The organism is Pedobacter sp. L105, from assembly GCF_009765875.1.
Lineage (GTDB): Bacteria > Bacteroidota > Bacteroidia > Sphingobacteriales > Sphingobacteriaceae > Pedobacter.
Genome location: NZ_LMUP01000004.1, coordinates 1181677 through 1239347, shown reverse-complemented (window position 1 = coordinate 1239347; position 57671 = coordinate 1181677). Strand labels below are relative to the sequence as shown.

Below are 57671 nucleotides of genomic sequence, written 5' to 3'. Positions count from 1 at the left end.
CAAACATTTCCATTTCTCCATGCTGTTTATATACACCAAAAGGATTTCCTTTAGCAATATTGTCGTTGGTCATATTGACATAACTATCGCCAAGTACAAGCCTTAAAAAAGAGGCATCATATTTTGCAGAAAGTACGCCTATAGCCGTGGAGATTAAAAAAAATAACAAAGCGTAAAGCAGCTGTTTACGATAGATATGGAAGAGCTCCGGCAATTCAAATTTCCAGAAATTGACAAAGCGGTTTGAATCTTCTTTTTTGTTTTTATAAATTGACTGGTGCAGCGTAGAAGCCAGTCCGTTTAAGTAAGCGGTAGTATTGGATTTGGGATAGAAAGTTTTGGCGTAAGAGAGATCGTTGGTAATCTCAATAAACCGGTCTGAAAGGTCGTCAGGGTTTGTGGTATGCAATTCTTCATAGGCTTTCCATTTTACGGAATTCTGCTTAACGAACAATGCCTCCCTCATAAAATTGACTACTATTTTTTTATGTAAAGTATGAACAAAAATCAATTTCTACAACAGTAATTTCAATATCAGTATTATATTTGATTTTTATGGAAACAATAAAGGTAAGTACCAGTCAGCATGTAGATATCGATTATCCCGTTGCCGGTTTAGGAGAGAGAATAGCAGCAAGATTAATTGACCTGGGTGTTTTTTTAGGGCTGTTTTTTTTGTTTCTGATGGTAGGCGCATTGCTGTCAATCAGCAACAACAAAACGGCAATGTACGTGGAGGGGATCATTTTTGCAGTGGGTTATGTATTTTATAACTTGCTGTGCGAGATTTTTATGAATGGTCAGTGCATTGGAAAAAGATCCATGAAGATCAAAGTGATTAGCCTGGATGGCAGCCCTGCCACAATGGGACAGTATTTTATCCGCTGGTTATTCAGACTGGTTGATTTTGTGCTAACTTTTCAGGTTGGAGGAATGATCTGTATTGTGCTGTCTGAGAACAAGCAGCGGATTGGAGATATCGTAGCAGGCACTGCGGTGATTAAAACTGTTCCGCGCACTGATTTCGGACATATTGTTTTTATTCCTGCTGAAGATGGTTATACCACTGTTTTTGCACAAGCAGGCCAGTTGAATGATAGTGATATTGAATTGATCCATGAAGTAATTACTGTTTATTACCAAACGGGCAGTGCCGAATTGTTATATACGATGTCAGTTAAAATCGCCGGCAAATTAGGTGTCCGGCCGCCGGAAGAAGAACAGCGACTGGATTTTCTATCCACTGTGATTAAAGATTATAACCACGTTACTTCTGCCGCAGATTAGATGTGGTTGTGATAAACTTCATCAGGACTTCATCATTTGTTAATCACAATTAAATACATTGGGTTCTATTATCAACTAAATATAGATTATGCCCGTAAATTATGGTGTTCTAAGAGGGAAGGTGATCAATTCGATCCCTTATAAGAGTGGTGCTGACCACTTTCAGATTGAAGTTCAGGCTGATCAGCTCTATCGTATAGCTGTAGATGTTTACTCTCAGTTTGCAGGTGAAAAGAAAAATTATGCACATGACGGGAATACTATGCTGGATACCGACCGTATGGTGATGTTTTATAAAGACGAAAACTTTACTCATCCCCTTACCGATAAAATATTGCAGGTGAGTACAGGATTTACGGCCAAAAAGGCAATGGATCAGGCCATTTGCCTCGATTACTTAAGAACCAGCCCCGCTCTTTTTCCAATTGGTTCAATGAAAATTGTAACGCCTAAAAGTGCCCTTGGGCCTGGTGATGATCTAAACGATGATATTGGTCCCTGGGTACAGAAAGCAACCAATAATCCAGATGCAGAAGTATTTGCTTTTGGGTCAGGATGGGATGATAATGCGGCTGGTGGCCACCCGGATACCCAGCATTATTTTAATCCCAATCCTTCTCTGGGTATACACGATATTCATATGAACCAGGGTGACTCCGGACAGGAAGAAAAATATAATGGTATTCATCAGGATGGTGCACTGTTTTTTCACTTCAGGAATGCCAATCAATGGGTAGCGCTATTTTTTCGTTTCCAGGTGCAGGAGATTAAAACTGATAATAACGGTAATCCGATTGAATAGCAGATGGTAGTTTCACATTTAGCTCCTAAACATGAAGCCTGTAAAGATCACATCTTATACAGGCTTCATATGATAAACCGCGAAAGGCAGTAAGAATATATTCAAAAATGAATACTATAAATGATTAATCCGGCTGAAAATCCAGCGATATAGAGTTCATGCAATATCTTTTATGCGTAGGTGCCGGTCCATCGTCAAAGATATGGCCTAAGTGAGAGCCGCAGCGGGCACAGATTACTTCTGTACGATCCATACCGTAAGAATGGTCTTCGTGATAGATGACACTGTTTTTATGAAGCGGTTCAAAAAAACTTGGCCACCCGCAGGTACTTGCAAACTTGGCATCCGACTTAAATAATTCGTTGCCGCAAACAGCGCAATAATAAGTGCCTTTTGCATTGGCATTCCAATATTGACCTGTGAATGGCTTTTCGGTAGCCTGCTCACGTGCAGTAGCGTATAGTGCTGGTGGAAGGATTTTTTTCCATTCCGCATCTGAAACATTTAGCTTCTTCATATCCGTATTGGAATAATAGGGATTGTTTTCGTGTCCTTTGGCTGATTTAAGATGTTGCGCATTAACGCTGGTTAGCGTAAACAGCATGGCGATTGACAAAATGATTAATGATTTCATAGGGTTATCTATTTATAATATTATTTTTTTAATTTATCGGCAAAAGCCTTCCTGAACTTATCTAATTCTGGTTGTATCACATATTTACAATATGGAACACTTCCGTTTTTGCTGAAATAGTTTTGGTGATAGTCTTCTGCTTTATAAAATACTTTAAAAGGCACCACTTGTGTAACTACCGGTGTTGGATAAGCTTTTTCAGCATTGATCCTTTTAATGTAATACTCTGCCTTTTGTTTCTGAACGGCATTGTGATAAAAAACAGCTGAGCGGTACTGCGTTCCTACATCATTTCCCTGTCTGTTTAATTGAGTAGGATCGTGATCCGTAAAAAAGACCTGTAGTAATTCGTCAAAGGTGATTTGTTTTGGATCGAAAACAACATTACATGCTTCGGCATGACCGGTAGTACCTGTGCATACCTGTTCGTAGGTGGGGTTAACCGTATGGCCTCCGGAGAAACCTGCGGTTACTTTCACCACGCCACGCAGTTCTTTAAATTTAGCCTCTGTGCACCAGAAACAACCGGTAGCCAGTGTTGCAGTGTCTAAATGTTTAGTGATAGGAGGGATAGTTTTTATACCTGTTGAATTTGATGGGTTTTTTCCTTTTGGGGATAAGGCAAATGCCGAATAAACAGTGGCTACTGTGAACAGCATATAACAAATGATCTTTTTCATTTTTTTTGAATTTACGTTCTTTTATACTTAATGGATTGTTTTAGTCAGGAATGCTTCGAGTTCCGCTCCCCTGATATTTTTGGCAACTATATTTCCCTGTGGGTCAATAATGAAATTTGATGGGATGGCCTGTATATGATAAAGTTGTTCTACAGCGCCATCAAAGCTTGTTAAATCTGAGGTTTGTGTCCAGGCCAGCTGATCAGCATTAACCGCCTTTTGCCATACTCCCTTTTCCTTATCAAGGGATATGCCTAAAACATCAAATCCTTTGGATTTAAAATGATGATACTGTTTTACCACATTTGGATTTTCCTGGCGGCAGGGAATACACCATGAAGCCCAGAAATCAATCATCACATATTTACCCTTGTAGTCGGCTAATTTTACAGGCTTGCCATCGATGGAATTAATCGTGAAGTCCGGTGCTTTATGACCGATGGATAAAGGTTTAGCCTTGGCCATTGTCCTGATAAAATTTTGTACTGCCGGGTTTTTGGTTAGATCGCCATTGATCCCGTCTGCATAAGCAATAAGCTGCGGTTCGTATTTAACCACATCGAGTGCATTTGCTGCATCAAAAGCGGCTAGCGAGTTTTTGTTGTCACTAATGAATTTTAAAACCATGTCACTATAGACAGTCATATTCTTTTGGAATAGGGGCATATAAACATGCAGTAAAGAATCCGACTGCTGCTGATTATTTTTGGACTTCGCTTCAAATTCTGCAGCCACCTTATTGTTTTTCTCGGTATAAGCTTTGGTGAAATCATTATACGCTTTTATTTTTTCGGAAGCTTCCGATCCGCTAATGGTATAAACATGGTGGCTATCATTTAGGTCGGTATTCAATTGAATCTCATCACCATTTTGCGCAATCAGGTCAAACTGATTGGTATCTGCTCTTAGTTTATATAAATTAACATAAGCCGCAGAGCGCTTAAATTTATAGCCGCCATCCTGTGTTAATCTGGCAGAATCAATTACTTTATATTGGGCCGCACTATCAGCCTGCAGTAGATAAACCGTTTTTAATTTTGAGGGGTTCTTTAGGGTGCCGGTGATGCTGAATGTATTGTTGTCCTTGCAGGAAAACAATAGGGTGCCTATTACCAATAAGCCGGATATCGTTGTTTTGTTGTTCATTTTCTTTGTTATTTAAATAAGTTGATGCCTGATTCTAAGTAGCTATAATAATTTGCAGGATCATAATCTGCACCCTGAGGCGTTACCAGGGGTTTTTCTGTAACAGGGTTCAGCAATACATAATAGGGCTGTGAATTGGTATTGAACCGGGTAGCCTGAATATCGCTGTTTAAAGCACCGATGGTAGTAATTTTCCGGTGGCTGAAAGTGCTGGTATATTGTTCGCTTACTGGTAATTCAGTCTTGTCATCCACGTAGAGCTGTATCAATACATAACTGTCTTTTAACAGCGGGAACACTTTTTTGTCCGGCCATACTGCTGCCTCCATTTTACGGCAGTTTACACAAGCATGTCCGGTAAAATCTATGATAACAGGTTTATGTATCTTTTGGGCGTAAGCTACACCTTCCTTGTAATCAAAAAAGGGATTTAAACCCAGAGGTTTGTCGAAAAGGCTGGCATACTTGTGTGGTGTTTGATCAGCTGTTGTATTTTGCAGGCTGGTTGTGCCGCCAGCGGATAGCGTTGGTGTGTAAAGATCAAAATCCTGGCTGGACTGCGGAGGAAGAAAGGCCGCTATTGATTTTAAAGGGGCACCCCATAAACCCGGTACCATATATATTGAAAAAGATAACACAATAATTGCCAGGAATAACCTCGGTACAGAGAGGTAAGTTACATCAGAATCATGGCTGAACTTTAACTTACCCAATAGATAAAAGCCGGTTAAAAGGGCAATTACTATCCATAACACCAGGAATACTTCCCTGTCAAAAAGATGCCAGTGATAAGTCAGATCTACATTGCTCAGGAACTTTAAGGAAAGTGCAAGCTCCAGAAAACCGAGGAAAACCTTAACACTGTTTAGCCAGCCTCCCGATTTAGGCAGATTGTTTAACCACGATGGGAAAAGCGCAAACAATACAAAAGGGAAGGATAGTGCAATAGAAAATCCCAGCATTCCAACCGCAGGGCCCAGTCGTGCTCCCGAAGTCGCAGCCTGTACCAGCAGCGTGCCGATAATTGGGCCTGTGCAGCTGAAAGAAACCAGGGCAAGGGCGGCAGCCATAAAAAATATACCGGCAAATCCTTTTCTATCTGTATTTTCTTCCGCCTTATTCGCCCATTTATTAGGTAAGGTAATCTCAAAAGCTCCAAAAAATGAGGATGCAAATACAACCAGCAGCAGGAAAAACACGAAATTAAAGATGCCATTGGTGGAAAGGGCGTTCAAAGCGTCTGCTCCAAAAAGAACGGTGATCAGCATGCCCAAACCAACATAGATCAGGATAATAGAGAGACCGTAAATGGCTGCATCCAAAATCCCCTTTTTAGGGTTAGCATGTCTTTTGGTGAAAAAGCCTACGGTAAGCGGCAGCATTGGAAAAATACAGGGTAACAATAAAGCGGCAAGCCCGCCTGCAAATCCTGCAATGAAGATGGTCCACAAACTGAGTGTTGCTTTTACCGGGCTGTTTGCTACAGCAACATTGCCTGCTGCCCGATCTGTTTTTGTTACCTTAACGACAGTTTTTGCCGGCGTTACCGATGTATCCGTGTTTATAGGGGTAAACTCCAGACCGGCAGAGCTTACTGTATCTGCTACCTGTTGCGCGGTATTTGCCCTTACCTGTACAGTCAGTAAAGAAAACAAAACCAGCAATAGAAAGGGCAGTTTTTTGAGGTGATTTTTTTGTGTTGACATCTTGAGTATAATTGAAAACTTTATGTCTCCAAAGTACGCTCATTTACCTGTTACGAGTTATCACAGAAGTATAACATATCCTCCGTTTATCCTATCTTCTTTGCCGGTTTTTTATATAGATCCATACGGATAACGAAGTAATTAAGCTGTTCATTCCTGCTTCCCGCTTCGAATGGGAAATGGTGAAGGCGTAATATCCGCTTTACAAGAGCCAGCCCAAGGCCGGTTTGCTTAGGTCTGTGCATGATATCCTCGTCCGTACTGTGATTGATCCAGTTCAGCACTTCCGCCGATAACAACTTTCCGCTGTTCTCCAGGTGGATGATCAGTTTCTCCTGCTCGCGCGAAAGGCTCACCCGGATCTGTCCATTAACATCTGTATATTTTACTGCATTCTCCAGTAGATTTTGTAAAACCCGTTCTATCATACTGATGTCGGCATTAACCAGTGCATTGTCCTCACAGTTTTCGCAGGTGATCTGAATATTCTTCTGTCTTGCCTGGAACTCGGCCCCTTTGATAATTTCCTGTAATATCTCAGAAAGTACAAAGGGCTCTTTTTGAGGTGTAAAGTTTACCGATTCCATTTTAGAAAGCTCAAAAAGCTGTAACACCAACTTTTCTACCTGCATGATCTTGTTTAAGATCATATCCAGATAGGTTGACTGCTCTTTGCTGCCAGCAGTATTCTCCATTAACAGCGTTTCGGTATAACCGCGTGCCACAGCAAGCGGGGTACGCAGGTCGTGCGATATATTGGCCAGGAAAGTCTTCCGCTCATCTTCCAGCAATTTGAGCCGCGAAAAATTGCTATCCAGCATGGCCACCATCTTGTTAAAGGCATCGGCAATAGGAAAGAACTCATCCTTTGTGCCGATATTGAACCTTACGTTGAGGTCACCTTCTTTAAACCTATCCAGTACATTAACAACGTGATTAAATCGCTTTTGTAAGCGGGAGGCATATAAAAGGCTAAAAATCACCGTAGCAAGAATGATGATAAAGAAAACCTTGGTGGCCCATCCGCCAACACGTGATTTAAAGACAAACTCGGCTACGTTCCGGTATTCCCTGCTGGCGAGGATCACATAGATATAACCAATCTTCTGATTACCAATTAAAACCGGTGAAGCGGAAAATATTTTAGCTGTACTGGGGTCCCTGGGGTCGGTATTTTTGATCTCATGGGTAGGGTCGCTTAAATAGGTTTTGATATTATCCAGCGGTACCTGCCTTTGTTTGATCAGCGAATCCAGGGCGTGATAATACATCACCTTTCCCGCCGTATCCAAAAAATAAACCTCCGTATTCGGGCTGATGATCATGGTATTATAAAAAACAGAGTCTGCCTTTTTCTTATTAATGCCTTCCCGGCTAAAAGGGGCAGAAAGTTTGGCAATATGTTCTGCTATATCTTTGTTTAGCAGCTGCGTACTCGCCTGGTAATATTCGCTGGTTGCCGTATAGGTAATGACCACGAACAATACACCTAATGCCGTAATCACAAAGAATACAAATGACCCGATACGGGAAAATATGCCTGTTGATCTCATTTTCATCCTATAAATCTATAACCTACACCCCAGCTGGTTAATATATATTCCGGCTGATCCAGTTCGGTCTCAATCTTTATCCTTAAACGGTTAATGTGTGCGGTGACGGTGTGTTCATAACCTGAAAAGGTATAACCCCAAACCTGTTCCAGCAGTTCCTGGCGGGTAAAGGACTTTCCCGGATTGGTAGCCAGCAGGAGTAAAAGATCAAACTCTTTTGGGGTAAGGTCAAGCCGTGTGCCTTTCAGTGAAGCCTTTCTCAGGTTCCGGTCGATAACCAGGTCCTTCACTATAATTTCCTTTGCCTGTTCGGGAACATTTTGCGGTACTTGTTCAGCCCTTCTGATCAATGCTTTAGAGCGGGCCATCAATTCCCTGACCCCAAAGGGTTTGGTTACATAATCATCTGCTCCCAGTTCAAGGGCTAACACCTTATCAATTTCTTCAGATTTGGAGGTCAGCATTAAAATAGCACTGGACACCTTATGCTCTCTGATACCCTTACAAATTTCCATGCCATCCAGATCCGGCAGCGTCAGGTCTAGTATGATCAGGTCAAAATTACCACTAAGCGCCTTTTCCAAACCAATTTTGCCACTATTTGTAGCGGTAAGCAGATAATTAGGTTCTTTATAATGCAACTGTAACAGCTTAACGATCTCAGGATCATCTTCAACAAGCAGAATGTTTTTCATGGAATAAAATGTCTTCAAAGGTAATGAATTAAGAATCTTAAACTGATTTCATCCCTGACTAATTAACCGTTTTCTCCGAAGAAAATTTTTCTTGTCGCCCGGTTTATCTAAGCATAAACAAAGTATTATAAACCCTTTATCAGTGGTTTTTCTTACTAACTCAAATTTTACACATTTTTTGATCGACGTTTTTGAAATTGAGATCAACTCTTAACTAAAGGAAGCGCGAAATTCCAGAGGTGTAACGTTGGTTTTACTTTTGAATAACCGGTTAAATGATGACGAATGTTCAAAGCCTAACACATAAGCAACTTCACTGATCGATAAAGTTGTAGTCGATAGCTTTTCTTTCGCCATTTCTATGAGTTTATGGTGTATATGCTGCTGTGCGTTTTGTCCGGTTAAGGAGCGCAGCATATCACTCAGATAACTTGGGGAAATATTTAAATGCTCTGAAAGATACTGCACAGTTGGTATTCCCTTACTCAGGGGTTTTTCGCTGCTGAAATACTCTTCTAAAACTTCCTCCAGCTTTTCTAATAAATCATTGTTAACTGCTTTGCGTGTAATAAACTGGCGCTTATAAAAGCGGTTAGCATAGTTCAGCAATACTTCTATCTGAGAAACAATTACATCCTGACTAAAGTCGTCTATCCGGCTGTTTAATTCGGTTTCAATTATTTTAAAAATAGACATCAGGGTTGTTTTTTCATTATCAGACAAGTGTAATGCTTCATTGGCGGAGTAAGCAAAAAAACCATATTGCCTTATTTTTTTTGCTAAAGGGTAAGTCTGAAAGAAGTCGGGATGTACCAGCAAAGTATATCCTAAACTTTCCCCGGAGTCTTTATAACGACCAATCAATTGACCTGGAGAGGCAAACATTAAACTACCCTCATCGAAATCATAATAACTCTGGCCATATTTTAATTTTCCGCTTTGTTTTATTCTATAGGAGATTTTATAAAAATTAAGGACATGGGACTGCGGTAATTTATCGACTTCAATTTGGTTAGCGCTATTATCTATAAAACTTATCAACGGGTGCACTGGCATCGGCAGGCCAAAGGCACGGTGTACATCGGATAAAGAATCAAATTTGTGATAAGCAGCTTCTTCCTTTTTCATATTGAAAATTTAATACAATTATAACCGATAAAATTCTTATTTACCGGTTATAATTGATGTTAGCAATTTGGAGATTTACCAGGGCGTTGGTCCGCTTGGGCTAGTGAACAAACTGTTTGGGTCGTTTTGACCGAGGGCCGCACGTACAATGTTACGGGAACCTTCCTCAACGGTATCTGTGCCCTGGAAATTATTGAGTGCCGTTGAAGTGAAGCCAGGACTTGCAACTTCAATTTTAACATTTGTTGGTTCGAGTTCAATAGCAAATGCAAGTGTGATAGCGTTAAGAGCGGTTTTAGAGCCAGCATAAGCGACGCCGTAACCTGCGCGATAAGGAAATTTAGGATCTGCGTTTAAAGTAAGTGAGCCTACACCGCTGCCTACATTTACAATTCGCGCCGCCGGCGCTTCAAGAAGAATTGGAAGCATGGCTTGTGTAACAGCCAGTACGCCAAACACATTAGTCTCCCATACTGTACGTACCTCATCTACAGATGCAATGCTCGCTTTGCTTGTTTTCTGAATATCTTCGAGTGTTCTGCCCGGTTTTCCTGCGTGTGAAATAGCCGCATTGTTTACCAATAGATCAAGGCGGCCAAATTCCTGGCGCACCCGTTGTGCTGCTGCTGCTATAGAAGCGTGATCAGTAACGTCGATATGAATAGCGTGGGCATCAGGTCCTATCGTTTTTGCAGCAGTTTCGCCATTGGCAAGATTGCGTGAACCTACAAGTACGGTGAAGCCGTTTTCTACAAGTTCTGTTGCTACCTGGAAGCCTATACCCTGGTTGGCACCGGTAATCAGCGCTACAGGTTTATGATTTGCCTGGGCAGCACCGTTGTTTGAAGTTTCATGTTGATTTTCCATGGATTCTATATTTTGTTTAGTACAACAAATGTCAGCAGATTGTTTTTGTTGTTTTTAGCTTTAATGAGGAATTCATTAGCCAAAATGAGAAATGGATGTAGCAGGAAACCTAATGAATAAAAAAACCGTTTTCCTGACCAGGAAGACGGTTTTAATGGTGTGAACTAATGGTAAATTATCCTGCAAAAATTAGCTGATCAGGTATTACAGTTCACTGAATATTTATCAAGTTGTTAATTGGCGAAAATCTCACCTAATTTTTTACTCAGCTCGTCTCCCCGTAAACCAATTGCGATGATTTTACCTTTTGGGTCGATCAGGTAATTTTGCGGGATAGCCCTTATGTCATAAAGCTTTCCTACGGCACTTCCCCAATATTGCAGGTCTGATACCTGGGTCCATAACAATCCATCTTTATGAATGGCGTCTATCCATTTTTGTTTATCACCCTGTTTGTCAAATGATACACCCAGCATTTCAAATCCTTTATCATGGTAGGCTTTATAATTTTTCACATAGTTAGGATTTTCTGCACGGCAGGGACCACACCACGAAGCCCAAAAGTCTAAAAGCACATATTTTCCGCGAAAATCTTTTAAACTTACGGCTTTGCCCGAAGTGTCATTCTGGGTAAATAATGGCGCAAACTCACCTACCTTTGTACTTTGTACAGCAATAAGCCTTTTGTTAAGTTCCTGTGCAGGTATAGTTTCTTTTAATGATGCCGGCAAAATATTATATAATGGTTTCACTACCGTTAAATCTGGATGAGAACCGGAAACGTATGAAATTGCCATGATGCTGGAGTACGAATTTGGATATTTCTTTACGTATTCAATATTGCGCTGGCTCCAGGCTTCAACTGCAAGTTTCATTTGGCTTCTCCATGCATCCATTTGCTCTTTTGGTACTTTTTTGTCATTGCCCATAACAATCTCCCCATTCAGCCGGTCAGCCAGGGTGGTGGCGGGTGCCACAAAAGCTTTATACTGCTGATAATCTTTATTATACGGGCCACCTGAAATTTTGCCATACTTAACGGAATCGGTTACCGATATATTGATTGTTCCATTCTCAAGGCAGAGGCCTAATTTATCCTGAAATCCTTTACTATAACCTATCCCATGATCATCAAGAAAAAAAGTGGCAACCATTGGGTAAGCTTCGGTTCCTTTAAACACGTATTCGCCATTTTCAAGTTTAGCATTAAGGTAAACCGGAGTAGTACCCTTGTAGTATAATAAATGTCCAATATTGGCTTCTGTTGCATTTGCTACTTTGGCTTTTACTATAAAATCTGCTTTTTGCGCCAGGCCAATAAATGGCAATGCGGCTAAAGCCAGTGTTATTATCTTTTTCATTTGATTTTGTTTAATATTAATTCTGAATTTTAATCACTTCTTTTAGTTTTTCAATCAGGTCGTCGCCACGCAGGTTTTTAGCGATGATGATACCATTCGGATCTACCAGGAAACTTTGAGGGATAGCCGTTATGCCATAAGCAACTGCCACATCGTTTTGTCGGCCTTTCAAATCACATACTTCTACCCAATCGAAATGGTTGTCTTTGATCGAGTTTACCCATAGTTCTTTTTTATTATCCAGCGAAATGCCGATCACTTCAAAATTTTTGTCTTTAAACTGATCGTATGCTTTATGAATGTATGGGTATTCTGCACGACATGGGCCGCACCAGCTTGCCCAGAAATCAACGAGTACATATTTGCCTTTTAACGATGCCAGTGAAATAGGTTTGCCATTCTCATCATTTTGGGTGAATTCCATAATGGGCTGCCCAATAGCAAATTTTTTAACCAATACAACCGCTTTAGACATTTTTTCAAAGTCGGGCGATTTTTTAAATCGTGGCGACAAAGCATTTAGCATAGCCTGGAATCCGTCAGGATGATCGATCACAACTGAATTTGCCGCTACAACATCAAAGGCAACGTAAGAGTCCGGATGCTGTTCAACAAATTTCAGATTGATATCAAAATATTTGTCAATAAAAATTTGCCGCTGCTCTTTAACTATACTCACCGAATCTCTATTGGTTTTATGTTTATGCAGTTCTACATTTTTATCGGAGATCATTTTTGAAATAGGCTGTAACTGATTTTGTAAATCGGCATATTCTTTTTGTACCGGATTATCGATTACTGCTGAAGCCAGATTTTTACCGTTTATTGTAGTTGTTCCTCCAGCCAGGTAAAATTGGTGATAATCATAATTAACGGCTGGCTGGCCAGGTTTTGAAGGTGGCACAGGCTCGGTCGGCAAAATTAAAATCGACGCTTTAAACGGTCGTGTAATTGTTCCCTGCAAAGTGAAACTGCCATCCCTGGTAAGGACTGAATCACTTACAAACTGTTTATCGTTATGGTAAGTAAGCTTTACCTTCATCTCTTTGGTGAAACCATCAATCTTACCGTTAATCATAAATTTTTGCTGGGCCCGGGCCGTATTAAATACGACTAGGAGGGTGACCGCTATGAGAAGCAATTGCTTATCAATTTTTTTGATAACCGATTGGTGGGGCATAGTTGCCCTTATGATATCTTTCATATTTTGATGATTAAACAAAGAAAAATGATCAGCCATCCGAAGAGGATAGCTGATCATAGTGATTAATTATAACCCGGGTTTTGGGTTAAGTTATTGTCGAGCAATGTTTGTGCTGACGGAATAGGATATAAGGCAGCCGAAGGTTTCCAAAATGTTGGCTTCAGCGCACCGATAACTGCATTAACAGTTCCTGTACGTTTCAAATCCAACCAGCGGTGTCCCCACTCGCAATTGAATTCTATTCTGCGTTCTTGTGCGATGGCTGCAAGGCAGGCGTCTTTGCTAATGGTGGTCTGGTAATCGGGTAGGGCATTAGGTGTAATTCTCGCCCTGGCCCGGATAATATTAATATCTGCCACTGCACCACTTACATTATTTTGGTTGGCGCGTGCTTCTGCCCGTATCAGGTACTGCTCCGCAAGTCTCAAAATAGTGTAATACTCAGCATTGGCACCACTTGTCACACTTTTATATTTATAAGGATAAGTATAGGTTACTCCACCATATACCAATGTGTTGGTCCAATTGGTTTTACGAGCATCTCCCACTTCAAAATGACTAACGAGGTCGGGATTTAACACATAGGCGGGTATTTTGGTTAACTGACTGGGCAATACAATACTGGCGTAAACAGTATATCCGCTTTGATCATTGTAAAGCTGCCATATAGCTTCTGTACTGGTTGGCGTAAAAACTTTGGTCAGGTCTGTAGGTAAAGTAAATAATGAATTGTTAATCACAGTCGTTGCCTGTGTTTCGGCATCTGCCCAGTTTGAGGTGTATAAGTCTACTCTTGCCAGCATTGCTGTGGCTATCCATTTATTGGCCCTGGTTCTGGTACCTGCCGAAATAGAATAATCACTCGGTAAGTTGCTTTGTGCAAATTTTAGGTCGGCAGTGATCTGTTTATAAATGTCAGCTACCGGGGTTTTTGGTAAGGTGCTATTTTGACTGACATTGGTGGATAAAACCAAAGGAACGTCTCCAAATAGGTTTACCAGGTAAAAATAAGAAAAGGCGCGTATAAATCTGGCTTCTGCAAGCGCCTGGTTTTGGAACCTCACCGATAGATTACTCGATGTTGCTATACCTTCAATAATGCTATTCGCATTGTAAATTGCGCTATAGGAGTTATTCCAGATGCTGGCAACGTTGCCATCGTTAGAGATTAGACCATTGTTAATAAATGTATCAAAGGTATTACCTACAAATTGCATTTCATCTGCACTGAAAGCTGGCAATGTAGATAAAGTAAGGCGATAAGCAGAGCCAGTGCCCGTTGGCGCAAAAACAAGATACATTCCCGCTATTGCCGATTGTACGGTTACAGAATCTTTAAAAACGTTGGTCGTTACTAATTGTGCGCCAGGCGGATTGGCTTCTGTTAATTTCTTACAGCTGTTAAAAAAGCTTAAAACGATTAGCCCGATAATCAGCAATAATGATTGGTGAGCCACACCATTTTTAAAATGATGGAGGCAAATATTTTTTATATTTTTTTTCATATCGATCATCTCTTAAAAAGTTGTTTTTATACCTGCTACCATCATTCTTAAAGTTGGTAATTGGGTTGATAATGTTTCGGGGTCAAGGCCTTTATATTTGGTAAAAGTGAGCAGGTTTTGCCCGTGCAGGTAAAATTGCAGCGCTGACATTTTTAGCTTTTTGGCCCACATTGCCGGAACATTATAAGCAAGTGATACATTTTTTAAACGAATAAATGAAGCGTCCTGAACCGCAGCATCCGACCCCTGGTAATAATTAAACGCATTAGTTGCGGCACTGCCTGATGTAGCTGAATATTTAAGTGGAACATCCAGATAAGACACTGGTATATTATACCCTAAGCCCGGATAGGCAACAAAGTTCTGGTCGCCACGGGTGGCTGTTCTCTTTACAAATTGGAACAGGAAGTTGAACTGAAAGCCCTTGTATGAAAAGGTATTATCCAAACCACCATAGAATTTAGGATCGCTGCTGCCATCTATAATGTAATCACCTTTTCCGTTGGCTGCTATACCGGAAGTGATAACGCCATCGCCATTTACATCCTGTGCAGTAGCTATACCGTTAACAAAACCTGTGAAATGGTAAACCGTACGCAAGTTAAGCGGTTGTCCAACTACCAGCGAGTTTGCATAACTTGAGGAAAGTAAGTTAGGGAATGACAATAACTTGTTTTGAGGAGCCGTGAAGTTAAATGATGTGGTCCAGGTAAAACCTTTGTTCTTGATATTTACGGTTGACAGCTCTAACTCAAGACCTTGATTTTGCACTACTGCGCCATCGGGCAGGTTGCCGCTATAACTACCAAAACCAGTTTGCGTTGGTATCGCCGTGCTTGCCAGTAAGTGACTTGTACGATTACGGTAAACGTCGGCCGAGAAGAATATCCTGTCGTGTATAAATCCTAACTCCAGGGCAGCATCCAGCTTAGTGGTTTCTTCCCATTGCAGACTTTGGTTTTGAATGCGCGATGGTGCAAGGCTGGAGGTTGGGCCATAAGGTTGACCTGCGGCATAAGTACTCAAATAGGAATAATCTAATAGTGATTTATCATTACCTACTGTACCATAACTCGTTTTTAATTTACCAAAACTTAACCAGGGCAGGTTGGCGGTAATGAAGTTTTCTTTGGAGAATATCCAGGCTAAAGCACCACTGCCAAAGTTTCCGTATGGTTTATCGTCACCGAATCGGGAAGAGCCATCACGGCGAAAGTTTCCACTGGCCAGGTACTTCCCATCCCATTCGTATTCTAAGCGGGCAAAGCGTGAATCGTACCTGAAATCAGTATAGGCTGATGATTTTGACAGGATATTTAAGGACGATAAACTTGTTGCCAGCTGTATATTGGTAAAAGTCCCTAACACAAAATAAGGCTGTACATATTGTGTTTCCTGCCAGGTACCTCCTACGATTGCTGTTAACCTGCTCTTTCCCCAGGTGTGGGTGTAATTGACCTGCGGTTCAAGAATATAGGTTTTGATATAATTATTACTCATCACTGTAGTGGGTGAATAATTGAAGATTGGATTACTGGCGGACGGTGGTGTTATAGTAGTGGAGAAAACATTGTCGTAGTTATAACCTCCGTTAACTTTAATATCGAGCCCCGGTATCACCATATAATGCATGCTCATATTAGAAACCATGTTGGTAGACTTTAAGTTATAGGTGCCATTGAACGCCGCCAGCGGGTTCGTATAACCCGTACCAAAATATAAGCTGCCATTACTATTATATAGCGGATAGTTCGGTGCTATACCGTAGTTGGTATAATTTATATTATAACTCGGAATGGTATTGTCATCAATGTTGTAATTCACAGAGGCAGTTATGCCAAATTTGTTATCATGACTATGGTGCTGTATGTTCATATGAAACTGATCAGCATCGTCGGCTGTGTTTGCGTCCAAAACAGTCGACTCGTGGCGAAAGTTCCCGCCCAGCATGAATTGAGTATACTGATCCCCGCCTGATAAGTCAAATGTGGCCTTGGTTTGATGTTGTGTATTACCCATCAACAGGTTCGGGAAATTAGTATAGGCTTGCTGATTCCATAACAAAAGATCAGGTGCGTTGGCAACTGTTGGTGTTACACCATCGTTTGCAAATGCTTGTCGCCTGATATTCAAATACTGTTCTGTACCCAACATTTTTATTTTGTTCGATACATCACCAAAACCGCTGCTGATGTCAGCATTCACCCTTGTGTTACCTGCTTTACCTTTTTTTGTAGTGATGAGCACCACACCATTGGCTCCCCTGGAACCATAAATCGCTGTTGCATCTGCATCTTTTAAGATGTCAATAGTTTCAATCTGCGTGGGATCTAAAGTGTTTAAAGGGCTAAATGCAGTTGTGCCAAACCCGCCTGCGCTTTGCTCAACAGGTGTACTATTGAAGGGAATACCGTCAACAACATACAAGGGGGCTGTAAAGTTGTTTGTGGTTGACTGAAGGCTGTTTTGTCCCCTGATCAATACAGTGATCGGAGCACCGGCGTAACCCGCAGATTGTGTAATAAAAGCACCGGGAACGCGGCCTTCCAAACCCAATATCGGATTTGATATCGGTTGCTGATCAAGTTCGGTACCTTTAACCTGGCTAACAGATCCTGTGCTTAAACGGCGGGTAGTGGTTTCATAACCAACTACAACCACTTCATCCAGTTTAGCGTTACTTACCTCTAAAGAAATGGTACCCATATCTGCCTGTGCATTCAGTTCTTTGGTGGCATAACCTATGGAGCTGATCACAACGATAGCTTTTTCATTTACGTGCTGAAGAAAAAAACGACCATTTACATCTGTTGTGCTGGCCTGGCTCCTGTCTTTTAAAAACACAGTAGCGCCAGGTATGGGTAAACCCTTCTCGTCGACTACTTTTCCATGAATCGTAATTGGGATAGCCAGGTATTTCATGACTTTGGTAAACATATCTTCAGGCTTTTCCTTTATCACTATTGTTTTATCAATAATGGTGTAGGTAAAAGGCTTGTCTTTCAATACTTCGCTCAAGGCCTGATCAAGGGTGGCATCCTTAAGATTGATCTTAAAGGAGCCTGCCTCTTCAACAAGGGTGTTGTTAAAAAACAAAGCATAACCACTTTGTTTTTTAATGCTTTGCAGCGCTTTCGTCAATGAGATTTCGTTGCCTTTCAGAGATATTCTCTGAGCGAACGTACTGGCAGAAACCTGAAGAAAAGCGATGGTAGTGATCAATATCGTGAGTTTCATCGCTAAAATGAATTGAGGTGCAGGGTATCTACTTTTTACATAAGTTTCCCTGCAAAAGTTTAAATGCATACTTTTGTCATGTTTGGGTGAGTGAAAGAAGTTCTGTTGCAAGAGTTTATAAGGTGACCCAAATTATTGGCCGGGAGTGTTTCAGCACTTCCGGTTTTTTTTGGTACCCGTTTTAATAAGTAATTTTCAATATTACATAGGCTTATGGATTAAAAGTTTTATAAATCATTGTCAATCTAATTGGCTGTTACTATTAATATCCTGCCTTCCATCCTAAAATGAATTCCGCCTTGCTCAAAAATCTTCAATACATTAGCGAGATTGGTATCGCGGCGCAGTTCGCCGGCAAATTTATTTCCTGTTACCTGGCCTTCGTATTTCACTTCAATGTCATACCATCGGGCTATCTGCCGCATCAGCGTTTTTACATCGGTATTTTCAAAATGAAATGAGTTGTTTTTCCAGGCCATCACCTCCTCCAGATCTGCCGGTTTCGCTGTAATATGCCCGCCTATATCTTTAATTGCCTGTTCACCAGGTGTAATAACCAGCTTTTGATCATTTGCCGAAACCTGAACGGAGCCCTCAAGCAAGGTTGTTTTAACGACAGGTTCGTCGCTATAACTGTTAATATTAAAGTGGGTTCCAAAAACTTTCACTTCCTGTTGATCACATTTGACTATAAATGGGTGTTCCTTATCTTTAGCCACCTCAAAATAGGCCTCTCCTTTAATTCTTACTATTCTTTCTGCACCCTTAAATATTTGCGGATAAGTGATCTCAGAACTGGCATTCAGCCAAACATTGGTGCCATCGGAAAGAATAACACGCCATTGCCCACCCTTGGGCGTAGTAATGGTATTATCAGTTACCTCGGTGGTCGATGGTTGGGTATTGCTTGTCTGATAAGTAATCTGTCCGTTAGCGTTCTTAGAAATGGTGATATTACCCGTGGTAATAATGTTACCGTTATTTAGGGCATTCAATGCGATCTTTTTTCCATTAGCTAAGGTTAGAATAGCATTATTTCCACCTGGATGAATGTCTTTTTGAACGATCAGCAGCGGGGCATCACGCTGCGTGGATTTATAATAGAACAATCCAGCCGTCAGCAGTGCTAAAATAGATGCGGCGGCGGCGTAACGAGGCCATAATCTCCTAACTGGTACAGGTTGTTGTTGGTTCCTGAGTGCAGTTAATATTTTCTTTTCAATAGTTGCATAATCCGGAGAGATCTGCTCATTAGCTTGACCAAGGGCAGTTAGATCATACCAGTTTTCAAGTAAAGCTTCTTCTTCCGGAGTGGTCTCCCCGGTAAGATATTTTTTTATCAGATCTTCAGCTTTATCTTTATTCATTGCTACTTGTATGATGGCATTATAACAACAAGTCGGTTAGCTAAGATGTTACTACTAGATAAAATGAAAAAAAATCGAATTATTTTTTTATATCCTATTATTTTAAAATAAAAATATAAAAATTGAAGCGCCTAATTTCGATCTGAGGATTTTTAAGGCATTGTTGATTTGATTTTTTACGGTATTTTCAGAAATACCTAATTCTACTGCTATTTCACGGTAAGAATAGTTAGCTTTTCGGCTTAATTCAAAAACTTCCCTCATCTTTGCGGGTAAAGCTGCGACTTCTTTGGCAATGATGGCCTCCATCTGCTTTTCTCTGACTCTGAAGTCGGTACTATATTCATTCTTTTCCATAAAATTTGCTAAAGACAATAAATAATTGTCTTTGACTTTCTTATGAGAAATCTGATCAAATATTTTGTAACGCATCATGGAATATAAATATGCTGGTAAAGAATGTGTAATAGTTACCTGTGCGCCGTTTAACCAAAAAACTGAGAACACATCCTGAACAAGGTCCTGCGCATCTTCTTCATTACCAAGCATCTTTGAAGCATGACCAAAGAGAATTGCCCAATAACGGAAGTAAATCTCTTCATAAGCCCTTCTGTCTCCTTCTTTAAAAAGCGAGATCAACTCTAAGTCAGAAAGCTTTTTAAAATCGGGCATGGGTTTCAATTACATTACGAATGTAATTAATTAGCATTAATCTAACACAAAGTTAATTCAGGAAAAGACATATTTTAACAGGAGGATCTCGTCAGTGACCAATCGCTGAACACCGGCTTAAGAAATTGAAAAAACAGGCTGGTCAGCTAAATTGAAAAGCCTTATAAACATGAAAACCTGTAAATCATGAAATTTACAGGTTTTGGAGAATTTTAATTCCCCTTTGGTGGGAGATACTGGGTTCGAACCAGTGACCCCCTGCTTGTAAGGCAGGTGCTCTGAACCAGCTGAGCTAATCTCCCTTTGGTTCTGCCATTTTTGATACCAGCATGACTGCTGTGGTTTAAATAAAAACCCCTCAAAGGAATCTGAAGGGCTTTATTAGTGGGAGATACTGGGTTCGAACCAGTGACCCCCTGCTTGTAAGGCAGGTGCTCTGAACCAGCTGAGCTAATCTCCCCTTGATTCTACTCTTTTTACTGTAAAGCTAGCTGAGTAAGCTATTCCCTGTTGTTGGGAGTGCAAATATACACCTCTAAATTAAAACTCCAAAACATTTCTGATATTTTTATGATAAGACATCTTCCAGCACCTGATGTGATTTAATTTCCCCGAACGAAGCTGTGTGCAAGGTGTAGTAAATCAGTATTTTATCTAAAATGAGCCTTCTTGTCATATTGTCCATTTTTATTTCACCTAATTTTTCAAAGGGAGTGGTGAAGAGTGCAATGAACAATCCTGCAGCTGTTTTCTCAATAAAATAAGGGTGTAAAGGGGGGAGCGACTTAAATTCTCCTTCCTGCAAATCAAAATAGCTTTGATCACTTTTTGTCTGTGTGCTGGGGGCGAAACCCAGAAAACGGGAGAGTTTTAGTAAAAAGGCAAGGTGGAAGCTGGCATTGGCTTCTTCAGTTTCATCAAACCACGAAACCGCGTTAAATATATAATCAAAAATATTCTCATCGGCATTTTGCTGACGGATGCTCTTATACAATACCTCGTTTAAGAATAAAATGATAGTACTTTTTAAAATATCATAGGGTATGCTCCGAAATACGGGAGATGGCCTGAGCTCAGAAATACGCTGTATACCTGAATTGGGTTTATGATAAACTACCATATCTACCAGGTGCAGGGGCTGCAGCATGTTCATCCTGATTTTTGCCTTAGGCCTTTTAACGCCATTTACCAGGTAAGATTGTATACCAAATTTCGCCGTAAATATCTGTACCACTACACTGCTCTCGCTATATAAGGTTGTTTTTAAAACGATACCACGGGTTTTGTGCAGCATGTCAGATGAATTTCGGAATAAAAATAAGCGCGCCGATTACTACTGCAATGATAGCCGCGATCACTACTGCCCCTGCTGCTACGTCTTTTACCCTACCTGCCTGTTCATTAAAACCAGGAGATACCAGGTCAACCAGAATTTCGATGGCTGTATTTAACAGTTCTGCAACCAATACGAGCCCGATAGCCAGTATAACCCACAACCATTCGCCGACCGCTAAATGAAAATACCAGCCAGCGGCGCCGACCAATAAAACCGCTACCAGATGGATCTGAAAATTCAGCTGTGTTTTTGTGGTATAAGCAACTCCTGATAAAGCGTATCCAAAACTTTTGATTAACCTTCGCATGGTATTAAATGATTGCTCAAACTTATAAATTAAAACTAATATCTGGTTTTTTACCTCGTATTGTCAATTTTTTACCTAATCAACACAATTATTAGTCGACTAAACTGTTTATTTGCTTGTTATACCATTTACCTTATAAGTAAAACAAACCCATTAAATTAAATCCAGATACCTAATTAACATGGCCATCAGTACTCCCGTTAAAAAAAACAGTTCAGTTATCCCATTGATTACAATGACACTTCTTTTCTTCATGTGGGGATTCATCACGTGTATGAATGATATTTTAATCCCGCATCTAAAAGTACAGTTCAGTTTAACTTTCCTGGAATCAATGCTGGTGCAATTTGCCTTCTTTGGGGCTTATTTTATTGGTTCATTGATCTATTTCCTGATATCTTATTACAAAGGTGATCCAATCAATAAGGTTGGTTACAAAAAGGGAATTATTGCAGGGGTGCTGCTTTCTGCTGTTGGCTGCTGCCTTTTTTATCCTGCTGCAAGTTTATCTGTATATGGTGTTTTCCTGGCCGCATTATTTGTGCTGGGTTTAGGTTTTACTATTCTGCAGATCACTGCAAATGCATATGTTACCCTATTGGGGCCTGAAGAAAGCGCCTCCAGCCGTTTAAACCTAACCCAGGCTTTTAATTCATTCGGTACCACCATTGCCCCTGTGTTGGGTGGCCATCTGATCTTCACCCTTTTTCTAACCAACGGAAAAGTTACGGCAGATTCGACACGCATTCCTTACCTGATCTTTGCAGGTATCCTGGTGGCGCTCGCTGTAGTGATCAGTATGGTCAAATTGCCTTCTTTCAGCTCTGAAGAATCGGATGAAAGAGGTTTAGGCGCACTTAAATTTCCACAGTTAAAAATGGGTATTTTCGGAATCTTCTGTTATGTAGGTGCCGAAGTAGGCATTGGAAGTCTGCTGATCGGCTTTATGTCTAAAGCAGACATTATGAACTTGCCGGAAACCGTAAGCAAAAATTACCTGGCCCTTTACTGGGGAGGAGCGATGATCGGAAGATTTCTCGGCGCTATTTCCTTAAGTGGAATTGGGCAGGCAAAAAAACTGATCTATATGATTTTAGCTGCTGCTGCAGTTTATCTGCTGGTATTCAGTATTGTTGACCTCACCTTTGCACAAACCAGTTTCTTTATCCTGTTTATTATATTGAATATTATTGCTTTTGTGATTGGGAAATCGGCCCCTGCACGCACGCTGGTGTTGTTTGCCGGAGTGAACATCGTATTACTGATGATCTCTGTATTCAGTACAGGAAGCATGGCCCTTTATCCAATACTGGGAATTGGCTTGTTCAACTCCATTATGTTCTCCAATATCTATACCCTTGCCATTTCAGGCCTGGGAAAATATGTAAGCCAGGGTTCGTCCCTGTTGGTGATGGCGATATTGGGCGGTGCCTTGCTGCCTTTGATCCAGGGCGGTCTGGCCGATACAGTGGGCATTCAAAATTCTTTCTTTCTGCCGGCAGCCTGCTACCTGTATATTGTAATCTTCGGACTGTATTGTATGAAAAGGATAGAGGTATCAATTGATAAACCAGTAAGGACTAATCACTAATTGATTACCTAAAATATAGATGAGCCCCGGATATTAATTGTCCGGGGCTTCTTTATGTCATGTCATTGCTTCTTTTTGACATTAACTGCAAACTTTTCTGAACTATCCTGCGTTATATAGATGTTTTAACATTTAATTTTTATCATAATGAGTAGCTTAGATAATAAAGTAGCCATCGTAACAGGAGCAAGTTCAGGAATAGGTGAGGCCATAGCCATTACATTTGCCCGGGAAGGTGCTAAAGTGGTTGTATCGGACATCAATGAAGAAGGAGGAAATAAAGTAGTGGAACTGATAAAAAGCGAAGGCGGGGATGCCTTTTTTATCAAAGCAGATACGTCAAAACCTGAAGAGAACGAAAAATTAGTAGCTGAAACTGTTAAACATTTTGGAAAGCTGGATATTGCAGTGAACAATGCAGGTATAGGTGGTCCTGCTGCCCAAACAGGTGAATATCCTACGGAGAGCTGGGATAAGGTGATTGCGGTGAATTTATCGGGTGTGTTTTATGGACTCCGTTACCAGATCCCTGCTATTCTAGCTAGTGGAGGTGGAAACATTATCAATATGGCTTCTGTACTGGGACAGGTAGGTACAAAACTATCTCCTGCTTATGTTGCCGCTAAACATGGTGTAGTAGGCTTAACGAAAGCAGCAGCACTGGAATATGCTAATCAGGGTATCAGAATTAATTCTGTAGGACCTGGTTATATTAAAACGCCTCTTCTGGTTCAGCATTTGAATGATGGTCAGATGGATGCCTTGATTAAACTGCATCCAATCGGCCGTTTAGGAGAATCACAGGAAATTGCTGAACTGGTACTTTGGCTGGCTTCAGATAAAGCATCCTTTGTTACAGGAACCTATTATGCAGCCGATGGTGGGCTGCTGGCACAGTAATTCGGCCAGGCAGACTTAAATATATCAATTAACGCTTACCTTTGGCGGTAAGCGTTAACTTATGTCTTTTGAAAAACAAGAACTGCATCCCCGAAATTTACACCGTTCGAGGTATGATTTTCCTTCACTTATCCATAGCTGTCCTGAATTAAGACAATATGTATTCGTTAATCCCTATGGCGACGAATCGATAGATTTTTCTAAGCCCGCCGGTGTAAAAATTCTTAATAAATCTTTGCTCATTCATTTTTATGGGCTATCCGACTGGGATATTCCTGAAAATTACCTTTGTCCCCCAATTCCCGGCAGGGCAGACTATATCCATTACCTGGCAGATCTGCTGGCCTCGGTAAACCATCATGTGATTCCAAAAGGCAAAGCAGTGAAAGTGCTGGATATTGGTGTAGGTGCAAATTGCATCTATCCGATTATTGGTCACCAAAGTTACGGATGGACTTTTGTAGGTTCTGATGTAGATAAAAGGGCAATCAGTTCTGCTGAAAATATTGCGGCGATCAACCCGGCCCTGAAAGATCACCTCAGCTTTAGGATGCAAAATGTAACGTCCAATATCTTTCGTGGTGTAATCAAACCAGGTGAACTTTTTGACCTGACGATTTGTAATCCTCCTTTTCACTCTTCCGCAGAAGAAGCACAACAAGGGTCACAGCGAAAAGTCAGGAACCTGGGCAAGCAGAAAGGAAAAGAGGTTGTTCTCAATTTTGGCGGACAGAGTTCTGAATTGTGGTGTAAAGGCGGAGAAGTAGAATTTATCCGCAGGATGGTAGAGGAGAGTGTTCAGATAGGTTCGCAGTGCTGCTGGTTTACTACGCTGGTTTCTAAAAGTGCACATTTACGTGATGTATATTATGCGCTGGAAAAAGCCGGTGCGGTCAATGTAAAAACCATTGAAATGGCCCAGGGGCAAAAACAAAGTCGTTTTGTAGCCTGGACATTTTTATCTGCAGCTGATATGACAGATTGGGGTAAAAAGCGTTGGGCAACTGTTTAAGCGCTATCTAAAGATAAAAACTTTAGTTAACTTTAAACCATGATCTACAAACCTACTTATCAGGCAGCCCGCATGATTGCTCCAAAAGTTGAAGCTATTTTTGCTCAGCATCTTGCTGTTGCCCGTGATAGTGGAGAAGAAGATCTTGCTCCTTTGCCCTCTGCGCATATCGTAGAGACCATTATTGATGCTGCTTTTTGGGCAAGTCTGCGCAAAGAAGAAGGACATTCACCAAAAATATCACTGGCTTTTTTGCCGCCCGATCAGGCAGGAAATCCCCTGCTGTTCAGACAAAGGCTGCCGTTAAATTCTGATACCCTGGTTAAAATTGCTCCGGGTGTAGAAAGGGCCGGCATTCACCTTGGGGTATGGCAGGTAGAAGGCGAGTTGTTTCTCTGGGGCACTACAACCAGTATCCCTAATTTCTGTTTTGTACTGGATGTTTCGGAGCCTGCTTTGCTGGTGATTAAACACCGCCGTATCTATGGCTTTGGTAAATTTACCAATATAGCCGTGCTGAAAGGTGACCAGATTAAGATTGTAGATGTTAACAGTGCAAAATTACAGGACTGCCCGCCGATGTTACTCTCGCTGCTGGATCTTACAGCCCCTTCGTACTGGAACGATACCGTCAATGTATTGATTCAGATTGCGGTTTCTATGCGCTCCCATCAGCGTGGCGGTACTTTGCTGGTAGTGCCCAATGGTAAAGCAAATTGGCTTCAGTCTATTATTAAACCGATACAATATGGCATACAGCCGGCATTTGCTGGTCTGTCAAATCTGCTAAAGCTGGACAGGAAAGAAGCAAGTCAGATCTTCTGGCAAACGGCCCTGAGGAGGGAAGTAGAACATCTGGCAGGATTAACTGCTGTTGATGGAGCAACGATTATCAGCGAAGATTATGAGTTGCTGGCATTTGGCGCTAAAATTGGCCGCGCAAAAGGCAAAGAACTGATAGAAGAACTATCTTTTGGAGAGCCTATCGTTGGAGGAGGTGCCGTGTTATTACATCCCGCAAAAGTAGGTGGAACACGCCATTTGTCTGCTGCACAATTTGTACACGATCAGAATGATGCAATTGCATTGGTAGCTTCACAAGATGGCCATTTTACCATTTACTCCTGGTCGCCGGCGCAAAAACGTGTACAGGCGCATCGTATTGATACGCTATTGTTATAAACTTGAGTATTTTAAAATAAACGCATAAAAAAAGCGTCCGGGATTATCGGACGCTAAAAATTATAATTATTTAAATCTGTGTAGCTTAAGAGAAAATTACTGCCCCTGCTATTACGCCCACGAGCAGGATGATCATTACCACTCTATCTACGCTAACCCATTGTTTTTTGGTTAATGCGTTTTGTCTTCTCACGCGCTCCTGCCTGGCAAAAGCTGGGAATATTGGGTTCAGTTTAATCAGCATAGATAGAAGTTTTTAATAGATATATCAAAGCTAATACAAACCTTAAGCCAAAAAAAAGCCATTTGTTACAAAATGTTAAATAGTCCTTTTTTTCTGCGAATACTATTTTTTATTTGACTTAAAACTGTTGTTTCTAGTCATTTAACAATGATTTGGCTGGAAATTGTACTGTTTAGTCAACATTTTCTGTAGTCTACTGTATTTTTTTCTATAGTGGGTGTTAAACCATCAATTAAATTGTCTTTTCCTGTTATTTACCCCCCGTCTGCCGGGACTTATAAAGGCCATAAAATCCCAATAATTCAAATTTCCGTTCATTTACAATAGTACGATAATTTTAATTTATTTGTATATCAGTTAGTTATATTTTATTTTTAATTCTTACAGTACTATGTATTGCATATTACTATATAAAACACATAACTTTGAATTATGATAGCAGAAAATACACAAACGCAGATGCGGAAGGGAATACTGGAGTATTGTGTGCTCCTGATCATCTCCCGGGGAGAAATATATGCCTCTGATATTATTGCAGAATTAAAATCAGCCAAACTGCTGGTTGTAGAGGGAACGCTCTATCCGTTGTTAACCAGGCTGAAGAATAATGGGCTGTTAAGTTATAACTGGGTAGAATCTACTTCAGGGCCACCGCGAAAATACTATACGCTAACCCCCGAAGGAACTGCAATGTTATCTCAGCTGGATGGAACCTGGCAGGAGCTATCTTTTGCGATAGCAAAATCTAAAAATCAAACTGCATTATAATCCTTGTTATGAAACCTGATCAAGATTGCCTCTTACCAACAGAATTCATAATCTTAAACAAGCTTCATAACCATTAAACCGCCAAAAGCAGCTAGAAGACATTATAACAACAATAAATACTACCTCTAAAACAATTTTATTCCGATGAAAAAGACGCTTAATATAAATATAGGTAATTCAATTATTCACATTGAAGAGGATGCCTTCGAATTGCTAACCAGTTACCTGATAGAAGTTAAACAGCATTTTGGTAAAAGTGCTGATGATTTTGAAATCGTGAGTGATATAGAAAACAGAATCGCTGAAATGTTTACGGAGATTTTGCAAACCCAGCAGAAACAGGTGATTGAAGTGGCAGATGTTCAGGTAGTAATTGCTACTATGGGTTCTGTCCGGGATTTTGAAGAGCAGTCTGAAGAAGAAGCTGATGAAAGACCGGAAAATATTCATTCGCCTTTTACAGAAAGAAGAATTTACCGGGATACCGATGAAGCCATGGTAGCCGGTGTATGTTCGGGTTTAAGCCACTACCTGCAACTGGATGTAAGTGTATTGAGAATCATAGCACTTTTTACTGTTTTGTTAGGCGGATCGGGCTTGATTGCCTATCTGATTTTATGGATCTCTATCCCTGTGGCTGCAACAAGATCTGAAAAAATGGCGATGAAAGGTGAAGCTGTCAACTTACAGGGATTTAAAAGGAATTTTGAAAAGGAGCTGTCAAACCTTAAGGGGAACTTTAGAAATGCCAACGATCATCTGCAGCCTTTCATGAAACACTCAAAAAGTTTTATCGCCGAATTTATTGAAGTGCTGGGCAGGTTTATGCAGGGTACCGGTAAAACTATTTTTAAAATTATCGCCATCCTGATTATCATTATCGGGTCGCTGATATTATTGGGTACAATTATTCTGCTGGCTGCCGTCATCGGTTTCTGGGATACCGGGGCAACTCAGGTCTTCCCTTTCAGTATGATTGACGGATCTTACTTTACCACCTTTATTCTGGCTTTATTTATTGTTATTGCTATCCCTTTGCTCTCGCTGATCTTGTTTTCCATCAGGGTTGCTTTTAATAGTTATAAGTCTAACAAAATGGTGGCCTATGGTTTACTGTTGATCTGGCTGTGTGGCCTTGCAGTGAGTATTTTCTATGTGGCAAAAACAAGCAATCAGTTTAAAGAAGAAGCCGAATTTACGCAGACCATACCTTTAAAATCTTATCCGCTTTATACCTTATCAATTGACAGATCAAAGTTTTTTAGTAAAGAGGACAGCTTACACTACCGCTTAAATACAGCAGACTATAACGGCAAAATTATCCAGAACGATCTTGACGGTCCATTTACTTTGCCAAGAAATGTATCGATAAGAATAGAGAAGAGTGAAAATAGTGTGCCTTCTCTGGTAGAAAGTTATGGCTCACAGGGTGTGACTTTTGAAGTTGCTTTAGATCATGCCAAAAATATCCAGTATGATTTTTTACAGCAGGATTCTGTTTTAAGATTTAGCCCTGAATTACATTTGAAAAGAAACCTGAACTGGAGGGCTCAGCGTATAGAACTGGTGCTTAAAGTACCTGTAGGGACAAGGTTAAGGATTGACAGGGATTTACAGCGTTACCTTCAGGATAATTCGTTATGGGATTGCGATGATGAAAACAATAAGGATGGGCTATATCATGGAGTGATGACTACAGATGGTTTAACCTGCCAGTCTGCAAATTAATTGTTATCCGGCAGTTTTTTAAAGCTGCCGGATAACAATGTTTATTTTACGGTATAGTGGTAAACGTAATGTCCAATATTACCATTGGCATCCAATCCTTCAATAACTGCTCTATAAGTACCTTTTCCGTCTGCATTATAAAACTCTAAAGTAGTATCACCTGCGGCATTGGTCACCACTTTAGGATTCCAGTAAACAGTACTTCTCAGGTCATTTCCAGTATAAGAGGTAGTTTGGGTTACATATTTAGGTGCATAAAACTCTCTCACTTTAGTGTAACCCTTAGGAGATAATTTAAGCATGTTGCTTTGCGGCATCATCTTTTTTAAATCAGCAAGGCTGATATTTGATTTTTCCTTTTTCTTGGTGTTGATGACCATTACACCATTACAGTTGTAGGTTTTGAAAATTAATCCCAGCGGATCTTTCAGGAAAATTTCCACTGATTCTACTTCGGATGGCAATACGCTGCTGATTGATATGGCATCTACTGCATTTCCATTGATAAATATCTGAACCGGTGTTTTATTCCCCTGCTGGAAGTCCCTGCTCACATAAAAGTTATCCGTGTCAAATGTTAATCCTACGGCACTTGATTTTAAGCACATCAGCAGGTCGTTACAGCCGTCAAATTGTGAAGCACCGATTTCATGGTCGGCCATGGCACTCAGTCCTGTTAAGGCCGGGTAATCTGCGTGACTTGGTTTTTTAGCCGGCGCTGATACGATTTTTACTTCCTTCAGTGTACGCAGGTTACTGTATTGTTTTTTACTGTTGTCCAGATAGGTAGATAAAGTACTGTCGATATTTAACACTTCAGCAGGACTGTTAACATTGCCGGTAATATCAGGGAAAGGTTGCTGATCTACCATGATCATCATATTACTTCCTGCAGCATTGTATTTCGCATTGATCAGTAATTCCGCACCATCTTCAAAAACCAGGTTTTTAAAAGCAAAGAGCCCCATGTTGGTCGTCAATGCTTCCGACGAAAGTGTTCTTCCCGGGCTGGTTAAACGAAGTGCGCCTTTTTTAACCGGCATTCCTGTTCTGTCTCTCAGCGTACCTGTAATCGCTATTCCTTGCTCAGGGGCATAATTAACGGATGGGAATTTACTCGCCAGGATATCTTTATAAGAGAAGCGGCGGTAACCCTGGGTAAGCATCAGCATATCCAGTTCAGCACGTTTTTTCTCATCAGTTTTAATAAAATAATAATTAGGGCGTTCCACAAAACCCTGCAGGTCTGAAGTCAGTAAAAGAGAACTTAAGATTGTGGTTTCTGTAGTTTCATCTACCGGAACTTTCTGCTGATCTACTACACTGAGTGAGAAATCTCCAACCAGGTGTTGTGTTGAATCTTTTGCAGAAATGGTCATCTTTACTTTTTGTCTCTGTTTATATACAGGCAGATCTGATTTTAAAGTAAGGTTCATGTTTTTGTGCATCACAAATACCAGACGTTCGCTTATTGGTTCTCCCGTAGAAGAAAATAAGGTCATTTGAATAATTCCTGAAGGGAATTTTTCTGTCGGGATTTTTGCCGCTGTAACCTGTGTCTGTAATTTCGACTGTGCTGCATAATATACCCTGCCTCCGTTTTGGGCAACGATGTAAATGTTCTTACCCTGGTTCTGCTGGAAATAAGTGTCGTTAGCAACGATCTTGAAGTTAATTACTTCCGGATTGCTTAAGCCAGCTTGTATAGTTATCCCTGTTTCTGCAGCTTTAGGCAGTTCGATGCTTTTTTTAGTTCCGTCTTTAAAGGTAATGTTGGCTTTGTAAGTTTTGCCGGTTTCAGCATTCAGGTAAAAAGAACCCATTCCTAAATGAGCGGAAGTAAAAGTGGTGATCTGGTTATTGTCGTTGTCTGTGATTGTTCCTGTGATATCCGTTCCCAATCCGCTTGGCTTAATCGCTTTAAAAGCCACCTGTGTAGGTACCCCTTTGATCAATTCCCCGCCTTCCGGGAAAAACTGAATGTCATCCGGTCCGATTTTCGGTTTCAGGGTAAATGATGCGTTCAGTGCATCCAGGTTATTGCCCATTGTGATTTGGGTACTCAGATCTCCTTTTGTAATCAGCTGGTTTTTACGCGCAGGGATGTTTAATCTTAAGATACCGCTCTGGTCTGTTGTTCCCTTACCTTTAGCAACCACCTCATAGTTTGAGGTGAGGCTCCAGGAAACCGACTTCCCGGCTATCGGAATCTTGTCCATGTTCTTGTACTGGATCTTTGCCTCAATCGTTTGCCCTTTTTCAGTCTGGGTAGATTCATAAGATATGTTGGTAATTACTTTTTTATCTATCGCTTCACCTATAGGGATGGTTTTGGTGAAAAAGTAATCCGGACTGGAGTTGAACATCCATACGGTATAAGCCCTTACATAATAATTTCCCTGTTTGAAATTCACCATGTCCAGGTCTAAACTACCATAGGCCACACTATTGTTAACCGGTAATTTGAGCGACTTAATCAGGGAATCCTGGCTGTTCATTACGTCCACGTAAACAACTTTACTGAGCTGCGAAGGGATGTTTTGTTCGAAGGTGAGATAGGCTTTAAAAAACATCGTATCTGCTACACTGTAATAGGGTTTATCGAAATGCAGATAAACTTTTTCTGAAGGATACTGCTCAGAAATGATCTTTGATTTAGCAAGGATGTTGCTTAAAATGGTCGTGTCCTGCTGAGCGGATGCATTAAAGTGTAGGAAGAAACAAAGTATAGATAAAGCAAATGATAATTTTAAATAATTCATGAATATCTGTTAATACAAGATTAATGTGCTAATATATTGATTTAACGATGAGCTTCCTTATGTTCGGGGAAGCTTTAACATATTTTGACATTTACGATTAAAGATCAGAAAATTCACATAAAAAACCTTCATGGGCTTACAGCTTTCAAAAAGCGATAAATAAGCTCGTGCAAGCTTCGTAACCATTAAAAAAATATATCATAATGAAAAAAGGGAACCGTTTTGCGGTTCCCTTTAAAAATTGTAACAATGTTATTAATTGAATTCGATCACAAACTGAGAAAGCGGTGTACGTACTTTTTTCAGGTTAACCAACCAGTCGCCTTCTTCGGCTCTGTAACCTAATGGCAATAAGGTTACGCTGCGAAGACCTCTTTCTTTAAGTCCTAATAATGTATCCAGTTCAGCGTTGTTGAATCCTTCCATAGGAGTGGCATCAACTTCAAGCAAAGCTGCCTGGGCAATTGCCACACCAAATCCAATGTAAGCCTGTCTTGCTGCATGGGCAAAGTTTTCGTCACTGGTTCTTGTAGTCATGTTTCCTGTTAACTGTACTTCATAGTCAGAAACAACATCATCTGCCGCACCGCGTTCGCGGCTGGAATGGGCAAAAGCGTTTCTGATCCGCGGTTCAGTATAGTTATCCCATGCTGCAAAAACCAATAAATGTGAAGCGTCTTTCACCTGATGCTGACCAAAGGCAATAGGAAGAATTTTTTCTTTAAGTTCCGGATTGGTAATCACCAATACTTTAAAAGGCTGAAGGCCTGATGAAGTTGGAGCCAGACGGGCGGCTTCAATAATCTGATCAACTTTTTCTTGCGGCACTGCCTGTCCGCTCATTTTTTTTGTTGCATATCGCCAGTTAAGCGCTTCAATTAAGCTCATAGTTCTTTATTTTATGTTCTGATAATTTTGTGGTGATTTCCCTATGGGGATGAACAAAAATATCGATGTTCTTCTCTGCTTGTCCATCTTTTGCGCGATTTTACTTTAAAATGATGAGTGATCAGCGACGGAAAAAAATAACGGCATCCATGCAGGATAAATATTTTTTATTTAGTAAAATCATTAGCTGTTTTTTGCTTAAATTAGATTCACTAAACCACATTTGCTTTAAAAATTTGTGTACAAACAAAATAGAATATTTAACGTTTATTTTTTTTTGTGAAGGGAAAACTTCAATTTAGTGTTAACCAAATATAATTTTAACCAAATATGAAAAAGATTCTACTAAGTTTTTTATTGGCTGTGCCTATCCTGGGCTATTCACAATCCTTCCAGGTTAATCTCCAGGGGCAAAAGCAAATAGGAATGGCGGGTGCTGGTACCGGGGTTGCTTTAGATGAAGCAGCAGTTTTTTTTAACCCGGGAGCTGTCTCCTTTCTTAAACAGAACGGTGTGCAGGGCGGTATCAGCCCTATTTTAATGCGTTCATCCTTCAGGGAAAATGGTTCCAATATCACGGAACATAATGAGAATAAAGTTCCTACTCCTTTCCAGGGTTATGCTGTATTTGGCTCACCGGCCGACAGGTTGCGTTTTGGTATGGGCGTTTACACGCCGTTTGGCGGAGATATGTACTGGAAGCCTGACTGGACCGGAAAGTATACGGTGACTTCACTGGATTTAAGATCTATCTATTTTCAGCCTACTTTAAGTTACAAGATCACCGATCATATTGGTATTGGTGCCGGACTGGTTTATTCGCAGGGTCATGTAGACCTGAAGAGGGCAGTGCCTTTAACCTTAAATAATGGTCAGTCATCCACTGCGGAGCTGGAAGGCGATACCCATGATTTTGGATGGAACGCCGGTATTTATCTGGAAACAGAGGTAGGTATTACTATAGGTATTACACACCGCTCGGAAGTGAATGCCAATGTGAAGAGCGGTGATGCCACTTTCAATGTGCCGGCAGCGCTTAGTGCAACATTTCCAACCAAATTTACCGCATCACTACCTTTACCGGGAACTTCAACACTGGGACTGGGATTTCATCCTTCTGATAAAACCATCATTGATTTTGATGTAAACTGGGTACAATGGAGTAAATACAAAAACCTGGCTTTTAATTATAATACCAATGCAGCAATTCCGAACTCAGTTTCTCCAAGGAATTATCACGATGCCGCTACCTTACGTTTAGGGATACAAAACCAAACTACTGCAAAGCTTGCGCTAAGGGCAGGAGTGGGTTATGCATTCAGTCCGGTAAATGACGGTTACGTTACACCTGAAGTTCCGGATGCCAACCGTGTATTGCTGAGTGCTGGTATTGGCTACAAAGTGACCAACAGATTTAATATTGATGCTTCCTTTTTATATGAAAATGTGAAGAAAAGAAATGAAACCAATATTGAGTCGGGTTTAAGCGGCGAATTTAAAACTGTGGCTTACATCCCCGGCATTTCTTTATCCTATAAATGGTAATTAATCCTTTTCAGAAAAAAATTATGCAATCGAATTATATATTTAGAAGTATTATTGCACTTGGTATAATCACAATGGCCTCCTGCAAACCAGAATTTAAGACTATTACCCCATCAAAGGGAACAGCAGATTTTTCACGTTATATTGCTGTCGGAAATTCCCTGACGGCGGGTTATGCCGACGGCGGCCTATATCTTGAAGGACAGCAGAATTCTTATCCCGAGATGATTGCTGCACAGATGAAAGCTGTAGGCGGAGGTGCTTTTTCTTCTCCGTTTTTCACCGCTGCCCAGGCCAATGGTTCAGGTTACCTGAAACTGACAGGTTTTACGGCTAGTGGAACACCTACTACCGCGGCTGTAACTACAGATCTTGCCGTGCGGGATCAGATTACTATCCCTCCTTACGGTAATATTACGCTATACACCAAGTATACCGGCGACCTTAATAATTACGGTGTACCGGGAATTAAGTTGCTGCAAATTACCAGTGGAGGTTATGCCAATTTAAACGGATATTTTGAACGTTTGCTTCCTGATAATTCACCCGCCATCAATACCTCTTATCTTAGTTTTGTAACGGCTAAACCTTTTACGTTTTTTAGCTGCTGGTTAGGGAATAATGATATTCTGCTCTATGCAACCGCAGGAGGTGCTTCTCCAACTGATCAGCCAACAGATAAAGGGACTTTTGCCGCTTTATACAACCTGGCGATTTCAACGTTAACTGCCAGTGGTGCAAAAGGCGTAGTAGCTACGATCCCTGATGTACTGAGCACTCCCTATTTTAATACAGTAACCCTGGCATCCCTGCTTAAAGCAGTACAGGTTTCTGCACCTACGGTTAATGCATTATATATTCAGACTGGTTCCGGTGCCGTAAGGGCAGCAACAGCAGCTGATTATTTTGTGCTCCCACTGGCTTCTGCCAATTTGATCGGTACGCCTAACGGTGCTGGATATCCTTATGGACTGCACCCTCTAAACCCTATCACCAGTCAATATGTACTGGACAAAGATGAAGCTGCAATTGTAGCAGATTATACTGATTCCTACAATGCAACCATCAAATCTGTAGCAGCCTCAAAAGGCCTGGCTGTGATGGATGCCTATGCCTTATTAAATGAATATGGATCAGGGAAAGCTGTGAATGGTGTAACAGTAAGTGCCGCTTATATCACAGGTAATCTTTTCTCACTGGATGGGATTCACCTTACGCCAATGGGTTATGCCATTGTTGCCAATGCTTATATTAAGGCGATCAATACACAATATGGTTCAAGTATTCCAATTGTGGATGTAACCAAATATAGAGGAGTTAAATTTCCTTAATTAAAATCCATAAAAAAAGGGGCCTGATGCCAACATCAGGCCCCTTTTTTTATTTCTTCTAGTTTTTTAATTTGTCTTTAAATACCTTCTCCAGTTTTTCCATTTTAGGCAGGATCACTAATCTGCAATAAGGCTGGTTAGAATTTTTAAGGTAATAATCCTGGTGATAACCTTCGGCCAGGTAAAAAGGATCTGCTTTAACAATCTCCGTCACTACCGGTTTTCCGTAGGCATTTGTTTTATTTAACTCAGCTTTGTAATGCTCAGCCTTTAATTTTTGCTCTGGAGTGTGATAAAATACTACCGAACGGTATTGTGTACCCTCATCAGCACCCTGACGGTTTAATGTAGTCGGGTCATGGCTTTTCCAGAATACTTCCAATAACTCATCATAAGATATTTTTGAAGGATCATAGGTTAATTCAACAACTTCTGCATGCCCTGTTGTGCCGGTACATACATCTTCATACGATGGATTGGCAACTTCTCCGCCTTCAAAACCGGATTTTACCGAAGTAACTCCATTAAGGCGCTGGAAGATCGCTTCTGAACACCAGAAACACCCCATTCCAAAGGTTGCTTTTTCTGATTTTTGTGACTGCGCCTCAGCGCTGCCGACTGATAAAAGTACTAAAATCATAATTGATAGATATTTCATTTTTTGCATGTTGTTTTTTTTTAAAACGAAGATGTCGTAGACATATGCACTATTAAAATTTATATGCTCCCGGTAGTTTCATTTGATGCCCTCTTACAAAATTACCTGATTAACTTCTAACAATACGTATATGGCAAAGACTTAGATGTATTGGCCGGGCGATACACTCTAAATTGACAGTTTACTGATTAATTCGCTTTTAATCTCTTTTGTGTTAATAACTTAAATAGTTGTAAATTAGTATGATGCCTTTAAGGAAATTGTTAGATAAGGCTTTATTAACAATAGTTTTATAAATTAGGTTAAATTCAATTTTAAGCAAAAGATCATGTCTACACCTTATATTCCAACCCTGGATCTCGGTTCTTATATCGACGGAACAGCGCAGCAACGTAAAAAATTCTCCGATGAACTGGGACGTGCATTTAATGATTCGGGTTTTGTAACGATCACTAATCACGGTTTAAGCCAGGAATTGATTGACAGGTTATATCAGAACATCCAGGCTGTATTTAGTTTGCCTGCTGACCAAAAAGCGAAGTATGAAAAACCCGAACTGGCAGGTCAGCGTGGTTATACCAGCCCCGGTAAAGAAACCGCTAAAGGCGCTAAAACCGCTGATTTAAAAGAATTCTGGCAGATTGGCCAGACGGTGACCGACGGAGATCCTATCCAATACCAGTATCCTGCCAATGAATATCTGGAAGAACTACCTCAATTTAATGAGGTAACCAATGAAGTTTATCAAAAACTGGAAAGCAATGGTAAACATTTACTCAGGGCAATTGCTACTTACCTCGAGCTGCCGGTTGATTATTTTGACACCTATGTACATAATGGAAATTCTATTCTGAGAGGGATACATTATTTTCCAATAGAAGATCCTGATGCGTTACCTGATGATGCAGTCCGTGCAGGTGCACATGAAGATATTAACCTGATCACTTTACTGATCGGTGCCAGTGCCGACGGATTGGAAGTGCTGACAAGGGCTGATGAATGGCTGCCTATCAAAGCGCACCACTCCGATATCGTGGTCAATGTTGGCGATATGCTGCAACGCTTAACCAATAATAAACTTCGTTCTACCACACACCGGGTAGTGAACCCGCCGAGAGAACTGATGAAAACTTCCCGTTTCTCTGTTCCTTTCTTTCTTCATCCAAGATCCGATATGGATTTAAACAGTCTGGACTCATGTATTGATGAAGAACATCCAAAGTTATATTCTGATATGACCGCAGGGGAATATCTGGATGAACGCCTGAGAGAAATCGGGCTGAAAAAATAGATCCATAGAAATTTCTGAATAATATTTGAAGGCAGAACGGTTGTAAGACTGTTCTGCCTTTGTTTTGTAGGTACCCCGGGTGTAGCCTATTAGTAGCCTTATTGAAGCCCTACCATGTATACTCCATGCGTACCGGAAAAGTACCCCAGCTATACCCCATGTATACCCCTGGGGGTATACATGGGGTATAGCTGGGGTACTTTTAGAGTATAGTTAGGGTACATATGGTAGGGCTTCATTAAGGGTACAATAAAACTTCTTTAAAGCTTTCTACAAACCCGTTCCCGACCAAAAGCAAAAGGGACCCCTGTTCAAGGAGTCCCTTTGTGTTGCTGAGCCTTCTATCGGGATCGAACCAATGACCTACTGATTACAAGTCAGTTGCTCTACCAGCTGAGCTAAGAAGGCTTTAATAGCGGTTATTTGCTAACCGGGCTGCAATTATAAAAGAATTGCACCTGAATACAAAATGTTTTTTTCCATCTCTGTGCCTTCTTTCTCTATCCCTCTGTTTTTGAGCGACAAAAAATATTTTTAGTTGGATACCCCTTTGTCTATCGCATTATTGATCACCTCTTCAATGCGTGAGCGGATGCTCAGTTTTACCAGTTTGCCATTTTCTGTCGGATTGAGGCGGTTTGATAAAAATACATACACTAATCCCCTTGATGGGTCTACCCATACCGCTGTTCCGGTATAACCGGTATGTCCATAGGTTTGTGGTGAGGCTGTTGCGGATGGGTATTTTTTAGCCAGGTCAGGATCCCAGCGATCAAAACCATATCCCCTGCGGCTTACACTGGATTGCCGCGCAGTAAAGGTTTCTACGGTTTGTGGTTTAAAATATTGCTGGCCGCCATAAGTTCCTTTATTCAGTAACATTTGATAAAGAATGGCCATATCGGTTGAGCTGGCAAAGAGACCGGCATGGCCGGAAACACCGCCGGCTAAAGCAGCACCCTGGTCATGTACATAACCCCACAACAGTGTTTTTCTGAAATAAGTATCGTTTTCCGTTGGCACGATCTGGTCTTTGCTAAACCTGTTCCGTGGTAAAAAACCTGCTGTCTGCATGCCTAAAGGGGCATAAAAGTTTTTGAGCACATACTCGTTTAAAGGCTCGCCACTCACATGCTCTACAATGTCTTTCATCACATACATGCTGATATCGCTGTATACATATTTGCCACGGGTACGTATTGGAGCATTCAGCATCTTAGGCCACATGACGTCTCTGAAGTAATCTCTTCTTAGAAAATATCCATCTGCCACTTTTGTTGGGAAATCTGCTGAGGAATCCGGGCTGTGATCAGTAACCTTTACATATTCATGGAAAGGGATGTAAGGAATAAATCCTGCCTGATGCAGCATAACCTCTCTTACCTGAATATCATTCATTGCCGTAGTTCTGGCCATGGCAATATAAGCGCCGATGTTGGTGTCTAATTTAAGCTTATTTTCTTCAACCAACCGCATTACCATGGGGGTAGTGGCCGTAATTTTAGTGACAGAAGCCAGATCGAAGATATCGCTCACCTTATCGGGAACGCCGCCATAAGTATGGTTGCCATAAGCTTTGTTAAAAATCACTTTTCCGTCTTTGGCTACTAAAACTACCAATCCCGGAGTTGCCCTGGCATCAATTGCCTCTGCGGCGATACGGTTAATTTCACTCAGATTATCTGAATTTACACCTGCATCTTCAGGGAAAGTATATTTTAAACGGGTAGCCGTAGTGGTAAAACCAGAACCGGCAGTATATTTTCCGGAGATATTGGCGGTTAACTTGTTGCCTGCAGCAATTCCTCCAAAAATTACCTGAGGAATCAGTATCGCAGCAGCGGCACTTTTTTGCTGGCACCAGATCACCGGGATATTAAGCGCATCAAATGCAGCCAGGCTTCTCTGTTCTCCATATAAAGCTACAATCACAGATTTGTTTTTGGAGATGGAGCTAATAAAATTGATATACCGGGCATTGGCCGTCTCCTGATCAGGAATGGAAATGATCACGGTATTAAAATATTTCAGGTCGTCTTCCAGTTTATATAAGGCGGTAGACGTCTCGTAATTGGCTGATGTAAATGAAGATATTCTGGTATATTTACTCAGCAGGCTGTCGGCCGCAGACTGGAAGCTAAAGCCCAGGCTTACCGAAGCAATAGTTTTTTTCTCCAGTTCTGTAATGGGAACGAGGCTGCTTTGGTTATTCAGCAAAATGGTATGCTGGAGGATATTATTGTTGGTTTTTAGCAGCTCTTCATTTTTCTGATGTTCCTGTGCACAGGCGCTGAGGCTGAAAATTGCAATGATGCAAAGGGTAATGCTTTGCACGAGGTTACTTTTTGGCATAAATTCTTTTAGTTCTAACAAAACGTTAAAGATATAAAAAGCTTATACCGGCTTAGTCATTAATTGGTATTTAAAAACAAAAGATTTATGTATAAGGCTTATTTTCGTTAATTTAGCAACCTTTACGAAGGAGATAAATGTCAGATATAATACAACTTTTACCCGAGAGTGTCGCTAATCAAATTGCTGCCGGAGAGGTAGTTCAGCGACCAGCATCGGCAGTAAAAGAATTGATGGAAAATGCAATAGATGCGGGGGCAAATAAGATACAGTTAATCCTTAAAGATGCAGGAAAGGCGCTGATTCAGGTCATAGATAATGGCTGTGGGATGAGTGTCACCGATGCACGTATGTGTTTTGAACGACATGCAACATCAAAGGTACGTAAGGCAGAAGATCTGTTTGCGATACGCACAATGGGGTTCCGTGGAGAGGCGATGGCCTCTATAGCTGCTATAGCACAGGTGGAAATGAAAACCCGCCGTCATGAAGATGAACTGGGGACTTTAATAGAAATTGAAGGGTCAACAGTTACTAAACAGGAGCCGGTAGCTACTTCCGCAGGTACCAGTATTTGTATCAAGAACCTGTTTTTTAATACACCTGCAAGACGCAATTTCCTGAAAAGTAACCCGGCAGAGATGCGTCATATCATTGACGAATTTCAAAGGGTATCACTGGCAAATCCGGCCATTGCCTTTAGTTTACATCACGACGGACTGGAAATTTTCAGATTGCCTTCATCGGCGCTTAAACAGCGTATCATCCATTTGTTTGGAAATAATTACAATGAAAGGCTGATTCCCGTAGAGGAAGAGACCACCATCATTAACCTGAAAGGTTTTATCGGGAAACCTCAGTTTGCCAAAAAAACCAGGGGAGAACAGTTCTTTTTTGTAAACAACCGTTTTATTAAAGACGCCTATCTGAACCACGCGGTTAACAAAGCATACGAAGAATTACTGGCCGAAGAGAATTTTCCGCTGTATGTGCTGTTCATTGATATTGATCCTTCAAAGATCGATGTGAATGTTCATCCTACCAAAACGGAGATCAAATACCTGGATGAGAAATCAATTTATGCGATTATTCACTCTGCTGTTAAACGCTCCCTGGGCAGGTTTAACATCAGTCCGACGATAGATTTCGATCAGGAAACTGCTTTCAGCAGTATGATCAGCCCTAAGTCGCTGGATGAGATTGTACCGCCAAGTATCAGCTTTAATCCTGATTTTAATCCTTTCAGTGAAGAGAAAGTTCCTGAAAGAGGTTTTACCGCTTACCGGAACACGGAAGGCAGCAGGGAACAAAGCACCAAGAACTGGGGGTCATTGTATGAGATTGTTGATCATAACCCGGTTGAACAGGTTTCCATGGAATTGCCGGGAAACGGACCAGAAGATAAGTATGCCCCTGTGCAGAAACAATTAATGCAGCTCCACAATAAATATATTATTTCACAGATCAAATCTGGTTTAATGTTAATTGACCAGCAGGCGGCACACGAAAGGATACTGTATGAGCGTTTTAGTCTGCATCTGGAGGATAGAAAAGGTGCTTCTCAGCAAAGTTTATTTCCGCAAACCGTTACCTTAAGCCCTAATGATTATGAACTGGCTAAGAGTCTGCTGGACGATATCAAAAGCCTGGGTTTTGAAGTAAGGGAATTTGGTAAGAACACGCTGGTCATTGAGGGGATTCCTGTTGATTTAGGGAGTAACCAGATTAACGAAACGCAGCTTTTTGAACATTTGATAGAAGGGTTTAAAAATTCACAGCAGGAACTGAAGCTGGATAAAAGAGATGCCCTGGCCCGCAGTATGGCCAGGAATAGTTCCATAAAAAGCGGGGTGGTACTGGGACAGGAAGAAATGAATATGCTGATTGAACAGTTGTTTGCCTGCAAGGCACCTAACTTTAGCATCAGTGGTAAGCCAGTGATCCAAACGATGTCACTGACAGAATTAGATAGAAAATTTGATAAATAATAATGAACAATATTCATATACCCCCGCTAGTCAAGAACCTGCTGATTATTAATATCCTGTTCTTTGCAGCTACTTACGTTTTTCAATCCAAAGGGATAGAGCTTGGATTTTACCTGGGGGCTTTTTACTTTGATTCTCCATTGTTTAAAGTATGGCAGCCGATAACCTATATGTTTATGCATGGCGGTTTTACACATATTTTATTCAATATGTTTGCCCTTTACTCATTTGGGTCTGTTTTAGAAACCAGGTGGGGTGAAAAGCGGTTTATTTATTTTTACCTGATCACTGGTTTGGGTGCACTGGCGCTGCAATGGGGCGTACAAGCTTTTGAAGTTTATCAGATAACGGGTTCTGTTTTTAATCCCGGAGCGGTTTCTATAGATGTTGCCAAAGGAATGTCTTCTTTAAATCTAAGTGGTTTAACTCCAGCTCAGGGTCAAACCTTGCTGGGCATCTACTCGGGGCCAATGATTGGCGCTTCAGGAGCGATATTTGGGTTGCTGGTGGCCTTTGGGATGTTGTATCCCAATGCGGAATTGTACATTATGTTTATTCCGGTACCTGTAAAGGCAAAATACATTATTCCGGTCTATATTTTGATAGAGTTAAGTTTGGGGGTGGCCAGCTTCCAGGGAGATTCAGTAGCACATTATGCCCACTTGGGCGGTGCATTGTTAGGCTTCCTGCTGGTTAAGTTCTGGAAAGAAAAAAATACATTTTACGACTATTATGACTAAGAATAATCTTTTAGAAGACCTGAAATACAAAGTTTTTAAGTCAGGAGATCCTGTGTTCTTCTATATTGGAATGAATACCCTGGTCTTCGTCGCTGTTGCCCTATTTGGCGTTACTTATTTCCTTGCCGGAAATACGAGCATGCGCTTTATCGATTATGTAAGGGAATATTTTGCTTTTCCGGCCGCTATACCAAAGCTGCCAATCAGGTTTTATACGGTTTTAACCTACCAGTTTCTTCACGAAGATATTCTGCATATCCTTTTTAATATGCTGTGGCTGTTTTGGATGGGAAGGATCTTTTTAGAGTTCCTGAAACCTAGACAGTTCCACTTTGTATATCTTTTGGGAGGTGTGATGGGAGCTGTATTTTTTGCCCTTGCCTATAATATCTTCCCTGCTTTTTCCGGAAGTGTTTACGCTGCAACAGTTATTGGCTCTTCTGCTTCGGTAATGGCCATTGCTGTAGCCTGTGCTACCTTACTGCCAGATTATACCATCAGCCTGATGTTGATTGGCAGTGTAAAACTCAGGTATGTTGTTCTGGTCTATATCATCATTGATCTGGTAGGTATTGCTTCTACCAATGCAGGCGGAAGTTTTGCCCATCTGGGAGGTGCTTTTTTCGGGTTTATTTATATTAAACTATTGCAAAATGGAAATGACTGGAGCAACTGGTTTAAGAAAAAACCAAAACTGAAGGTAGTTAGAAATGATTCGCCAAAAGCAGCAGGTACAGGTCGGAAAAATACAACGAATACCGTTAATCAGCGGGAAGTTGATGCTATCCTAGATAAGATCTCCAAAGCAGGATATGATAAATTAAGTAAAGAGGAAAAGGAAACCTTGTTTAAGGCGAGTAAAAATTAATGAAGAAACGTGAGCTTACATTTTTAGAGAAAATCTACCTGCTGATCAGCATTGTATCCGCCATTGCACTGATTCTGGGAATAGTTGCCGGACATACTGATCCAAGGAAGCATGTTTTAATTGCTTTTTTTGGGCTGGCTTATCCGGTTCTGCTGCTGGTAAATGCAGGGATGGTGCTGATATGGGCTATGCGCGGGAAACTGTTGTATGCTATCGTCACTGCCGGTATTATCGGTATGGGCTGGCATGCACTGATTGCCACCATAAGTTTTAGCGGCGAAGCTGGAGAGGGGCCTAAGCCTGCGTCAGATCTGGTAAGAATGATGACTTACAACGTGCATAGCTTTAGGCCTTACGACCCGGGGAATGACGAACTCACCAAACATCAAATGCTCGACCTGGTGAAGGATGAAAACCCTGATATCATTTGCTTCCAGGAATATGTTTCTCAGCGCAAAGGTTCTTTTGATGTAACCGATAGTTTAAAGCAGATCTTAAATACAAGGAAACCTGACAATTATTTTATTCCAACCACAGAAAGTAACTCTGTAGCTAATGGGATGGCTATTTATTCAAGATTTCCTATTGTGAATAAAGGCGTAATACCTTTCAGTAATGAACACGGCGGCAACTGCGGTATCTTTGTTGATGTGAGGGTAAATGAAAAAGTGATCCGGGTATATAATGTTCATATGCAGTCTATATCTTTTGATAAACAGGATTACAATTACCTGGAAAAAGTAAAGGCCATGGAAGCTGAAATCACCCCGACAAAAAGAATTGCAGGCATGCTAAGGACTGCTTTTTTGAGAAGGAGTGCGCAAGTGGATATCATGAAAGCGCATATGAAAACCTGTACTACTCCATTTATCATTGCAGGGGATTTTAATGATACGCCAGCTTCTTATGCCGTTACTCAAATGACTGAATCCCTGAACAATTCCTTTGTTGAAAAGGGAACGGGTTTTGGACGTACCTATAACGGGAAGTTTCCAAATTTCCAGATCGATTATATCTCTGCAACCAAAACCATAAAAATAATTAATCACCGTATTATAGAGGCTAAGTTATCTGATCATTTTCCTGTAAGAAGTGACTTAAGGATCAATTAATATATCGGCAATTTTCTACCTTTACCAGTCACAATCATCATACCCATGGAAAACGGCTTACAGCTATATAACACCCTTACGCGTAAAAAGGAAAACTTTGAACCCCTCAATGGCAATCACGTTGGAATGTATGTTTGCGGGCCTACTGTTTACAGCGATGTGCATTTGGGTAACTGCCGTACGTTCATTTCATTTGATTTAATATTCAGGTACCTTAAATATTTGGGTTATAAAGTGCGCTATGTGCGCAATATTACGGATGCAGGACATTTGGAGGGCGATCGTGATGAAGGGGACGACAAGTTTGCCAAAAGGGCGAAGCTGGAGCAGCTGGAGCCGATGGAGATTGTGCAGAAGTATACACTTGGATTTCATGATGTATTGAGAATGTTTAATACCCTGCCGCCAAGCATTGAGCCAACAGCAACCGGCCATATTATCGAACAGATAGAAATGATCAAAGAGATTGTAGCTAACGGTTATGCTTATGAAGCTGGTGGCACGGTTTATTTTGACGTAGAAAAATATAGTAAGACATACAATTATACCATACTGACCAACCGCAACCTGGATGATATGCTGGCCAATACACGCGAACTGGGTGGCCAGGATGAAAAACACGGGCGACTGGATTTTGCTTTATGGATTAAGGCCAAACCAGAAACGCTGATGCGCTGGCCTTCGCCATGGGGTGTTGGTTTTCCCGGGTGGCATATCGAGTGCTCTGCTATGAGCGCGAAATACCTGGGTGAGGAGTTTGATATCCATGGCGGTGGAATGGATCTTGCAGCTACGCACCATACCAATGAGATTGCACAGTCTGAGGCCTGTTATCATAAACATCCCGCTAAATACTGGATGCATACCAATATGCTGACGGTAAATGGTGCAAGGATGTCTAAAACGGCCGGTAATGGTTTTATGCCCTTACAGCTGTTTAGCGGGGAACATCCCCTGTTAAAGAAAGGCTATAGCCCGATGACGGTGAAGTTTTTTATGCTGCAGGCACATTACCGCAGTACGCTTGATTTTTCAAATGACGCATTGGATGCTTCTGAAAAGGGTTTCAGAAGGTTGATGAACTCTTTAAGCCTGCTGGAAAAACTCGTGCCTGCTGCTACAAGTGATTTTGAGATCGAACCGATCAGATTAAACTGCTTAAAAGCAATGGATGATGATTTTAACAGTCCTGTAGTTATTGCAGAGTTGTTTGAAGCTGCCAGGATCATCAATACTGTATATGATGGAAAAGGGCAGATCTCTGCAACGGAGCTGGATGTCTTAAAACAGCTGATGCAGGATTTTGTCTATGATATCTTCGGGCTCAAAGATGAGGATACCTCCAATACAGAGTTAAATGCTGTACTGAATATGGTGATCGATATCAGGAAAAGTGCAAAGGAGAATAAGGATTACGCTACTTCAGATAAGATTCGTATAGGGCTGCAAGAGGTGGGTATCCAGCTGAAAGATAGCAAAGAAGGTACTACATGGAATAAACAATAATAAGAATTTAGAAACAACCCTAATATTTAATACCACTAATCTTAATATGATCAATAAATTTATCTGCACCGTAATCGCTGCATCGTTTACTTTCGGGGCATATGCACAACGCAGTGATGCTACTACGAAATCACTTTTAAAAGCTGAACAGGAATTTACGGAAAGTGCTGCCAAAAATGGCGTTAAATCTGCCTATACCTCTTTTAGTGCCAGTAAGGGACTCGTTTTCAGACCCAATCCTGTGAATGTAAAATCATATTATGCTACACAGCCTAACGATAAGAATATCATCTTTACACCCGATTTCGGAAGGGTTTCCCGCAGCGGCGACTGGGGTTTTATCACAGGAGGTTATACCGTTGACGGTACCGAGAAAGCTTACGGCCAGTATCTTTCCATTTGGAAAACTTCTGCCGGTGGCAGATGGGAAATGGTATTGGATATCAATGATAGCCATAATAAACCATTACACCCGGTAACGACCAAATTTGAAGAACCTACAGATTATTATAAACCACCTCTTGACGGGCCTAAACAAATTGCTTCAAAAAGAGAAATTATCCTGACTACAGAAAAGACAATGGACGCCATGCTGAAGTCTTACGGAGTAGGCGCCTTTGGTGGATTTTTGAGTCCTAATGCCAGGGTGAATTTTCCAGGATATGAACCGATCATAGGTAAAGATAAAATCGTTGCATTTTATAATAGCCTGGTGAGTAAAATCTCATTTAAGACTATCCAGGCTGACAGAGCCTCTGGTGGTGATCTTGCTTATACTTATGGTGTGGCTACAATAGATTACAGAACAGATTTAAGGGAAAGCTTTAATTATGTATTCATTTATGAACGTGAGGCTGACCACAACTGGAATTTAATCCAGCAGATCTATACGCCTGCAGAACGATAGCCGGCAGACAACAAAAAAAGGGGTTTCTTAAACAAAAGGTTAAGAAACCCTTTTTTTTGACTAATCTTGTTCCTCTTTTTAGATTTTATCATTTAAAGAATTTTACATGAAGAAATATACGTTGTTAGTACTGGTTATCCTGCTTAACCTGCAATTGCATGCCCAGCAATTTGACAAGCAAAGCGATAGGGGAGCGAGAGGGCTGGTACCCGAAAATACGGTTGCCGGCATGCTGCGTGCGCTAGACCTTGGCGCCACAACCATTGGAATGAATGTAGTGATCTCCAAAGATAACCTGGTAGTACTTTCCCATGAACCTTATTTTAACAATGAGATCAGTTTAACCCCTGCCGGGAAAGATATTCCACTGGCTGACGAGAAGAAGTATAACCTGTACCATATGGATTATGCAGAGATCAGGCAGTTTGATGTTGGAAGTAAGTTTCATAAACGTTTCCCTGGTCAGCAGAAGTTTAAGGCCCATAAGCCTTTACTGACGGAAGTGATCGATTCTGTGGAAGCCTATGTTAAACTGCACAAATTGCCAAAACCTAATTATGCAATTGAGATAAAAACCATCCGTAAGGGAGATGGGGAATTTCATCCTGAACCGGCAGAGTTTTCGGAATTGGTGATGGGTGTGATCAATTCAAAAAAGATCGCTAAAAGGACTATTGTTCAGGCGTTTGATGTGAGGTGCCTTCAATATGTACATGAGAAGTATCCTAAAATGAAAACCGACCTGATGATTGATGAAAAGGAAGATTTTGAAAATAATATCCAGGCTTTAGGATTTAATCCAACTGTTTATAGTCCTTATTCGGTTTTAGTGGGTAAAGGATTGGTAGAGCGCTGCCATGCTGCAGGTGTGAAAATTATTCCATGGACAGTAAACAGCCTGAAAGAAATGAATTACCTGGTTGGTTTGGGGGTTGATGGTATCATCACAGATTATCCTAATTTATTTCAGTCGCTGGAACTTCCTGAGCAACCAGCCAAATCGAAACGATAGATTACAATAAGTTCTGAATGATCTTTTCTACGCTTAGGCCTTCTGCCTCTGCACGGTAATTTCTTACGATACGGTGGCGGAGAATAGCCTCTGCTACAGCTTTTACATCTTCAATATCCGGTGAGTATTTGCCGGATATGGCAGCGTGGCATTTAGCCCCTAAGATCAGGAACTGGGATGCCCTGGGGCCTGCTCCCCAATTTACATACTGGTTGATCTCGGCAGTTGCCAACGCAGATCCGGGACGGGTTTTTCCTGTTAATTTAACGGCGTATTCTAAAACATGGTCTGTTACAGGAATGGTTCTGATCAGCTGTTGAAAAAACTGAATCTGTTCTGCGTTGATCAGTTTCCTGAGGGTTACTGTATCGCCACCGGTAGAGTTTTTAACGATGATCAGCTCTTCTGCGAAACTTGGGTAAGTTAACTGCACATTGAACATGAAACGATCAAGCTGAGCCTCTGGAAGAGGATAGGTGCCTTCCTGTTCAATTGGGTTCTGAGTAGCTAATACAAAAAAAGGTTTAGGTAAGGTATGTCTGAATCCTGCTGCGGTAACCGCTTTCTCCTGCATGGCTTCGAGTAAAGCGGCCTGTGTTTTTGGAGGGGTCCTGTTGATCTCGTCAGCAAGAACAATATTAGAGAAGACAGGTCCTTTAATAAACTTAAACGTTCTGTCTTCTCCTAAAATTTCTGCGCCGATAATATCACCCGGCATCAGGTCTGGTGTAAATTGTATCCTGTTAAAATTCAGGTCCAGCACATCGGCTATCGTTTGAACAAGTAATGTTTTAGCGAGTCCGGGAACACCAACCAGTAAACAATGGCCATTACTGAAAATGGAGATTAATACTGATTTTACGGCTTCATCCTGTCCAATAACGACTTTCCCAATCTCTTTTTTAATGTTAAGATAAGACTGGTGAAGGGCATCAACTGCCGCTATGTCGTTAGGATACTGCATATTTTAATTTCCTGTTGCTCCTGGTGCTGCTGGTGGTACTGTTGGCGTTAATGGCTCAACTGTAGTAGTTGCCGGTGGAATGGTTTTTGCCGGTTTTACTTTTTTGGCCTTTTTTGTTTTTGTAGGTTGTGATACATCAGGTATTTTTGAATCAATGGTTACACCTGGCATTCCTTTGTCAGCCTCAGGTTTGGTCCATATTTTCAATTCAGGACAGGTGGCATAATCTTCGTCAATTCTGATGTAAGTGTTCTTTCTTCTTTTCTCAAACCATTCGCTCATTACACGGTCCTGCTTTTGCTGCTGTGCTTTTTCCTTGAATTTGGTATAATCCTGATCAAGGTTTCCTTTATGCGGCGGGGTTTTTGATTTTAACAGGATAATTTTATAACCTTCTTTTCCATCAGTTGCAGTATAAGGAACCGGCTTAGAGATTTCTCCAACTTTCATGGTATCCAGTACCAGGAATACTTTTGGATCTAATTTATCAGCGGGAATAAACGTTGTTCTTGCTGAGTTCCCCGAGAATAAAACCATCCCGCCATTGTATTTTGAATCTTTATCAGCTGAATACAGTGAAGCAGCTGTAGAGAAACTTAACTTTTTATCTAAGATATTGGTATAAATACTGTCTGCATGCATTTTTGTACGCGTTAAACTTCCCGGCGTAGTTTGAGGACGGATTAGAATGTGGCGTGCATGTACCTGTTCTCCTCTTCGTTCAACTACCTGGAGGATGTGGAACCCAAAGTCTGTTTCGAACACTGGTGAAAGTTCACCTGGTTTCAGTTTAAAAGCCCAGGCTGTAAATTCTTTAGCCATTTGGGTACGGTCAAAGAAACCTAAATCTCCGCCTTCTGTAGCAGAACCCGGGTCTTCGGAATAGGTTTTAGCTAAAAAGCCAAAGTCCTCACCGCTTTTTACACGCAGCCTGATTGCATCCAGTTTATCATAAAAACGCTGTTTTTCTTCTTTAGTCAGTTGTGGCTGGAGTGCAATTTCTCCTTCTTCATATTCTGCAGGAATATCAGGTAAGCTGTCTTTTTTATAAGACTCATAATATTTTTGCACTTCTGCAGGTGTTACGCTTACTTTTTCAGTAATTGTTCCCTGCATTTTATTGGCTTGAAGCTGATCTTTTACATCAGGTCTCAATTCATCTTTATACTGTAGCACAGATTTGTTCAGAAATTCTTCGAGTTTATCCTGACCGCCTGCGCGCTGGATCTGGTAACGCATCCTTCTGTCCAGTTCATCATCCACAGATTTATCGTCTACCATTACAGAGTCAATATCAGCTTGTTGTTTCAATAGATGCTGAACCAGCATTTGCTGTAAGATATAACATTTTACCTTTTCGTCAACCGGGTTACCTGAGTTAAGGTACATCACATATTGCTGGTTCAATTCAGATAGCAGGATTACATCACTTCCAAGTACCGCTATTACCTTATCTACGCTTTTTTGTTGGGCTTGTACATTTAAAAACAAGAAGAGCAACCCGCTTGCCATCAATAAAACTTTCTTCATTATATTTTCTTCAATTATATTTTATTTGCAAATTTACTATTATTCAATGATTTGTAAGGCTGTATTATCTGATTAGCTTTCTCAGGACATCCTGATCTATGGTGATTTTATATTTTTCTCTTAATGAGGTTACCCAATCGCACTCCATTTTTTTCTGGTAATCGGCAGTTACTTCGCTTTTAGCATCATCGTAAGTCTGATTAGCATAGAGGTCCGGGTGTGCTGTATAATATTCATGGATGGTATCTTCGTTGTCTTCAATCCGGTCCCATATCTTAATCTGCGAGATATTGAACAGTAAAACCGCTTCCCTGTATTCGTTGATCACCAGTGAATAGTCGGCTTTTCTGGCTTCAGGTGGCACCGCAGCAAGGAGGGCTTCCTGATAATTGTTAGTATCTGAAATGTAAGTGCTGTCCTTATCCAGTCCTGATTCGCGGGCATCCTGTACCTTCAGTTTAAAATCAATATATATATTCAGGAAGGAAATTAGATCTGACATAGTCGGTTTAAGATTCCCCGGACGGTGTTTTTTATAGACCCATACAAATTCTTTCTGGCTGATGGGATTGCCGTTTATTACAGCAACGCTTTGTGCGACAGTACCGAAATAGAAAAAACAGAGAATAATAAGACAGCAGGTTTTTCTCACAGAGATTTAACTATGGTAGTTTTAAGGTATAAAAGTAATAAATTAAGGCACTATAATAGGATATTTAACTAATTTTAACACAAAATTTATTTCCCAAAAACACATCATTCATGGGCGATCAACTCACCACCAGTGCCGAAGCGTTACGTCTGTTTTTTAATGAGGATATTTATCTGGTCAGCACTCCGGATGTTACACCTGCAGTTAGCCTGCCTGAAGTAAAAGCAGCAGTGCCGAGGGTATTTAAATCGCTGGGTAAAAATGAAAAGAATATTCTGATCCTGGTTAATGACGCAAACAATGATGTCAGTACAGAAAAGGGCAGGGAGTTGTTGCGGAACATTGTGAAGGCCCTGCAGTTAACAGCCAATGATTTTGCCTTGCTGAACTATATCACTTATGAAAATGCAACATTTTCAGAGCTAACCAGTTTCTTTTCCAGTAAGCTTTCTTTAGTTTTTGGCGTTGCACCCGTACAGTTGGGCCTGGGTGAACATGCCCATCATGTTGTCCACCTTGTAGGAACCACGCAGCTGATTTTTTCGGGAAACCTGGATACGCTTGCCGACGACCTGCAGGGGAAAAAAACTTTATGGGGCAGCCTGAAACAACTTTCTATATGATTAGACCATCATCAGTATAGAACCTGCAAACAGTTAGAAACTGAGCTTTTTGAGCTCTTGAATTTATATAAAAGCAATAAGAGCCCATGGAAAAGATAGTAATGACAGCTTTATCGAAAATGAAACTGCCGCAGGCAGCTGGAAAGCATTAAAAAAAAATAATAAATACTAAGATAAAACAAATATTTACTGATGAAAAAACTAGTATTTGCTACAAATAATCAGCATAAAACAGAGGAGGTGCGTACTTTGCTTTCGGGTGAATATGAGGTGTTAAATTTAAAGGACATTGGCTGCACGACAGATATACCTGAAACCGCGGATAGCTTTGCCGGTAATGCAGAATTAAAAAGCAGTTTTGTTGCCGAAAACTTTCATCTGGACTGCTTTGCTGACGACAGCGGACTCGAAGTTGAGGCTTTAAATAATGAGCCGGGAATATATTCTGCCAGATATGCCGGGGAAAGAGGTGATGAGGCCAACCTTCGCCTGGTGTTGCAAAAACTGGAAGGGGAGAAGAACAGGAAAGCACGTTTCAGAACAGTAGTTTCACTGATCCAAAACGGAGAGCGTTTTCTTTTTGAAGGTACCGTAAATGGCACTATCCGAAAAACCCCAACCGGCGGAAACGGCTTTGGTTATGACCCCGTTTTTCAACCAGATGGCTATGAACAGACTTTTGCCGAAATGAGCATGTCACAGAAAAATGAGATCAGTCACCGTGCTATAGCCATGCGCAAGCTTATTCACTTTTTAAAGGAGAAGGCGCTTTAGACAAAGAGTCTGCTTTTTTAATCAATTTGGGCATAGCTTTTACAGCAGTATCGATCAGGCTGGGAGGAATGATTTTCTGTAAGTTCAGTGAATCTGCCTTTTTAGTCAGCTGTTTGATCATACCAGCCTGATTTGGAAGCTGAGTGGCCATTGATTTAACCGTTCCCGGATTTGTCCCTTTAGGCAGTCCTTTTGGTAAACCTTTAGGCAGGGCTTTCTTCAAATCTTTAACCAATCCTTTTACATCGGTTTTGGCTGCAGGATCTTTAGGTTTAATGATCTTTTTCGGATTGGTAATATCTCGTTTTGACCTCGGCCTGAGTTCAGGCTTCCACAGAAAGCCTGTTAAAATTACGTCTTTTTTAAGATCTGCTACAGGTGTTGTTGCCCCTTCTACATCTTTGATCGGAACAACGTCTTTAATGTCGCTACCATTGAAAACGATCTTCAACCTGCTGCTGATGGTCTGATTCATTTTATCGTATTTTTTTCCGTCTTCAGTTTTGGTGAAATATACGGTTTCTGCATTTCCATCTACATACATACGACTTAGTCTTCCGTCTTTGAAGAAGCCGGTGATCATTTTTCCTTTCACCTGGTTATATTTAGCAGAATCGGGCTCTACATTGACGGCAAATGCATTGTGGATGATCTGTACAGAGTTCAGTTTTTTGTTTCTCAATTGCAAATAAATGGTATCTCCTGTTTGCTGGGAACCTTCAGACCACATGATCGGATCGCGGTACCAACGCAAAGTAGAATCTGCACCTGTGTAATACAGCGAGTCTGACTTGGCCTGCATGTTCGTTTTAAATACGTTTACATGATGGTAAGCTTTGATCACCCTTGTCCGCATGGTATCCAGCGGGTTAATGGGCAGACTGTCCTTTACCGTGGTTGACTTAAGGCCCAGCTGTTTTGTAGCGTCCGGCTGTTTTGCTGGCCCCAATTGTTTTGGCGTGTCTGCCTGTTTTTTAACACCTGGTTTTTTGGCGGCACTACGTTGTTTGTGCGCATATAAAGGCGTGAGCACCAGTTGTTTCGGAATAGGAATAGTTGGCTGTTCCGGGATGGGAAAAGCAAACTGCACCACCTCTTCCAGTTGCTGTGTTTTCTTGTTTGACCTGGATTTGCTTTTAGCGGTAATTTTCTTCGCTTTGAGAGTATTCGCCTTCAGGCTATCCTTATTGAGTATGGGGATCGCCTTTTTTGACAGTGAATCTGGTTTTTTGAGCGCAAAGCTATTTACTTTGCCTAATGAATCGACTTTCTTCATAGACAAACTGTCCTTTACCAGACTATCTTTTTTTAGTTTGGGCGGAGCAGGAGGAGGTATTTTTGCAGGTGGCTTTTTGCCATTTGCGGGTGGCCCTCCAGGTTTTTTTGTTGCAGCACCTACTTTAGCTTTTTTGCCTTTGCCAAATACGGTACCATCACGTTCTTCTTCGCCGAGTTCGTTGTCTTTTTTTATTGCCGGCCCTTTCAATACTTTAACAGTTTTTAGTAAGACCATTTGCGTTTCCAGGGTATCTGCGCCCAGCCATAAACTATCGGGCTGTTTAACCGTGTTCACCATAATGGAATCGCTGGTACCCATCCCTGCATAGGCATTCCTGGTCACCAGGGTTCGCTCGTCTGCTTTGTAATAATAACCCAGCTGTCCCCGCATGATCATCTTATCTACCGTATCCCTGAATAAAATATTTTTAACAGCCTTACCGTAACCGGCAACACCATCATAGTATAAACTATCTCCTTTCAATGATCGGCTGCCTGAGGTGTAGAGGTTGTTTTTGCCGAAATAGGCATAATTGGTTTTGGTATTGTAAGCCCCATTTTCTGTATACAGGTTGCCGTCTTTTTCCAGAATATTGGTGGGGCCGTAAAAATAGGCCTGATTGGTGAAGGTATTGTAACGCAGGGTATCAGATTTTATCGTTGTCTGATCGGTAACGACCACGGCATTGTAGCGGAAATAGGCATCCCTGGTATTGGCAAAATAATAACCGTTTTTGCTGGTAATGACTGTTCCATCTTTATTGACAATTTTACCACCGTCTACATAGGTACCTACCTTGGTAAACATGTTATAATCCAGTGTATTGGTGGTTAAGGTAGAGGCTTTATCTATCAGGCGTACATTGCTGGTTAAATGGGCAATTTTTGCATTTCCATCATAAGTAAGGCGGTCGGAATAAATATTGATCGTATCTGCCTGGTTGATATGTACGTTATTATAAGCTTCGAAGTAATTCTTCGCTGTATAAAAAACAGCACTGTCGCAGGTAAGAATTGCGTTATCCTGTTTAAACACAGGGTTTCTCAGATAAGTGATATCTGTTTTTGTGATCACATGGCTCCTTAATGAGCTGATCAGGATAATTTTAGTTTTTTGCTGTGCAGAGAGCTGGAAAGAAAACAAAAAGAACAGGAGAAAGCCTGTCATGATCTTGCCCGGCGCAGTGTATAGTAAATTCATGAAAAATCCATGAAGGTTAGAAAACAAATTTTGTTTACTGTGGGTGTGTATTTTTTGCACGATGCAAAGTTAGTTTTTTGTAAGGTATTTGTGTCATTATTTGAATAATCTAACTTAACATGGTTTAGTTTGTCTGATATTCATATTTTTTATATTGTAATATTAATAAGTAGACAGCTTAAAATTAATATTTTTGGAAGATGTTACCCTTACAGAATTTTATTGATTATGTTAATCAGAATAGTCTTTTTGATCCGGAAGACAGAATTTTACTGGCTGTAAGCGGGGGGAAAGACTCTGTTTTGATGGTTCATCTTTTTAAGCAGGCTGGTTATAATTTTGGGATTGCACATTGCAATTTCAAACTGAGGGGAGCAGAGTCGCAAAGGGATGAGCAGTTTGTCCTTGAGCTGGCTTCATCATTGGACGTACCTTTTTATGTTACACATTTTGATACCAAAGCGTATGCAGCTGCCCAAAGGATCTCTACCCAGATGGCTGCCCGCGACCTTCGGTACCGCTGGTTTGAACAATTAAGGGGAGAGAAAGGTTTCGACCGAATTGCAGTTGCCCATCACCAGGATGATGCTATAGAAACCATTTTGCTTAATCTGGTAAGGGGTACCGGAATTTCGGGTCTCCATGGTATTCTGCCAAAAAGAGATTATCTGGTAAGGCCTTTGCTTTTTCTTTCCCGGAACCAGATCGAAGAGCTGATTGCCGCCAATGGGTTAGCATTTGTTGAAGACAGCTCCAATGGGAGTGCTGCTTATGCGCGAAATAAGATCAGGCTGAATGTAATCCCTAAATTAAAGGAGATCAACCCCAGTTTGGAGCATACCTTTGCGCAAAATATACAGCGTTTTACAGAGACAGAACTGGTATTACAGCAGGTGGTAGCTCAGCTGAAATCAGATATTTGTGAAGAGAGAGGTAACGGGATTTATATTTCAATGGAGAAAATCGGCAGGTTAAACCCTAAAAAGCTGCTGTTATTTGAACTCTTAAAAGATTATAATTTCACAGCAGTAGTGCTGGAGGAGGTACTGAATTCCCTGACTAAACAAAGCGGAACTTCATTTTATAGTAGCAGTCACCGGATTACGATTGACAGAATTGAGATGATCATCACCAGGATCTCGGCAGCAGCAGGTCTTAATAAGATCATTCATCATGGAGTACATCATGTCCTGCTTAACAATCAGTCTATTATCATAACCTATTCAGATGAACTATCTTTTGAAAATAATAAACATAAAGCTTTTGTAGATGCCGATCAGCTGATCTTTCCGCTGGTGATCAGAAGCTGGCAGGAAGGTGACCGTTTTATGCCGATAGGGATGAAAAATTATAAAAACTTGAGTGATTTTTTTATCGATCAGAAAATTCCTCTTCCGGAAAAGTCGGCTGTTCCGATTTTGATTAATGGAAACGGAGAGGTAGTATGGGTAGTTGGCCTGCGTCAGGACAATCGATATAAAGTCACCTCAACAACAAAAAAAGTCGTTATATTCGAGCAGAATTTTAATTAAATGAGTAGTAAGCCCGCTTTTCTGGAGAAACAATATATTGGGCGCGATTACATCAGGATTTGTATCCGGCTGTTAATGGCGGCGTTCTGTTTTGGTGCCTATGTTTATGAAAGGGACCGCGATAATACACAGGATCTTTTCCTTGTGGTAGGTTTTGGAATCATCGGGATTTCTATCATCCTGTTATTTATGATTCAGTATAAGATTACCATTTTGAATAAAAGCATTATTATCGATGGCCTTTGGACAGCAAAGAGAGTGAAGATCGACCTGAATAGTATTGTCAGCGTTAGAAAAGATACCTATAGCAGTTACCTGTTTAATAATCCTGTTTATAATTTACACCATAAAGGAACGATTCGTTTTTACTCATCTGGTAAGGATGCGGTGGTGTTGACCGACAGAGATGGCCTGGAGTATTACATTGGTACACAACGACCTAACGAGATGTATCTGGTAATCCAGGCAGAAATGGGCAAGTAATTTCATTACGCAACAAAATAATTGCAATTGTTTAACACAAAGCTCAGCTTAAGTGCTGTAATTTGTAATTGTAAAACAGTTTTATAAAAACTGTACAGAATTTATATTAATGAAAGCATCATGATCTTCAGCTCTCCTTATCATAAGGAATATTATATCATGAGCAATCATAACCAATAAAAAACAATTGTTCTCTAATGAAACTTATATGAGCTTAGAGCTCGCGTAACATAATGAGTATAAGCTCATGTAAGCTTTATTACGTTTAAAAAACTATATATACTCTAATGAAAATAGGTATTGTTTGTTACCCTACGTTTGGCGGTAGTGGTGTTGTGGCTACAGAACTGGGAAAGGCACTGGCCGATGAAGGGCATCAGGTCCATTTTATTACTTACAGTCAGCCCGCAAGATTAGATTTTTTCTCAGCTAACCTGTATTACCATGAGGTTTCTGTAAGAGATTATCCTTTATTTGATTATGCTCCTTATGAGTCTGCCCTTGCCAGTAAACTGGTTGATGTGGTGAGATTTGAAAAACTGGATATCCTCCATGTACATTATGCTATCCCTCATGCTTCTGCAGCTTTTATGGCAAAGCAGATTCTGGAAACGTATGGTATTCATATTCCTTTTGTCACTACGCTCCATGGAACGGATATTACACTGGTAGGTAAAGATCCTACTTATAAACCTGTTGTAACTTTTTCCATCAATAAATCTGATGGGGTTACTACTGTTTCCCATGACCTGAAAGAAGATA

The 57671-nt window shown here is 40.9% G+C and carries 49 protein-coding genes and 3 tRNA genes (2 of these 52 only partly in view); 23 read left to right on the top strand and 29 right to left on the bottom strand.

What is annotated here, in order from left to right:
- Nucleotides 1-466 carry the 5' end (the start) of a stage II sporulation protein M gene (locus GSQ84_RS10545; protein ID WP_158797170.1) on the bottom strand. Its footprint begins 497 nt before the window's first position, so the window shows 466 of its 963 coding nt (coding positions 1-466); its start codon is at nt 464-466; the stop codon falls past the left edge of the window.
- A gap of 89 nt (nt 467-555) precedes the next feature.
- Here GSQ84_RS10545 and GSQ84_RS10540 point away from each other — a divergent pair, with 89 nt between their 5' ends.
- Together GSQ84_RS10540 and GSQ84_RS10535 are read left to right on the top strand one after the other, a co-directional pair.
- Nucleotides 556-1287: an RDD family protein gene (locus GSQ84_RS10540; protein ID WP_158797169.1), complete on the top strand. Its 732-nt coding sequence runs from the start codon at nt 556-558 to the stop codon at nt 1285-1287.
- A gap of 88 nt (nt 1288-1375) precedes the next feature.
- Nucleotides 1376-2089: a DUF2278 family protein gene (locus GSQ84_RS10535; RefSeq protein ID WP_158797168.1), complete on the top strand. Its 714-nt coding sequence runs from the start codon at nt 1376-1378 to the stop codon at nt 2087-2089.
- Between the two features lie 124 nt (nt 2090-2213).
- Here GSQ84_RS10535 and msrB read toward each other — a convergent pair whose 3' ends face one another.
- The 18 genes from msrB to GSQ84_RS10445 all read right to left on the bottom strand — a co-directional run bounded on the left by msrB (nt 2214) and on the right by GSQ84_RS10445 (nt 21487).
- The gene (gene msrB / locus GSQ84_RS10530; RefSeq protein ID WP_158797167.1) at nt 2214-2723 is read right to left on the bottom strand and encodes a peptide-methionine (R)-S-oxide reductase MsrB; all 510 of its coding nucleotides are present in this window, start codon (nt 2721-2723) and stop codon (nt 2214-2216) included.
- 20 nt (nt 2724-2743) lie between these two features.
- Nucleotides 2744-3403 carry a peptide-methionine (S)-S-oxide reductase MsrA gene (msrA, locus tag GSQ84_RS10525; protein ID WP_158797166.1) on the bottom strand — a complete coding sequence of 220 codons (660 nt, stop codon included), beginning with the start codon at nt 3401-3403 and terminating at the stop codon, nt 2744-2746.
- A gap of 27 nt (nt 3404-3430) precedes the next feature.
- Nucleotides 3431-4549 (bottom strand): TlpA disulfide reductase family protein, encoded by a 1119-nt coding sequence (locus GSQ84_RS10520; RefSeq protein ID WP_158797165.1) that lies wholly within the window; start codon nt 4547-4549, stop codon nt 3431-3433.
- 8 nt (nt 4550-4557) lie between these two features.
- Complete coding sequence (locus GSQ84_RS10515) at nt 4558-6255, bottom strand: protein-disulfide reductase DsbD (RefSeq protein WP_158797164.1); 1698 nt, start codon at nt 6253-6255, stop codon at nt 4558-4560.
- 86 nt (nt 6256-6341) lie between these two features.
- Entirely contained in the window at nt 6342-7808 is a 1467-nt protein-coding gene (locus tag GSQ84_RS10510) for a HAMP domain-containing sensor histidine kinase (RefSeq protein ID WP_158797163.1), read from the bottom strand.
- 2 nt (nt 7809-7810) lie between these two features.
- On the bottom strand, nt 7811-8503 hold the full coding sequence (locus GSQ84_RS10505) for a response regulator transcription factor (RefSeq protein WP_158797162.1): 693 nt from the start codon (nt 8501-8503) through the stop codon (nt 7811-7813).
- Between the two features lie 210 nt (nt 8504-8713).
- Nucleotides 8714-9631 carry an AraC family transcriptional regulator gene (locus GSQ84_RS10500; protein ID WP_158797161.1) on the bottom strand — a complete coding sequence of 306 codons (918 nt, stop codon included), beginning with the start codon at nt 9629-9631 and terminating at the stop codon, nt 8714-8716.
- A 75-nt stretch (nt 9632-9706) separates the two neighbouring features.
- Entirely contained in the window at nt 9707-10498 is a 792-nt protein-coding gene (locus tag GSQ84_RS10495) for an SDR family NAD(P)-dependent oxidoreductase (RefSeq protein WP_158797160.1), read from the bottom strand.
- A 233-nt stretch (nt 10499-10731) separates the two neighbouring features.
- Nucleotides 10732-11859 (bottom strand): TlpA disulfide reductase family protein, encoded by a 1128-nt coding sequence (locus GSQ84_RS10490; protein ID WP_158797159.1) that lies wholly within the window; start codon nt 11857-11859, stop codon nt 10732-10734.
- Nucleotides 11860-11875: 16 nt separating this feature from the next.
- Nucleotides 11876-13063, bottom strand: a complete 1188-nt coding sequence (locus tag GSQ84_RS10485) for a TlpA disulfide reductase family protein (protein WP_158797158.1) — start codon at nt 13061-13063, stop codon at nt 11876-11878.
- Between the two features lie 62 nt (nt 13064-13125).
- Entirely contained in the window at nt 13126-14568 is a 1443-nt protein-coding gene (locus tag GSQ84_RS10480) for a RagB/SusD family nutrient uptake outer membrane protein (protein WP_158797157.1), read from the bottom strand.
- A gap of 12 nt (nt 14569-14580) precedes the next feature.
- Nucleotides 14581-17805, bottom strand: a complete 3225-nt coding sequence (locus GSQ84_RS10475) for a SusC/RagA family TonB-linked outer membrane protein (RefSeq protein ID WP_254070824.1) — start codon at nt 17803-17805, stop codon at nt 14581-14583.
- A 245-nt stretch (nt 17806-18050) separates the two neighbouring features.
- On the bottom strand, nt 18051-19172 hold the full coding sequence (locus GSQ84_RS10470) for a FecR family protein (protein ID WP_158797155.1): 1122 nt from the start codon (nt 19170-19172) through the stop codon (nt 18051-18053).
- A gap of 102 nt (nt 19173-19274) precedes the next feature.
- On the bottom strand, nt 19275-19844 hold the full coding sequence (locus GSQ84_RS10465; RefSeq protein WP_158797154.1) for an RNA polymerase sigma factor: 570 nt from the start codon (nt 19842-19844) through the stop codon (nt 19275-19277).
- Nucleotides 19845-20068: 224 nt separating this feature from the next.
- A tRNA-Val gene (locus GSQ84_RS10460) sits at nt 20069-20146 on the bottom strand.
- An 83-nt stretch (nt 20147-20229) separates the two neighbouring features.
- A tRNA-Val gene (locus tag GSQ84_RS10455) sits at nt 20230-20304 on the bottom strand.
- Between the two features lie 108 nt (nt 20305-20412).
- Entirely contained in the window at nt 20413-21138 is a 726-nt protein-coding gene (gene recO, locus GSQ84_RS10450; protein ID WP_158797153.1) for a DNA repair protein RecO, read from the bottom strand.
- 1 nt (nt 21139) lies between these two features.
- On the bottom strand, nt 21140-21487 hold the full coding sequence (locus GSQ84_RS10445) for a diacylglycerol kinase family protein (RefSeq protein WP_158797152.1): 348 nt from the start codon (nt 21485-21487) through the stop codon (nt 21140-21142).
- 181 nt (nt 21488-21668) lie between these two features.
- Between GSQ84_RS10445 and GSQ84_RS10440 the strand changes: the two genes are divergently transcribed.
- From GSQ84_RS10440 to GSQ84_RS10425, 4 genes are all read left to right on the top strand, one after another.
- Nucleotides 21669-23078 (top strand): sugar MFS transporter, encoded by a 1410-nt coding sequence (locus tag GSQ84_RS10440; RefSeq protein WP_158797151.1) that lies wholly within the window; start codon nt 21669-21671, stop codon nt 23076-23078.
- Nucleotides 23079-23225: 147 nt separating this feature from the next.
- Complete coding sequence (locus GSQ84_RS10435) at nt 23226-23978, top strand: SDR family NAD(P)-dependent oxidoreductase (protein WP_158797150.1); 753 nt, start codon at nt 23226-23228, stop codon at nt 23976-23978.
- A 61-nt stretch (nt 23979-24039) separates the two neighbouring features.
- Nucleotides 24040-24990 carry a 23S rRNA (adenine(1618)-N(6))-methyltransferase RlmF gene (gene rlmF / locus GSQ84_RS10430; protein ID WP_158797149.1) on the top strand — a complete coding sequence of 317 codons (951 nt, stop codon included), beginning with the start codon at nt 24040-24042 and terminating at the stop codon, nt 24988-24990.
- 39 nt (nt 24991-25029) lie between these two features.
- Complete coding sequence (locus GSQ84_RS10425) at nt 25030-26172, top strand: putative sensor domain DACNV-containing protein (RefSeq protein ID WP_158797148.1); 1143 nt, start codon at nt 25030-25032, stop codon at nt 26170-26172.
- A gap of 85 nt (nt 26173-26257) precedes the next feature.
- On the opposite strand, the gene GSQ84_RS27805 is transcribed toward GSQ84_RS10425, so the two are convergent.
- The gene (locus tag GSQ84_RS27805; protein WP_174238642.1) at nt 26258-26416 is read right to left on the bottom strand and encodes a hypothetical protein; all 159 of its coding nucleotides are present in this window, start codon (nt 26414-26416) and stop codon (nt 26258-26260) included.
- Between the two features lie 432 nt (nt 26417-26848).
- Here GSQ84_RS27805 and GSQ84_RS10420 point away from each other — a divergent pair, with 432 nt between their 5' ends.
- Nucleotides 26849-27184, top strand: coding sequence for a PadR family transcriptional regulator (locus GSQ84_RS10420; protein ID WP_158797147.1), 336 nt, complete (start codon nt 26849-26851; stop codon nt 27182-27184).
- Nucleotides 27185-27328: 144 nt separating this feature from the next.
- A complete protein-coding gene (locus GSQ84_RS10415) occupies nt 27329-28912 on the top strand; it encodes a PspC domain-containing protein (protein WP_158797146.1) in 1584 nt (527 codons plus the stop codon).
- A gap of 41 nt (nt 28913-28953) precedes the next feature.
- On the opposite strand, the gene GSQ84_RS10410 is transcribed toward GSQ84_RS10415, so the two are convergent.
- Together GSQ84_RS10410 and GSQ84_RS10405 are read right to left on the bottom strand one after the other, a co-directional pair.
- Nucleotides 28954-31674, bottom strand: coding sequence for a carboxypeptidase regulatory-like domain-containing protein (locus GSQ84_RS10410; RefSeq protein WP_158797145.1), 2721 nt, complete (start codon nt 31672-31674; stop codon nt 28954-28956).
- A gap of 255 nt (nt 31675-31929) precedes the next feature.
- Nucleotides 31930-32562: an NAD(P)H-dependent oxidoreductase gene (locus GSQ84_RS10405; RefSeq protein WP_158797144.1), complete on the bottom strand. Its 633-nt coding sequence runs from the start codon at nt 32560-32562 to the stop codon at nt 31930-31932.
- Between the two features lie 330 nt (nt 32563-32892).
- Between GSQ84_RS10405 and GSQ84_RS10400 the strand changes: the two genes are divergently transcribed.
- Nucleotides 32893-34107 (top strand): OmpP1/FadL family transporter, encoded by a 1215-nt coding sequence (locus tag GSQ84_RS10400; RefSeq protein WP_158797143.1) that lies wholly within the window; start codon nt 32893-32895, stop codon nt 34105-34107.
- 23 nt (nt 34108-34130) lie between these two features.
- On the top strand, nt 34131-35438 hold the full coding sequence (locus GSQ84_RS10395; RefSeq protein WP_158797142.1) for an SGNH/GDSL hydrolase family protein: 1308 nt from the start codon (nt 34131-34133) through the stop codon (nt 35436-35438).
- Nucleotides 35439-35496: 58 nt separating this feature from the next.
- On the opposite strand, the gene msrA (GSQ84_RS10390) is transcribed toward GSQ84_RS10395, so the two are convergent.
- Nucleotides 35497-36078, bottom strand: coding sequence for a peptide-methionine (S)-S-oxide reductase MsrA (gene msrA / locus GSQ84_RS10390; RefSeq protein WP_254070822.1), 582 nt, complete (start codon nt 36076-36078; stop codon nt 35497-35499).
- A 346-nt stretch (nt 36079-36424) separates the two neighbouring features.
- Here msrA (GSQ84_RS10390) and GSQ84_RS10385 point away from each other — a divergent pair, with 346 nt between their 5' ends.
- Nucleotides 36425-37387: an isopenicillin N synthase family oxygenase gene (locus GSQ84_RS10385; RefSeq protein ID WP_158797140.1), complete on the top strand. Its 963-nt coding sequence runs from the start codon at nt 36425-36427 to the stop codon at nt 37385-37387.
- 335 nt (nt 37388-37722) lie between these two features.
- Here GSQ84_RS10385 and GSQ84_RS10380 read toward each other — a convergent pair.
- A tRNA-Thr gene (locus GSQ84_RS10380) sits at nt 37723-37795 on the bottom strand.
- A gap of 126 nt (nt 37796-37921) precedes the next feature.
- A complete protein-coding gene (locus GSQ84_RS10375) occupies nt 37922-39739 on the bottom strand; it encodes a serine hydrolase (RefSeq protein WP_158797139.1) in 1818 nt (605 codons plus the stop codon).
- A gap of 137 nt (nt 39740-39876) precedes the next feature.
- Here GSQ84_RS10375 and mutL point away from each other — a divergent pair, with 137 nt between their 5' ends.
- The 7 genes from mutL to GSQ84_RS10340 all read left to right on the top strand — a co-directional run bounded on the left by mutL (nt 39877) and on the right by GSQ84_RS10340 (nt 47872).
- A complete protein-coding gene (mutL, locus tag GSQ84_RS10370; protein WP_158797138.1) occupies nt 39877-41727 on the top strand; it encodes a DNA mismatch repair endonuclease MutL in 1851 nt (616 codons plus the stop codon).
- 2 nt (nt 41728-41729) lie between these two features.
- Nucleotides 41730-42467 (top strand): rhomboid family intramembrane serine protease, encoded by a 738-nt coding sequence (locus tag GSQ84_RS10365; protein ID WP_158797137.1) that lies wholly within the window; start codon nt 41730-41732, stop codon nt 42465-42467.
- Complete coding sequence (locus GSQ84_RS10360; RefSeq protein WP_158797136.1) at nt 42460-43335, top strand: rhomboid family intramembrane serine protease; 876 nt, start codon at nt 42460-42462, stop codon at nt 43333-43335. Before GSQ84_RS10365 ends, GSQ84_RS10360 begins: the two co-directional genes overlap by 8 nt.
- Nucleotides 43335-44447, top strand: coding sequence for an endonuclease/exonuclease/phosphatase family protein (locus GSQ84_RS10355; RefSeq protein WP_158797135.1), 1113 nt, complete (start codon nt 43335-43337; stop codon nt 44445-44447). The genes GSQ84_RS10360 and GSQ84_RS10355 overlap by 1 nt, the downstream gene beginning before the upstream one ends.
- 45 nt (nt 44448-44492) lie before the next feature.
- The gene (gene cysS / locus GSQ84_RS10350) at nt 44493-45953 is read left to right on the top strand and encodes a cysteine--tRNA ligase (protein WP_158797134.1); all 1461 of its coding nucleotides are present in this window, start codon (nt 44493-44495) and stop codon (nt 45951-45953) included.
- A gap of 46 nt (nt 45954-45999) precedes the next feature.
- Nucleotides 46000-46860 (top strand): DUF4440 domain-containing protein, encoded by an 861-nt coding sequence (locus GSQ84_RS10345; RefSeq protein ID WP_158797133.1) that lies wholly within the window; start codon nt 46000-46002, stop codon nt 46858-46860.
- Nucleotides 46861-46966: 106 nt separating this feature from the next.
- Nucleotides 46967-47872: a glycerophosphodiester phosphodiesterase family protein gene (locus GSQ84_RS10340; RefSeq protein WP_158797132.1), complete on the top strand. Its 906-nt coding sequence runs from the start codon at nt 46967-46969 to the stop codon at nt 47870-47872.
- 1 nt (nt 47873) lies between these two features.
- On the opposite strand, the gene GSQ84_RS10335 is transcribed toward GSQ84_RS10340, so the two are convergent.
- The 3 genes from GSQ84_RS10335 to GSQ84_RS10325 all read right to left on the bottom strand — a co-directional run bounded on the left by GSQ84_RS10335 (nt 47874) and on the right by GSQ84_RS10325 (nt 50868).
- On the bottom strand, nt 47874-48836 hold the full coding sequence (locus GSQ84_RS10335; protein WP_158797131.1) for a MoxR family ATPase: 963 nt from the start codon (nt 48834-48836) through the stop codon (nt 47874-47876).
- Between the two features lie 3 nt (nt 48837-48839).
- Complete coding sequence (locus GSQ84_RS10330) at nt 48840-50366, bottom strand: peptidylprolyl isomerase (RefSeq protein ID WP_158797130.1); 1527 nt, start codon at nt 50364-50366, stop codon at nt 48840-48842.
- A gap of 64 nt (nt 50367-50430) precedes the next feature.
- Nucleotides 50431-50868: a hypothetical protein gene (locus GSQ84_RS10325; protein WP_158797129.1), complete on the bottom strand. Its 438-nt coding sequence runs from the start codon at nt 50866-50868 to the stop codon at nt 50431-50433.
- 260 nt (nt 50869-51128) lie between these two features.
- Between GSQ84_RS10325 and GSQ84_RS10320 the strand changes: the two genes are divergently transcribed.
- Both GSQ84_RS10320 and GSQ84_RS10315 read left to right on the top strand, forming a co-directional pair.
- The gene (locus GSQ84_RS10320; RefSeq protein WP_158797128.1) at nt 51129-51641 is read left to right on the top strand and encodes a hypothetical protein; all 513 of its coding nucleotides are present in this window, start codon (nt 51129-51131) and stop codon (nt 51639-51641) included.
- 192 nt (nt 51642-51833) lie between these two features.
- Nucleotides 51834-52415: a non-canonical purine NTP diphosphatase gene (locus GSQ84_RS10315; protein ID WP_158797127.1), complete on the top strand. Its 582-nt coding sequence runs from the start codon at nt 51834-51836 to the stop codon at nt 52413-52415.
- On the opposite strand, the gene GSQ84_RS10310 is transcribed toward GSQ84_RS10315, so the two are convergent.
- Nucleotides 52384-54894 carry an OstA-like protein gene (locus GSQ84_RS10310; protein WP_254070821.1) on the bottom strand — a complete coding sequence of 837 codons (2511 nt, stop codon included), beginning with the start codon at nt 54892-54894 and terminating at the stop codon, nt 52384-52386. The genes GSQ84_RS10315 and GSQ84_RS10310 overlap by 32 nt on opposite strands.
- Before the next feature lie 200 nt (nt 54895-55094).
- Between GSQ84_RS10310 and tilS the strand changes: the two genes are divergently transcribed.
- From tilS to bshA, 3 genes are all read left to right on the top strand, one after another.
- Nucleotides 55095-56426, top strand: coding sequence for a tRNA lysidine(34) synthetase TilS (gene tilS / locus GSQ84_RS10305; RefSeq protein WP_158797126.1), 1332 nt, complete (start codon nt 55095-55097; stop codon nt 56424-56426).
- Nucleotides 56427-56909: a hypothetical protein gene (locus GSQ84_RS10300; RefSeq protein ID WP_158797125.1), complete on the top strand. Its 483-nt coding sequence runs from the start codon at nt 56427-56429 to the stop codon at nt 56907-56909.
- Between the two features lie 287 nt (nt 56910-57196).
- Nucleotides 57197-57671, top strand: partial view of an N-acetyl-alpha-D-glucosaminyl L-malate synthase BshA gene (gene bshA / locus GSQ84_RS10295; protein ID WP_158797124.1) — the beginning only. 695 nt of this gene lie beyond the right edge of the window; only the first 475 of its 1170 coding nucleotides appear in the window; it begins with the start codon at nt 57197-57199; its stop codon lies off the right edge, out of view.

What these genes read in the sequence shown, in the direction of transcription:
- GSQ84_RS10345 (WP_158797133.1), top strand. Translation starts at nt 46,000, where the DNA reads ATGATCAATAAATTTATCTGCACCGTAATCGCTGCATCGTTTACTTTC.
- GSQ84_RS10495 (WP_158797160.1), bottom strand. Translation starts at nt 10,498, where the DNA reads ATGGAAAATCAACATGAAACTTCAAACAACGGTGCTGCCCAGGCAAAT.
- GSQ84_RS10500 (WP_158797161.1), bottom strand. Translation starts at nt 9,631, where the DNA reads ATGAAAAAGGAAGAAGCTGCTTATCACAAATTTGATTCTTTATCCGAT.
- recO (WP_158797153.1), bottom strand. Translation starts at nt 21,138, where the DNA reads ATGCTGCACAAAACCCGTGGTATCGTTTTAAAAACAACCTTATATAGC.
- GSQ84_RS10480 (WP_158797157.1), bottom strand. Translation starts at nt 14,568, where the DNA reads ATGAAAAAAAATATAAAAAATATTTGCCTCCATCATTTTAAAAATGGT.
- GSQ84_RS10360 (WP_158797136.1), top strand. Translation starts at nt 42,460, where the DNA reads ATGACTAAGAATAATCTTTTAGAAGACCTGAAATACAAAGTTTTTAAG.
- GSQ84_RS10540 (WP_158797169.1), top strand. Translation starts at nt 556, where the DNA reads ATGGAAACAATAAAGGTAAGTACCAGTCAGCATGTAGATATCGATTAT.
- msrA (WP_158797166.1), bottom strand. Translation starts at nt 3,403, where the DNA reads ATGAAAAAGATCATTTGTTATATGCTGTTCACAGTAGCCACTGTTTAT.
- GSQ84_RS10375 (WP_158797139.1), bottom strand. Translation starts at nt 39,739, where the DNA reads ATGCCAAAAAGTAACCTCGTGCAAAGCATTACCCTTTGCATCATTGCA.
- GSQ84_RS10445 (WP_158797152.1), bottom strand. Translation starts at nt 21,487, where the DNA reads ATGCGAAGGTTAATCAAAAGTTTTGGATACGCTTTATCAGGAGTTGCT.
- GSQ84_RS10470 (WP_158797155.1), bottom strand. Translation starts at nt 19,172, where the DNA reads ATGAATAAAGATAAAGCTGAAGATCTGATAAAAAAATATCTTACCGGG.
- mutL (WP_158797138.1), top strand. Translation starts at nt 39,877, where the DNA reads ATGTCAGATATAATACAACTTTTACCCGAGAGTGTCGCTAATCAAATT.
- GSQ84_RS10365 (WP_158797137.1), top strand. Translation starts at nt 41,730, where the DNA reads ATGAACAATATTCATATACCCCCGCTAGTCAAGAACCTGCTGATTATT.
- tilS (WP_158797126.1), top strand. Translation starts at nt 55,095, where the DNA reads ATGTTACCCTTACAGAATTTTATTGATTATGTTAATCAGAATAGTCTT.
- GSQ84_RS10520 (WP_158797165.1), bottom strand. Translation starts at nt 4,549, where the DNA reads ATGAACAACAAAACAACGATATCCGGCTTATTGGTAATAGGCACCCTA.
- GSQ84_RS10330 (WP_158797130.1), bottom strand. Translation starts at nt 50,366, where the DNA reads ATGAAGAAAGTTTTATTGATGGCAAGCGGGTTGCTCTTCTTGTTTTTA.
- GSQ84_RS10340 (WP_158797132.1), top strand. Translation starts at nt 46,967, where the DNA reads ATGAAGAAATATACGTTGTTAGTACTGGTTATCCTGCTTAACCTGCAA.
- GSQ84_RS10320 (WP_158797128.1), top strand. Translation starts at nt 51,129, where the DNA reads ATGGGCGATCAACTCACCACCAGTGCCGAAGCGTTACGTCTGTTTTTT.
- GSQ84_RS10465 (WP_158797154.1), bottom strand. Translation starts at nt 19,844, where the DNA reads ATGCCCGATTTTAAAAAGCTTTCTGACTTAGAGTTGATCTCGCTTTTT.
- msrB (WP_158797167.1), bottom strand. Translation starts at nt 2,723, where the DNA reads ATGAAATCATTAATCATTTTGTCAATCGCCATGCTGTTTACGCTAACC.
- GSQ84_RS10355 (WP_158797135.1), top strand. Translation starts at nt 43,335, where the DNA reads ATGAAGAAACGTGAGCTTACATTTTTAGAGAAAATCTACCTGCTGATC.
- GSQ84_RS10510 (WP_158797163.1), bottom strand. Translation starts at nt 7,808, where the DNA reads ATGAGATCAACAGGCATATTTTCCCGTATCGGGTCATTTGTATTCTTT.
- GSQ84_RS10335 (WP_158797131.1), bottom strand. Translation starts at nt 48,836, where the DNA reads ATGCAGTATCCTAACGACATAGCGGCAGTTGATGCCCTTCACCAGTCT.
- rlmF (WP_158797149.1), top strand. Translation starts at nt 24,040, where the DNA reads ATGTCTTTTGAAAAACAAGAACTGCATCCCCGAAATTTACACCGTTCG.
- GSQ84_RS10395 (WP_158797142.1), top strand. Translation starts at nt 34,131, where the DNA reads ATGCAATCGAATTATATATTTAGAAGTATTATTGCACTTGGTATAATC.
- GSQ84_RS10475 (WP_254070824.1), bottom strand. Translation starts at nt 17,805, where the DNA reads ATGAAACTCACGATATTGATCACTACCATCGCTTTTCTTCAGGTTTCT.
- GSQ84_RS10485 (WP_158797158.1), bottom strand. Translation starts at nt 13,063, where the DNA reads ATGAAAGATATCATAAGGGCAACTATGCCCCACCAATCGGTTATCAAA.
- GSQ84_RS10300 (WP_158797125.1), top strand. Translation starts at nt 56,427, where the DNA reads ATGAGTAGTAAGCCCGCTTTTCTGGAGAAACAATATATTGGGCGCGAT.
- GSQ84_RS10325 (WP_158797129.1), bottom strand. Translation starts at nt 50,868, where the DNA reads ATGTCAGATCTAATTTCCTTCCTGAATATATATATTGATTTTAAACTG.
- GSQ84_RS10315 (WP_158797127.1), top strand. Translation starts at nt 51,834, where the DNA reads ATGAAAAAACTAGTATTTGCTACAAATAATCAGCATAAAACAGAGGAG.
- GSQ84_RS10385 (WP_158797140.1), top strand. Translation starts at nt 36,425, where the DNA reads ATGTCTACACCTTATATTCCAACCCTGGATCTCGGTTCTTATATCGAC.
- msrA (WP_254070822.1), bottom strand. Translation starts at nt 36,078, where the DNA reads ATGATTTTAGTACTTTTATCAGTCGGCAGCGCTGAGGCGCAGTCACAA.
- GSQ84_RS10400 (WP_158797143.1), top strand. Translation starts at nt 32,893, where the DNA reads ATGAAAAAGATTCTACTAAGTTTTTTATTGGCTGTGCCTATCCTGGGC.
- GSQ84_RS10440 (WP_158797151.1), top strand. Translation starts at nt 21,669, where the DNA reads ATGGCCATCAGTACTCCCGTTAAAAAAAACAGTTCAGTTATCCCATTG.
- GSQ84_RS10490 (WP_158797159.1), bottom strand. Translation starts at nt 11,859, where the DNA reads ATGAAAAAGATAATAACACTGGCTTTAGCCGCATTGCCATTTATTGGC.
- cysS (WP_158797134.1), top strand. Translation starts at nt 44,493, where the DNA reads ATGGAAAACGGCTTACAGCTATATAACACCCTTACGCGTAAAAAGGAA.
- GSQ84_RS10420 (WP_158797147.1), top strand. Translation starts at nt 26,849, where the DNA reads ATGATAGCAGAAAATACACAAACGCAGATGCGGAAGGGAATACTGGAG.
- GSQ84_RS10415 (WP_158797146.1), top strand. Translation starts at nt 27,329, where the DNA reads ATGAAAAAGACGCTTAATATAAATATAGGTAATTCAATTATTCACATT.
- GSQ84_RS10505 (WP_158797162.1), bottom strand. Translation starts at nt 8,503, where the DNA reads ATGAAAAACATTCTGCTTGTTGAAGATGATCCTGAGATCGTTAAGCTG.
- GSQ84_RS27805 (WP_174238642.1), bottom strand. Translation starts at nt 26,416, where the DNA reads ATGCTGATTAAACTGAACCCAATATTCCCAGCTTTTGCCAGGCAGGAG.
- GSQ84_RS10435 (WP_158797150.1), top strand. Translation starts at nt 23,226, where the DNA reads ATGAGTAGCTTAGATAATAAAGTAGCCATCGTAACAGGAGCAAGTTCA.
- GSQ84_RS10410 (WP_158797145.1), bottom strand. Translation starts at nt 31,674, where the DNA reads ATGAATTATTTAAAATTATCATTTGCTTTATCTATACTTTGTTTCTTC.
- GSQ84_RS10425 (WP_158797148.1), top strand. Translation starts at nt 25,030, where the DNA reads ATGATCTACAAACCTACTTATCAGGCAGCCCGCATGATTGCTCCAAAA.
- GSQ84_RS10535 (WP_158797168.1), top strand. Translation starts at nt 1,376, where the DNA reads ATGCCCGTAAATTATGGTGTTCTAAGAGGGAAGGTGATCAATTCGATC.
- GSQ84_RS10405 (WP_158797144.1), bottom strand. Translation starts at nt 32,562, where the DNA reads ATGAGCTTAATTGAAGCGCTTAACTGGCGATATGCAACAAAAAAAATG.
- GSQ84_RS10515 (WP_158797164.1), bottom strand. Translation starts at nt 6,255, where the DNA reads ATGTCAACACAAAAAAATCACCTCAAAAAACTGCCCTTTCTATTGCTG.
- GSQ84_RS10310 (WP_254070821.1), bottom strand. Translation starts at nt 54,894, where the DNA reads ATGAATTTACTATACACTGCGCCGGGCAAGATCATGACAGGCTTTCTC.